The 47634-nt window shown below is 56.8% G+C and carries 36 protein-coding genes, 1 tRNA gene and 1 pseudogene; 17 read left to right on the plus strand and 21 right to left on the minus strand.

From position 1 onward, the window contains the following. From AAF465_12625 to AAF465_12680, 12 genes are all read right to left on the minus strand, one after another. A partial coding sequence (locus tag AAF465_12625; protein ID MEM7083568.1) for a PilX N-terminal domain-containing pilus assembly protein occupies positions 1-340 on the minus strand: 340 nt, incomplete at its 3' end. Positions 341-353: 13 nt separating this feature from the next. Continuing rightward, positions 354-1331, minus strand: coding sequence for a PilW family protein (locus AAF465_12630; GenBank protein MEM7083569.1), 978 nt, complete (start codon positions 1329-1331; stop codon positions 354-356). Positions 1332-1345: 14 nt separating this feature from the next. Then, positions 1346-1846, minus strand: coding sequence for a type IV pilus modification protein PilV (gene pilV / locus AAF465_12635; protein MEM7083570.1), 501 nt, complete (start codon positions 1844-1846; stop codon positions 1346-1348). 466 nt (positions 1847-2312) lie between these two features. Then, a complete protein-coding gene (locus tag AAF465_12640; GenBank protein ID MEM7083571.1) occupies positions 2313-2732 on the minus strand; it encodes a type IV pilin protein in 420 nt (139 codons plus the stop codon). A gap of 164 nt (positions 2733-2896) precedes the next feature. Beyond that, positions 2897-3316 (minus strand): type IV pilin protein, encoded by a 420-nt coding sequence (locus AAF465_12645; GenBank protein ID MEM7083572.1) that lies wholly within the window; start codon positions 3314-3316, stop codon positions 2897-2899. A 9-nt stretch (positions 3317-3325) separates the two neighbouring features. Continuing rightward, entirely contained in the window at positions 3326-6847 is a 3522-nt protein-coding gene (locus AAF465_12650) for a PilC/PilY family type IV pilus protein (GenBank protein MEM7083573.1), read from the minus strand. Positions 6848-6887: 40 nt separating this feature from the next. Continuing rightward, positions 6888-7223, minus strand: a complete 336-nt coding sequence (locus AAF465_12655) for a hypothetical protein (GenBank protein MEM7083574.1) — start codon at positions 7221-7223, stop codon at positions 6888-6890. Between the two features lie 54 nt (positions 7224-7277). Further along, complete coding sequence (locus AAF465_12660) at positions 7278-7763, minus strand: PilX N-terminal domain-containing pilus assembly protein (protein ID MEM7083575.1); 486 nt, start codon at positions 7761-7763, stop codon at positions 7278-7280. 34 nt (positions 7764-7797) lie between these two features. Continuing rightward, positions 7798-8784 (minus strand): PilW family protein, encoded by a 987-nt coding sequence (locus AAF465_12665; protein ID MEM7083576.1) that lies wholly within the window; start codon positions 8782-8784, stop codon positions 7798-7800. An 18-nt stretch (positions 8785-8802) separates the two neighbouring features. Beyond that, the gene (gene pilV, locus AAF465_12670; protein ID MEM7083577.1) at positions 8803-9324 is read right to left on the minus strand and encodes a type IV pilus modification protein PilV; all 522 of its coding nucleotides are present in this window, start codon (positions 9322-9324) and stop codon (positions 8803-8805) included. Between the two features lie 20 nt (positions 9325-9344). Further along, on the minus strand, positions 9345-9923 hold the full coding sequence (locus AAF465_12675; protein MEM7083578.1) for a GspH/FimT family pseudopilin: 579 nt from the start codon (positions 9921-9923) through the stop codon (positions 9345-9347). 207 nt (positions 9924-10130) lie between these two features. Continuing rightward, positions 10131-10751, minus strand: a complete 621-nt coding sequence (locus AAF465_12680; protein ID MEM7083579.1) for a GspH/FimT family pseudopilin — start codon at positions 10749-10751, stop codon at positions 10131-10133. Between the two features lie 180 nt (positions 10752-10931). On the opposite strand from AAF465_12680, the gene thiO reads away from it, so the two are divergent. The 3 genes from thiO (at position 10932) to AAF465_12695 (ending at position 12653) form a co-directional block, all read left to right on the plus strand. Beyond that, positions 10932-12011 carry a glycine oxidase ThiO gene (gene thiO, locus AAF465_12685; protein ID MEM7083580.1) on the plus strand — a complete coding sequence of 360 codons (1080 nt, stop codon included), beginning with the start codon at positions 10932-10934 and terminating at the stop codon, positions 12009-12011. 59 nt (positions 12012-12070) lie between these two features. Continuing rightward, positions 12071-12472, plus strand: coding sequence for a Fur family transcriptional regulator (locus AAF465_12690; protein ID MEM7083581.1), 402 nt, complete (start codon positions 12071-12073; stop codon positions 12470-12472). Between the two features lie 105 nt (positions 12473-12577). Continuing rightward, a tRNA-Thr gene (locus tag AAF465_12695) sits at positions 12578-12653 on the plus strand. 176 nt (positions 12654-12829) lie between these two features. On the opposite strand, the gene ilvA is transcribed toward AAF465_12695, so the two are convergent. Both ilvA and ilvN read right to left on the minus strand, forming a co-directional pair. Continuing rightward, positions 12830-14392 carry a threonine ammonia-lyase, biosynthetic gene (gene ilvA / locus AAF465_12700; protein MEM7083582.1) on the minus strand — a complete coding sequence of 521 codons (1563 nt, stop codon included), beginning with the start codon at positions 14390-14392 and terminating at the stop codon, positions 12830-12832. 110 nt (positions 14393-14502) lie between these two features. Then, entirely contained in the window at positions 14503-14997 is a 495-nt protein-coding gene (gene ilvN / locus AAF465_12705) for an acetolactate synthase small subunit (GenBank protein ID MEM7083583.1), read from the minus strand. A 164-nt stretch (positions 14998-15161) separates the two neighbouring features. Here ilvN and ilvB point away from each other — a divergent pair, with 164 nt between their 5' ends. Beyond that, on the plus strand, positions 15162-17018 hold the full coding sequence (gene ilvB / locus AAF465_12710) for a biosynthetic-type acetolactate synthase large subunit (GenBank protein ID MEM7083584.1): 1857 nt from the start codon (positions 15162-15164) through the stop codon (positions 17016-17018). Positions 17019-17351: 333 nt separating this feature from the next. Continuing rightward, the gene (locus tag AAF465_12715) at positions 17352-18998 is read left to right on the plus strand and encodes a dockerin type I domain-containing protein (protein MEM7083585.1); all 1647 of its coding nucleotides are present in this window, start codon (positions 17352-17354) and stop codon (positions 18996-18998) included. A gap of 97 nt (positions 18999-19095) precedes the next feature. On the opposite strand, the gene AAF465_12720 is transcribed toward AAF465_12715, so the two are convergent. After that, complete coding sequence (locus AAF465_12720; GenBank protein MEM7083586.1) at positions 19096-21456, minus strand: trypsin-like peptidase domain-containing protein; 2361 nt, start codon at positions 21454-21456, stop codon at positions 19096-19098. 486 nt (positions 21457-21942) lie between these two features. Here AAF465_12720 and AAF465_12725 point away from each other — a divergent pair, with 486 nt between their 5' ends. Beyond that, on the plus strand, positions 21943-24588 hold the full coding sequence (locus AAF465_12725; protein ID MEM7083587.1) for an EAL domain-containing protein: 2646 nt from the start codon (positions 21943-21945) through the stop codon (positions 24586-24588). Between the two features lie 6 nt (positions 24589-24594). Here AAF465_12725 and AAF465_12730 read toward each other — a convergent pair whose 3' ends face one another. Further along, a complete protein-coding gene (locus tag AAF465_12730; GenBank protein MEM7083588.1) occupies positions 24595-27039 on the minus strand; it encodes an acyl-CoA dehydrogenase in 2445 nt (814 codons plus the stop codon). 197 nt (positions 27040-27236) lie between these two features. Next, entirely contained in the window at positions 27237-28085 is an 849-nt protein-coding gene (nadC, locus tag AAF465_12735) for a carboxylating nicotinate-nucleotide diphosphorylase (protein MEM7083589.1), read from the minus strand. Positions 28086-28308: 223 nt separating this feature from the next. Here nadC and AAF465_12740 point away from each other — a divergent pair, with 223 nt between their 5' ends. From AAF465_12740 to grxD, 3 genes are all read left to right on the plus strand, one after another. Further along, the gene (locus AAF465_12740) at positions 28309-28503 is read left to right on the plus strand and encodes a DUF1289 domain-containing protein (protein ID MEM7083590.1); all 195 of its coding nucleotides are present in this window, start codon (positions 28309-28311) and stop codon (positions 28501-28503) included. A 66-nt stretch (positions 28504-28569) separates the two neighbouring features. Next, complete coding sequence (locus AAF465_12745; GenBank protein MEM7083591.1) at positions 28570-28938, plus strand: BON domain-containing protein; 369 nt, start codon at positions 28570-28572, stop codon at positions 28936-28938. 76 nt (positions 28939-29014) lie between these two features. Next, the gene (gene grxD / locus AAF465_12750) at positions 29015-29344 is read left to right on the plus strand and encodes a Grx4 family monothiol glutaredoxin (GenBank protein MEM7083592.1); all 330 of its coding nucleotides are present in this window, start codon (positions 29015-29017) and stop codon (positions 29342-29344) included. A gap of 144 nt (positions 29345-29488) precedes the next feature. Here the strand turns inward: grxD and rnt are convergent, their stop codons facing one another. From rnt to AAF465_12765, 3 genes are read right to left on the minus strand one after another with little or no spacing between them, the layout of a single operon-like run. Further along, positions 29489-30133: a ribonuclease T gene (gene rnt / locus AAF465_12755; protein MEM7083593.1), complete on the minus strand. Its 645-nt coding sequence runs from the start codon at positions 30131-30133 to the stop codon at positions 29489-29491. Beyond that, positions 30130-31176, minus strand: coding sequence for a dihydroorotase (gene pyrC, locus AAF465_12760; protein MEM7083594.1), 1047 nt, complete (start codon positions 31174-31176; stop codon positions 30130-30132). The genes rnt and pyrC overlap by 4 nt, the downstream gene beginning before the upstream one ends. Positions 31177-31197: 21 nt before the next feature. Continuing rightward, positions 31198-32703 (minus strand): M17 family metallopeptidase, encoded by a 1506-nt coding sequence (locus tag AAF465_12765; GenBank protein MEM7083595.1) that lies wholly within the window; start codon positions 32701-32703, stop codon positions 31198-31200. 135 nt (positions 32704-32838) lie between these two features. On the opposite strand from AAF465_12765, the gene aceE reads away from it, so the two are divergent. From aceE to AAF465_12805, 8 genes are all read left to right on the plus strand, one after another. Further along, positions 32839-35502: a pyruvate dehydrogenase (acetyl-transferring), homodimeric type gene (aceE, locus tag AAF465_12770; GenBank protein MEM7083596.1), complete on the plus strand. Its 2664-nt coding sequence runs from the start codon at positions 32839-32841 to the stop codon at positions 35500-35502. A gap of 9 nt (positions 35503-35511) precedes the next feature. Continuing rightward, positions 35512-37119 carry a dihydrolipoyllysine-residue acetyltransferase gene (locus AAF465_12775; GenBank protein MEM7083597.1) on the plus strand — a complete coding sequence of 536 codons (1608 nt, stop codon included), beginning with the start codon at positions 35512-35514 and terminating at the stop codon, positions 37117-37119. Next, positions 37116-38849, plus strand: coding sequence for a dihydrolipoyl dehydrogenase (lpdA, locus tag AAF465_12780; GenBank protein MEM7083598.1), 1734 nt, complete (start codon positions 37116-37118; stop codon positions 38847-38849). Before AAF465_12775 ends, lpdA begins: the two co-directional genes overlap by 4 nt. A gap of 52 nt (positions 38850-38901) precedes the next feature. Further along, positions 38902-40617 (plus strand): gamma-glutamyltransferase, encoded by a 1716-nt coding sequence (ggt, locus tag AAF465_12785; GenBank protein MEM7083599.1) that lies wholly within the window; start codon positions 38902-38904, stop codon positions 40615-40617. A 9-nt stretch (positions 40618-40626) separates the two neighbouring features. Then, positions 40627-42024, plus strand: a complete 1398-nt coding sequence (locus tag AAF465_12790; protein ID MEM7083600.1) for a hypothetical protein — start codon at positions 40627-40629, stop codon at positions 42022-42024. Between the two features lie 202 nt (positions 42025-42226). Next, the gene (locus AAF465_12795) at positions 42227-44941 is read left to right on the plus strand and encodes a trypsin-like peptidase domain-containing protein (protein MEM7083601.1); all 2715 of its coding nucleotides are present in this window, start codon (positions 42227-42229) and stop codon (positions 44939-44941) included. 93 nt (positions 44942-45034) lie between these two features. Then, positions 45035-45991 carry a hypothetical protein gene (locus AAF465_12800; GenBank protein ID MEM7083602.1) on the plus strand — a complete coding sequence of 319 codons (957 nt, stop codon included), beginning with the start codon at positions 45035-45037 and terminating at the stop codon, positions 45989-45991. A 226-nt stretch (positions 45992-46217) separates the two neighbouring features. After that, positions 46218-47021 carry a thrombospondin type 3 repeat-containing protein gene (locus AAF465_12805; protein ID MEM7083603.1) on the plus strand — a complete coding sequence of 268 codons (804 nt, stop codon included), beginning with the start codon at positions 46218-46220 and terminating at the stop codon, positions 47019-47021. Positions 47022-47120: 99 nt separating this feature from the next. Here the strand turns inward: AAF465_12805 and AAF465_12810 are convergent. Beyond that, positions 47121-47345: pseudogene (locus AAF465_12810) on the minus strand (DoxX family protein). Positions 47346-47634: the final 289 nt, after the last annotated feature.

Raw genomic sequence — 47634 nt, forward strand, 5'->3', positions numbered from 1 at the left:
CGGCCGAATACTCTGAAATTGAATAGCCCTCGGCAAACGTATTTGCGCGGTACGTCACGTCCGTCGTCGCCGCGACGCCGTTGTCGAATGCATAGGCGTTATTGCGCGGCGTGTCGGGTGTTGCCGGGCCTAGAACAAATTCCGCTTCAATAGCTGACTCTGAGGCCTGAAAGGCATTTTCGGTAAACTGCGTGTTACCGGCTAATACAAGTTCAAGCGTAGCGGTTGACATGCCGCTGACGGCAAACACAGTAAGGATCAGCAACAGAATTAAGCCGACAACCAGCGCAGCCCCCTGTTGTTTGCGTGGGCCGATAACGGAATGTTTAAGACGGTTCATGATTAGCGAGTCCTTACAGCAGTGTTTCTGCGCGACGGTTGCGCATTTCTATGGTTTTGGTAACCAGCAGTCGGCGATAACGCGTGTCGAGCGCGTTGCCGGTGGCCGATGCGGTGAACGTTCGATCCGCATAGCGATACGTGACGTCCTCGTCATAACCCTGCTCGATCTGTTCCGCGCGTACGCGTAACCAGATGCGCGCGACGAGAATTGTCTCTGGATCCACCACATCGTCAAAGTCGACGTACATATTGACCGACTGATCATTTGTCGTGTCTACGCCATACTGAATCTGCAAGTCCTCAATGCCGGGGATCACTTCTTCTTGAATAATGATTGGATTCACGCCATCGGTGCCCAGATAGGAGCGGCGCAATGACGGGACGGTGTTGTCGTGGTCGGATGAATCCGACACCCAATAGGTGATGGCGGTCAGCTCGTTGTTGACCGCATCGGTGGCGAAGCCCGTTGGCTGGTTGGGACCAGTGAACAACGTGCCGCTATTGGTTGTTGAACGGACATAAGTGACGCCGTTTCGAAGATCAACTTCGTCAACTGGGGTGGACTGCGCATGACGAATGACCAATACGTCAGTGTTGGCCACGTAGTCGCCGTTGGGAATGCAAGTGCCACCGTACGGGTTGGCATTGTTGGCGCCCTCGATCGCCGTGTCGATATTGATGGACCAATTGTTTTCGCATTCACCTGCGCCGGCGGCCAACACGGACGGCGGATCGGTCGGCAATGCGGAGTCACCGATTTGTCGCGAGTTATTGGTTAAACCCCAAAGATCGGCGGCCCGTACGTCGCGCTCAATGACTTGCAGTGCGTAGCGTGCGTTTTCCTGAAGACGCGCGGCCTGTTCGCTGACGATCAGTGCAGACTGACTCTGCGTATATACGCGAAGCGCGCCGGCGACCAAGAAGATGCCGATCACCATGGCGACCATGAGTTCGATTAAGTTGAAGCCGTGTTGGCGGGAAAGGTTCATCATAGTTCGTTGACCTACAGTGCAAATGACAATTCGTATTCCTGCACGCGATCCTTTTCGGACCACTGAACCAGAATTGTCATCGTCGTGGGATTGGTGGCGGCGTTGCGGGTGATCGAGCCTTGCGCATTCGCCAGTCCGGCTTTCTTGGCGTCGGTGGTGTCGGTATTACCAAGGGCTGTTTTCCACTGCCACACATCGTAGGCCGCCATTTCTTGCGCTGTGCAATCCACGGCATTAATGCCTTGCGACGCCCCACATCGAATAGCGGGTGCCGCTGGCGCGTTCACTGCGTTGGTCACATAAAACTCTTCACCCGCGCGATTGACGCGAATGCGGTCGGCCATGTCGGCAGCAAGGTTAATGGCCTTGGTGCGGGCAAGCGCTGTATGACCAGACTTTAGGCTTTCAACATAAAGTGCGGCGATGCCGAGCATGCCGGTGGACAAGATGACGATAGTCACCAGTACTTCAATGAGCGAGAAGCCACCTTGTTGTGTGTGTCGATGTGTCACAGGTTTTTCCAGTCGTTAATAGCGATGCCCACCATCTTACGCACTCTTAAAAGACTGTCAGTGTGTTTTCGACAAACGGAAAGAAACGTGTGACAAGCGGACCGTATTGGTCGGTTTACGATTTGTTCACAACGTAAACTGCGCAACGGTTCGATGTTTATCCGACATTATGCACAATGCATGATGTATTACGCTGCGATACGCCGCGAGTAAACTGTGAACCACGTCACGAGCGACGACCACAGTGGTGACGCGTACAGCAACTATCTGGACATGTGGAGACGTACAGGAAAAGAGCAGGAATAAACAAATGCAAGAATCTAACGAGCGTTACACAGTACGTTTCGCGAGATCTGGATCGTGCCACTCTGGACGTGCGGAGTGCGCGAAATGTTTAGTCCAAGGCGTAATGAACGAGCCGCGAAGTGCGACAGGCAAATGTGCGCGGTAGCAGCTTGCGCCAAACTTAGTTCCAGCAGGCGTCCGTTGAGTCGCCGCTACCGCTGTCGCTAGCCGTGCGATTGCCACTGGCGTCGATCGAGAATGACGAGCACTTCGTGTCGTTTTCTTGGGATTCACCGGCTTTTGGTGATGCGGTGGCGGTAAACGTGGTGACCAGGTCTGCACCGGCGTCGATGGTCAATGTGTACAAGCCTTCTTCAGTGCCATCAATATCAAGGTCGGTGAGATCGTCTGTGTAAGTGTTATTCGCGATATAAAACTTTTCTTGTTCGGCGGCCACACGCAGCAAGGCAGCAGTCGCGTCTGTGCGATGTGTGCGTTGGACGTGCTCGCGGTAACTTGGCAAGGCAATCGAGGTAACAATCGCAATAATGACCACCGTGATCATCAGCTCGATGAGAGAAAAACCGCCTTGTTTTCGCATAGTGCCGTCTCTTGAATATATGTTAAATCTACGCTGGACACGTCGTGTGGCAGCGGACTACGGCAACGAGTATATCGGTGGGATTTATTGAGCAACCGTGAGAGATGTCACAGTTTTGTCGTCAAATGACGACAGTTAATCGAATTTAACCGGTCGAGTCGGCGTTACCAACAGTCGTCGGTTGGGCCGCCGTCACTGTCTGTTGATCGTTTCGCTCCGGTTTGATCGATCGTGAAGATGACGCAATCCGCGTCGTTTTCTTGCGAACCGTTAATGCGTGCTGTGGCGGTCGCTAGGAAGGTGTCGCCATCGTTATCGACCGCTAGCGTGAGCGTATACTCTTTCGATTCCGTTGTCAGAATACCAAGATCCGCCAGGCTCGCGCTGTAGCGGTTACTTTTTAGGTATTCTTTTTCTTGAGCCGCCGCCACGGCGAGCAGCGCAGTCGTCGCGTCTGAGCGTTTGGCTTTCAGAGTACTTTTTAAATAACTGGGATAGCCGATGGCGATCAGCAGTCCCAAGATGATCACCACGATCATCAGTTCGATCAACGTGATGCCGCGCATACGGTGTGAGCCAGCCATGGTCATTCCTTAAAATTCCACCCAGTACGTGCGAACGGGTTTGGAGGCCAAGCCCACGTTAAAGGCCTGCGTGCCCACTTGGGCGATGATATCGGCGGTTGTGGGTAACACCAGTAGCCCGTCGTCGGCCGGATCGCCTGGATTGATCGTACACCCTTCACAGTCGGGTTCAACAAACACCAACCGTGGTTGAGGTGGGATGCCAGTCGGGCCGAGCTCGACACTGGCGATCGGTGGCGATGCGAGGGCGTCGTCATACAGCGCGGGTAGGCCGCTGAGTATGTCGATACCATAGAATCGTCCGAGTCCCGTGGCCGCCACGGGATCGCAACTCAGCGCCTGATTCTGAGGTGAATAGGTGGTAAAGAAAATGCGTCCTTCTGCAGTGACGGCAGAGGACAGCGATTTCTCACCGGCACCGGCATCCAAGCTCAAGAACCAACCACGTCCAAAACCGGTGGTGGCGTCGATGCTGGTAGACCCGTCCTGAATGCCATTGAGCGTCAGCGCAATCAAGTCGAGCTCGGTGGTGAGCAGGTCGGCATTCGCGTCGCCATATTCGGGATCGCCATTGGGTCCGAGCGCGGGCGAAAACACGTTGTCGTCGCGCAGCACGTAAAAGTTGTCGTTGATGGTGGTTTCTAGCGGGTGCGCCCGATAGCCAGAACCCAAACCAATCGCTAGAAAACTGCGCCCATCTTCTACGTAGCGTGACACGCTGGGTGCGGAGAAAAAGCGTCGCTCATTCGCACTGCCGTTGCCGCCCAAATCGGCAAGACGGCCGCCAGTGATCTGTGCATCGAGCGTGGTCTCATCGGGATTGATATCGAACCGCCATACTTGTGCGGCCATATCGCCGACGTACAAGCGGTCAACGTATCCGTCGTTGTCGGTGTCGATGATGCGCACATCCGATGGAATGCTGTGGGTCATCTCGCTCAATACGAGATCGGCACCTGTGCCGGTGCCGCCGGCACTCCAGATCAGATCGCCGGTTTTCGCGTCGGCGATATAGACCGAGTTACCGATGGCGTCCGCACTGTTGGAGGAGTCTTGATTGGGGTCATAGCCGCCACCAAAGATCAGCACATCGCGCTCGGTGTTGCCGAGTTTGATTTTACCGACGCTGGCCGACGACCACGTTTGGCCGAGGTTACTGTAGCCGGTGCGGCCGTTATCTATGACAAACTCCAAACTGGGGGACGCGCGGTCGGTCATGTCGAACGCGTAGTAGCTGCGACCACCGCGTCGCATGCCCGCATAGATCCACAGGCGTTCGCCACCTGACTCAACCACGAAATCACCGTCGTCGTTTTCAATCCAGAAGTTGATCGGCCCATCCATGCCGTACGTTTTATTGTCCACGGCGTTGTAGGCGGGCAGATTGGCTTTGAGCTTGACTTGTTCCGGCAGCAGTTCTTTGGGAATAAACGCAAACTCTTCGAGGTCGTTCGTGGTGGCGGCACCCTGTGTCGGATCTATCGCGTGCAAATAGCCATCGTTTGAGCCGAACACCAGCAGCAGGTCATCTGGACCGCCATCAAAGTTGATGACCAGTGGTTGACTGTGCAGTGGATCGCCGAGCGTACGCCGGGACATGCCGTCCGCATCTAAGCCGGCCGTGAAGTCGATCAGCTGCAGCAGTTCATCGCCCGTCGGCATACCGGGCAGTGCGCCGATCGCGTCGACATTATCGCGACTGATGCGGTTGTCGTCAGCGCTCAGATTTTTATTGGTGGTCAAGTTCGAGTAAATTTTTCGGTCGGCCGATAAGCGTTCGGCCACGCCCCCTTCGGCCACCTCCGAGCCATCCGGTGTGTTGCTCCAGATGCTTCTGGCTGCGTCGCGAAACAGACCGGTGCCGGGATCTACGGCGGGATTGCCGTCGGCATCGAGTATCTGAATGTCTCCACCGGTGGTTGTGCGGCCAATTTTGTACGCCTTGAGGTTACCATCCCAATGCGGTTCACCCGACGGCGACGGCTGATAGAGCGTGAAGTACAAGGTGTCGCGATTGGTGAATCGGTTGAGCGTATTGACCGATACGGCGGGAGCCGTAAACGTGGCAACGCTGCCCTGAATGCCGTTCACACCAAAAATGTCATCAAACGCAGTACGCAGCTGCTCGCGGTTGTTCGCCAAAAAATAGCCGGGTGTGTCGGGCTCATCTATGCCGTCGTCGCTGGTGTCCACCTGTGCCGTCGTCGCGTTTTGCAGCAGCGTCGAGTCGGTGAAAAAGCCGATGATGAAGGTCTCGACCGACTGGGTGCCGGAGAATCCGGATCCTGTCGCGAGGTCTGCCGTACTCATGAACTGCGTCATTTCATCTAGACAACTTCCGTCCGCGCAGCCACCGGTGAGTGCAGCGATATCGGCATCGGCTTCAAAGTCACCATTCGGCAAACCGTCGGTCAGCAGAATCATATAGTTGCGCTGACACGCCGCGACGATGGGCGATTTGTATTGCCCGCCGTCTAGCGCCTCGGCCACCGATGTGGACGGGGTGGTCGATAACCCAAATCGCGGCGTGCCGCCGGCGTGATAGAGATACGACTCATAGATGGTTTCAGCAAGTGGTGTACTACTGGAGGCCGACAGCGCCTGAATTTTATTAATCAGGTTGGCATTGCCGCTGGCGATGTCGGTGGTCGGTGCCAATACCATGCCGCCACCACCGTTCGCCGAGAAGCGCATCAAGCCAAGGCGCAGACCGTCATTATTGGCCAACGAGCGCTCGGACAAAGCGACCACCAGATCGGTGGCGACCTCCTGCACAATCTCGAGACGCGTGAGCACCACCGCATCGCTGTTTTGTTCGCGCTCATAAATCCAATTGAGATAGTTTGGCGTGAAGAAAGTGTAGCGTGTGCTGGTTTGGGCCCAATTGATTAGCTGCGGATCATTCGGATCGGCCGACCAAGGAAACGGTTCGGTGGTGCCGTCTGTGGGCAGTGAATCCAGATTGATGGGAAAAGTGCCGTCACCGACGCCGTCACCGTGTATGCCGTAGTCGGCGAGACACTCCGTGCGGTCATCCTGCCCCCCTTCGTCAAGGTCGTCCTCATCGGCGGGAAACAATAGGCCCCACGTGCCGCCTTCACCCTCGAGTCGAAATTGCGCAATACGGTCGGTGTAACGTCCCGCGCTTACGAGCGACGACTGTCCGCTCTGGCAGACGAACGAGCGCGTTTCAATCCACTGGTTGGTGTCGACTTCACTGGCGTCGAGAAAATCGATGGAGTCGAGTGGTGTGACCGTGTAGAACAGACGAAGCGGGAAGCCGAACGCCTCGTGCACATCAAACGGGCCCGTGTAGTCGACCGTGCTGTCGTAGGGTGCCACTGTGCTGTCGAGAAACACTTCGGAGGCCATGCTGCCCGAGGTGTCGATGACCAGCGTGACGTTGGGGCCGGCAAAGTCCTGCACTTGCCCGACCAGTGTTTCGATGTCAGATGCGTGAGCGGGTGCACAGAGCGCGGCACCGTACAGTAGGCTGGCAAGACAGGTCGTGTAAAAAGAATTCGTTTTCATAAGGCTTCAATATTTGATGAGGAGTCGTCAGGACAAGCGATCAGTCGGCTGGCCAAAAGGTGACACGCGTGACGTAGCGCGAGTCAGGATCAAAGATGAGCGTGGCGCCACGATTGATGAGCGCTTCGGCGGCTTTGGCGGTGATAGGCTGTTTACCATCAAAAAAACGTGTTTGAGCCCGAAAGGTCACGCCTTGTGTCGCGCAAAAATCGCAGCGCTTGATGTATATAAGTCCGCCCGTGGTCGGGGCAGTACCAAACTCCACACGTTCAAGCTCCGCCGAGTGTTCTTTGATGTCCATCAGCTGTGCGGATGTAGGCACCGAGCTGAAAAACAGCGCGGCAATGATCAAGCTGAAAAAGCGTTTTGTGTTCATGCGTGTATTCCAGTAAAGCGTTAACAAGTTCATCGGTAACGACGCGGCGTAAAATTAGTTCGGCACTTGAATATAAAAACCCATGTTTTGATTTTGAGTGCCGCCGCGGCCGGAGGTGCCGATGGCGTTCATTTGAAAATGCTGATACGTGCAGCCGTCAGGGCTGCCGAATTCGCTGTTTAATGAGCAGCCGCTGCCTGGCAGTTTGTCTCGCAGTATCGTGGTCACTGTGGTCGACGCGGTGCTGATGCCATCATTTAAGTAATCGAATTCCAGTGGGTCACGAACCTGTTCATTGATGAGCACGGACCCGTCCATGTTGAAGGGTGCTGTGCTGGTCAGCGCCTGCATGAGCGCGGATTCAGCCGCCTGCGCGGCAATGTCTTCTTGCTTGACGTTGTCCGCCATGCGCAAGCTCAAAGTCGACTGGGTCATCGACGACAGCGACAGCAGCGTGAGCACCGTGAGCAAAATAAGACCCATCAGCAACGCGGCACCGCGTTGGCGAGAAAGGTGTGTCGGAATAGTTCGATTCATCATGAGTTGGCTCGGTAAGTCTTCGCAAAGACGAGGATTAATGTAAGTTTCGGAAAAAGACGGTGCGCGACGCGACAATCCGTCGGAAGTTGTCGTTGAACGGGCCGACGACTTTATCGCCCAACTGGTATTCAATATCGTCGAAATGATCAATCTCCGGATTCTCCGACCGCATTAATAGCCACACACGCATGGAGCGCACCATCGTGTTGGGCGCCGTGAGGTTTTCGATGTCGCTGACGTAAGCTGCGACGCCGCCGCGCGTGCCCGCCACGTTAACGGGTCCGATGCCATATTGAATCTGCATATCCTGCACGCCCGTGGTGATTTCCGTGTCGACCATGGTGGGTGTACCACCTTGTTCGACCAGCTGAACGCGTCGTAGCGATGGGTAGTTGTCGGTGCCGTTGGCGCCGGCGAGTGAATACGGGCTCACATAGTAAGCGTTGGCCACCAGCGCATAGTTGAGCGAGGAGGCGGGCAGTGATGTCGGTTCGTTATTGCCAAGAAAGACCTCGCTGCGCGGTGCTTCGCTTGAGCGCAGATAAAACTGTCCGGCTTGCAGCGCGTTGGCGGGCAACCCTTGCACACGGCGGACGGCGAAAATATCCGTGTCGGTCGTGAATCGATTCGGTATGCAGGCCCAGTCTGACCAACCCGCTTCGACATCATTAAAACCCGAGACATGCTCGTCGAATTGCACCACCCAGTTTTCCGCGCAGTCGTTGGCGATGCCGCCAAGTGGCGTACCGGTGGCTTCGCGATCGTTCGCGCTTCCTCGAATGGCCGAGGCATCATTGTGTTGTCCCCAATAGCCGGCAAGTTCGAGATCGGGCTCGATCACGCCCAGCGCGAAGCGCGCGTTTTCTTGCATAAGCGTAAAGTTGTCGTTAGTCGCGTAGGCAGCGCGGCCGTTGGTGTACACCACAAATGTGCCGAGGACCAAAATCAGGCCGATCGCCATCGCCACCATCAGTTCGATGAGCGTCAGGCCAGATTGCTGTGAATGGGTATGCTGAGTCATGACAATTCCTAGGACGCGCTAGTTGTTAATCACAACCTGATACGCACGCGGTTCGCCGCGTTCGGTATAATTTAGCGTAACCGTGTACGTCGTGGTGGCAACAGCGCCGGCCGGCAGCAGCACCTCGATGGATCCTTCCCCGCCGGGCAGTCCGGCATCTGAGGCGATCGCTTCTTTCCACAGCCAGATATCAAATGCCGCGAGCTCGGCGGTGGTACACGTGGTGTTAGCGGGCATCGGTGCGTTCGGCAAGTCGGCACACTGCGGCTGAGGTTGGTCACCGGCGCCACCGAGTCCGGCCACGTAGCTCAACCCGCCATTTGGGTTCGCGCGAATGCGGTCAGCCATGTCGCTCGCCGCCAGAATCGCGTTGGTGCTGATGCGCGCGGACTGGCTAAACTGCAGGCCTTTGACTTGCAAGGTCAGCACGCCGAGCATCCCGACAGACAACACGACCAAGGCGACCAGCACCTCGATCAGTGAAAATCCACGCGAATATCGGCGGTGTTTATAAGGAATGTGGTATCGAGATGTTTTCATATTTAAGACCTTTAGCGGGCTTAGCTCGTGGCACACGACGGTGCCGCTACGCCAAAATCATTGCGGTTTAACACGCGAGGGCGGCCATTATTCGACAAGCTCAAAACACGCGAGTAGCGGTCGTCGCCATCGGCGCCGCAAAAGACAATAAAGCGGGCGTCACCACCGACCACCGGTAACGCGGCAAAACCGGTCGGTAGGTAGGTGATGTTCTCCTCGACGTCGTCGTCGGCGATCACCGTTAACCCGCCCTTAAGCGAGTTCTGCGTCTGCACAATCTGATCGCCGGTACCATATGTGCCGTCGCCGTCGTTGTCGGCAAACACAATCCAGCCGTCGGTCCAGTCTCCGCCGGTGCACGATTCATTGCCGGCGTTCATCGCGTTGTTGGACGTACACATAATGACAGGGGTGCCGCGCTTGCTGGCCTCGGATCGACTGATGTGCATGGCGGTCACGAGCAGATTGACCGCGCTGGTCAACTGGCCGTTCTTATATTGGTTGATGAACGATGGCACGCCGAATCCAATGAGCACGCCGGCTACTGAAATGGTGACCAATAGTTCTAACAATGTCAGACCGCGTTGATGACTGCCCATACCCATTTTTTGCCCGTAGCCCTGGTTTGCGACATAACGAGTATACGGGGCAAAAGTGTGACCGGCGTCACAAATTCCGACGAACGGGCGGTTTTGACTGACAAACGGTATTACATAATTCCATGTTTTCGCTGGCTTTTTCACCATAAGCGGCATCGCGGCGCGTTATGTCATACCGTGCCTCCTTGTCGGCGCGGTGTCACCAACTCAGGTGCCAACGCATTCGATAACGCTGCCGTCGGCCTGGCGGGTGGCCGTTCGGGGCCGGCCGTTGTAACTCACGATCACCGCTTTGGGTGTGGCGGCGTCCCGGGCGCAAAACACGACCGTGCCGTTGGTGGCTCGCTTGTTGTTGGGGCGAAAGCGAAATGCGCGGCGGTTCGATTGCGGTACGAGTGATACCTCGTTCATCGTTTGCACAACCTCCAGTTGTGGTGAGTCGAGCGGCGCTTCGTGCTGGTCCGGCGATCGCATAACGAGCCAGCCTCGGGACCAGTCGCCGTCCAGGTCGCAATACGGACCGTCCGCCTTTGGGCAAACGATTGCGTGCGTACGTTGGGTAATCGCGATGGATCGAGCCAGCAGTACGCTGGTCACAAAACGATTGACCGCCGCTGACTGTCGGCCGTTGGCGAGCACTGTCGACCAAGAGGGTAGCGCGTATGTCAGCAAAAGAGTGCCCACCGCGAGTGTGACGAGCAGTTCAAGCAGGGTGAGTCCGCGCTCTCCGACGAGCGCACATCGACTGTGTGGCGTTACTGTGTTGTGTTGACAGGCGGCTGCAGATCGGTGTGGGCAGTGAGCCGATGAGTGTTTATGCACGTTCATTGATTTGAGTCACATTGCGGCAACCGAAGACGCCACTAACGGGCGGGTGTCGATTAACGCTATGTCACCAAGCACCGAAGTGACAGCGGTAAAATGGGCGAATGTCATCCATTTCTCTCGACATGATACGATCCGCTTCATTTTCAATCCGTGCTTGAACTGAACGAGTAGGCGAACACATTGAGTAACCTTCGCATTGTGGTGATTGGCGGTGGCGTCATCGGGCTCGCGTCGGCCTGGGAACTGGCGGCACGTGGCCATGCGGTGAGGGTCTTTGATAAAGGCCCGATCGGACAAGGTGCCTCGCGCGCAGCGGGTGGCATCGTCTCGCCATTGCGACCTTGGCAAGCGCACACCGTGGTGGATCGACTCGCGGCCAGCAGCCGCGCGTTATACGGTGATTTTGTGAAACGGCTGATCGATCAATCGGGCGTCGATCCGCAGTATCGACAGAGCGGCATGGTAGTGGTCGGCGATACGCACAAACACGCCGCGCAAGAGTGGGCACTCAACACCGGGCGCGACCTTAAATGGCTCGATCGAGCAGGCTTGACCAAACTCGTGCCGGACATTGGCCGGGTGCGGGAGGGGGTTTATCTTGATGACATTTATCAAGTGCGCAACCCGTTGCTCATCACCGCATTGGAACGCGCCTGCATCAAGTTGGGCGTCGAGTTGCGCCCTAACGAAGCAGTCGACACCCTACTTAAACAGGGTCTAAACGTCACGGGCGTGCGCACAAAAAACGCGGAAATTTGCGCAGACCTCGTGGTGATTGCCGCGGGCGCCTGGAGCGACGGATTGTGTTCGGCGCTGCACGCTCGACTCAACGTCACGCCCGTGCGTGGACAGATGATTTGGTATCAAGATAGCCCCGAGCGGGCCGGTCGACCGATCGTCGATGACGGGGAGCATTATATTGTCACGCGTCGAGATGGCGTCACCTTGGTGGGTAGCACCGTTGAAAACGTTGGATTCGATCAAGGAATTACTGATAAAGCACTGATTAGACTGAAAAACAAAGCGAAGAATCTGATCCCAGGGTTAGGCGAGCTGACGCCGCTGGGTCAATGGTCTGGCTTACGGCCGGGACGTGCGCACGGCATCCCGCTCATCGGCGCGTACCCGGGCCTCGATGGGCTTTTTCTCAACACCGGGCATTTTCGCAACGGCATCACACTCGCGCCGGCGTCCGTGCAGATGCTGGCAGACCGGGTGGAAGGGGTTTCCGACGCCGAAATGGGCGTGTCGTCGCTCTAATTCTGAGAATTTTCCGTAATTTGATACACTTTTGGTGAGTCAAGTGGGGGGCGAACTCTATGATTCGTGAAGAAGTTGTGAAACTTCTGGGGCGCAATGGTATTACCATAACGCCTCAGCGTATTGATGTAGCCGAGGTGCTATTTGCACGTCCGCAGCATGTTTCTGCCGAGCAGATCATCGATCAGCTCCGGATTCAGGGCAAATCGGTCTCCAAAGCCACGGTGTACAACACACTAAACCGCTTTGTTTCCAAAGGCATTGCCAAAATCGTCAACGTCAATCCCGAGCGGGCGTTCTACGATTCGGTAACGACTCACCACCATCACTTCTATAACGAAGACAGCGGCGACATCATCGACATCCCCGAACACGATATCGTGCTCGAAAATCTCCCGAACATTCCAGAAGGCACGGAACTGTCGGCGGTCGAAGTCGTGATCAAAATCCGCAACCGCTAATAGCGCTGCCCATCCCTTTAGTACCGCGCGACTAAAGCGTGCGTAAGCCTGCTCGCCATTGCGGCCGAGCCACACATTTCATATACTGCCGCGCTCCATCCGGATGCCGAGATAGCTCAGTCGGTAGAGCAACTGATTCGTAATCAGTAGGTCGGAGGTTCGATTCCTCTTCTCGGCACCATTTTCCAATTTCGAACAAAAAACCTAAAGCAGTCTTATGACGCTTCTTCCTTTCACTTGGTGGCGGGATGCGATCGGCGTGCGTTTATCGTTCGCGCGGTCACGGGGGCTATGTTTGGAGATCGGTAGTTAAGATTGACCTCCGCAGCGAAGGATTACTGCTTTGATCGAGGGTGATTACTGACTCGCTAAAAAAAGCTGGTACACCGGATTGTCAGATTCATCCCAAAACGCGTAGCCGAGCTTATCTAAGTGCGAATTAAATTCGTCTAGATCGTTTTCCGACACCTGAATCCCACACAGCACGCGGCCAAAGTCAGAGCCGTGGTTTCGATAATGAAACAAGCTGATGTTCCATTGCGTACCAACGGCCTGTAAGAAATCACGCAGCGCCCCGCGTCGTTCGGGAAACTCAAAGCGGAATAATCGTTCGTTCGTAAGACCCGGCGCGCTACCGCCGACCAAATGCCGGAGATGTAGCTTGGCAACTTGATTGTCCGTGAGATCGATCACCGTGTAGTTTGCGTCGCTTAGCTGCTTTGTGATGCGTTGTTTTTCGGCGTTACCGCCGGTCAAACGTAGACCCACAAAAATATGCGCGCGCTTTTGATTGTCAAAGCGGTAATTAAACTCTGTCACGTCGCGATCGCCAATGGCTTCGCAAAACGTAAGGAAGCTGCCCGGGGTTTCTGGAATTTCAACCGCGAGCAGCGCTTCGGTTTGTGCGCCAATGTTGGCGCGCTCAGTGACGTGCAAGAGGCGGTCGAAATTCATATTGGCGCCGCTGTTGATCGCAATCAGCGTTTTGTTTTTTATTGTGTTGTCGGCGATATACCGTTTAAGTCCCGCTAAGCTAATGGCGCCCGCCGGTTCGGCGAGCACGCGCGTTTCTAAAAAGAGATCTTTAATGGCGGCGCACATTTCATCGGTGCTCACCTGCACCATGCCATCGAGATGGGCTTGGCACAGCGCGAAGGTGAGGTCGCCCACGCGACGCACGGCCACGCCGTCGGCAAAGGTACCAACGCGTTCGAGCGTGGGCGGTGCGCCGGCTTCAAGAGCTGCGGTCATACTGGCCGCGTCCATCGGTTCCACACCAATGACTTTGGTCTTGGGCGAACGCGCTTTGATTACTGCGGCCATGCCGGCGGCTAAGCCGCCGCCGCCGACGGGCACAAAAACGATATCCGCCGTTCGGCCGCTCGTTGCTAATTCATCGAGCACTTCGGTGGCCACGGTGCTTTGGCCTGCGATGACATGTGCATCATCGAATGGATGCACGAACGTTAGGCCACGCGTATCGGCAAGTTCGCGCGCATGTGCGCTGGCGTCGTCAAACGACGCGCCGTGAATCACCACCTCCGCGCCGAGTGCTTTGACCGCGTCAATTTTGATCGCAGGTGTGGTGTCGGGCATCACAATCACGGCGGGTAGATTGAGTTCGCGCGCCGCCAGCGACACGCCCTGGGCGTGATTGCCCGCCGAGGCACACAGCACACCCTTGGGCGGTTGGGTCTCCAGCAGGTGCTGCAGTTTGTTGTACGCGCCGCGCAGTTTAAATGAAAAGATCGATTGCAGGTCTTCACGCTTGATAAAAATGCGGTTGTGGAGCTCGGCGCTTAAGCGTGGTGCCGGATCGAGCGGCGTACGGCGGGCGAGCGTATAGATGCGCTCCGCGGCTTTGGCATTCAGCGCGAGCAGATCGTTAGCTTGCAGTGTGCTTTTGGAAACCGCGCTCATGATCAAGTCATCGAGTTTTATATAGTCATTCGCTGAGTGCGATCAATGCTGACACGCTCAGTTGTAAAGACTCGAGCGATGTCAGGAACGCGGCCCATGGTTCAATTTCGCTAGTGATCGAGATTGAGCGTGCCGCGGCGCATGGCCATCGAGCCGCTGCGCACCACCGTGAGGATCTCGCCAAACGACGCAAAGCGTTCGATGCAGGCGTCCATCAGTCGGTTTGGCGTGGTGACTTCGACGGTGAACGCGTGGCGGTCTTCGTCGAGGATGGTCGCGTTGAGCTCACCGACATATTGTTGAATCGAGTTCTCGATGCCTTTGCGCAGTTTGAGTTTGATGAGCACCAGTTCGCGCTGAAAGTAGTCATCGCCCGTGAAGTTATTCAAATCCACCACGTTCACGAGCTTGAGCAGCTGATTGCAAATCTGCTGCACGACCTCATCCGAACCCGACGTAACCAGCGTCAATCGCGAGATCGTCTGATCCTGAGTCGGTGCGACATGCAGCGAATCGATGTTGTAGCCACGCGAAGAAAAGAGTCCGGCCACCCGGGTGAGGGCGCCCGCTTCGTTTTGCAGTAGGATGGAGATAGTGTGTTTCATAGGAAACTATTGAAATGATTCGTCACTACGGTAAAAGGAGTCATGAATGGTGCATTGCATCGACGTAGACTAATCGAGGGGTTAGCCGCGCGCAAGCACTGAATGCGGCATAAAAATGCCGACAAACCCGGCGAGGGATTCGCCACACACTGTGAGTCAGGCGAATGCGAAACGATCATCAACTCAAACTGGACCAGGCCCATCCGCGGGCGGGCGACGAACTCACCGGCGCTGAGATGCTCGTGCAGATTCTCGCCGATGAGGGCGTCGACACGGTGTTTGGCTACAGCGGCGGTGCGATCTTGCCTACGTTTGACGCGATCTTTCGCTACAACTTTGATAACGAAACGACCGACGGTACGCCGGCGATGAACCTGGTGGTGCCCGCCAACGAGCAGGGCGCGGCGTTTATGGCTGCCGGCTACGCGCGCGCGAGCGGTAAGGTCGGCGTGTCGCTGGTGACGTCCGGTCCGGGCGCGACCAACACCGTAACACCCGTGCGCGATTGCATGGCCGACTCCACGCCCATCGTGGTGATTTGCGGTCAGGTGCCCACCGGCGCCATTGGCACGGATGCGTTTCAAGAAGCACCGATCAGCAGCATTATGGGGCCGGCGTGTAAGCACGTGTTCTTGGTCACCGACCCAACCGAACTGGAGGCCACGGTGCGCACGGCGTTTGAAATCGCGCGCACGGGACGGCCGGGTCCCGTCGTCATCGACATTCCAAAAGACGTGCAAAACTGGTCGGGCGCCTTTACCGGCACTGGCCTCTTACCGATTCCGGGTTATCGACAGCGCATGGCGCGACTGGCTGAAAACCGTTTGGATGAAGCCGGTGCCGAGCGCTTTGTCGAGCTTTTCGCCCAAGCGAAAAAGCCGTTGATCTACGCCGGGGGTGGCGTTGTTAATGCCGATGCTTCGGACTTACTGCGCGAGCTGTCCGATCGATTTTCGATTCCGGTGGTGACCACGCTCATGGGCATTGGCGCGGCCGATACGACTCAAGAATTGTCGCTACACATGCTGGGCATGCACGGCACCGCGTTTGCCAACTATGCGGTGGAGGAGTGTGATTTTCTGATTGCCGTTGGTGCTCGGTTTGATGATCGTGTCGCCGGTGTGCCCGATAAGTTTGCGCCGCGCGCGAAGCACATTGCGCATTTTGATATCGACGCCACGGAAATTAGTAAGGTGGTGAGCGCCGACTGGTATCACGTGGGGTCGCTCCACGACAGCGTGCGCAAAGTGATCGATGCCTTAGCGGTCGCCACACTGCCGGATCTGAGCGATTGGCTGGGTGAGATTGGCAAGCTTAAGCGTGATTTTGCACTGGATTATAATCGCGATAGCGAGTCGATTCAGCCCTACTATGTGATCGAAGAAATCAATCGTCTCACCAAAGGCGAAGCGATTATCTCCACCGGCGTAGGTCAGCATCAAATGTGGGCGGCGCAGTACTTTGATTTTCGACATCCGCGTTTATGGCTCACCTCCGGCAGTATGGGCACCATGGGTTTTGGTTTGCCTGCCGCCATCGGTGCGCAGTTTGCGTGCCCGTCGCGCCTGGTGATCGATATTGATGGTGATGGCAGCATGCGCATGAACTTTGGCGAACTCGAAACCGTCACCACGTATGAGCTGCCGGTCAAAGTGGTGGTGCTCAATAATTTCGGTGATGGCATGGTGCAACAGTGGCAGCGTCTGTTCTTTAAAGGGCGGATGTCCGCGAGCGACAAATCGCTGCACAAGAAAAATTTCGTTAAAGCCGCCGAAGCCGATGGCTTTGTGTTTGCCAAGCGCCTCGATCAAAAAGCCGATGTGCCGGCAGTGGTTAAAGAATTCATCGAGTTTGACGGTCCGGCCTTTTTGGAAGTGATCATTGATCGCGACGCGGAGGTCTATCCGATGGTAGGGCCGGGTCAGTCTTACGATCAGATGATCACAGGGCCCTACATCAAGTCGCGTAGCGACGAGCCGCCACCGGCCGACATGGATCCCAATACGACCGAGATGTTCTAAGTCAAATCAATCGGTTTGAACTGATTGCACGACGTTCTTCGCGGCCAAAACTGCGCAAGTTGGCGCGCCGGTTTGCGTCCGGTCGCGGGCCGCACGTCTCCTCTCCCAAACACCGCTCAGCGGCTGCTCTGGCTCCTGTTCACAAATGAGTTGTTCTGACTCATATCGTGCGTTTCTCTCGATTGTTTGCGTCGGTTTTTGCCGCTCGAGACAATCGCACACCGAATTCGCCTCTGCCTTATGGTGACTGACTTGATTCAGTGCGAACCCCTGCCTAACCTATCGGTATAACAAAATGTGCTGATGACGCATTAACAAAACTCGGGGAACGCAATGCTCAATGGAATAGCCCGCTGGCTCTGTGGGTGGCTCGCTGTTGCGGTGTGTGGGGTCGCGGCGGTCGCGCAGTCGGGTCTGCCCGCACGTCCAATCAATCTCACCTGTGTCGCACCCGCGGCGGCGGCCGTAGGATTTACGCTTGAAAAAACCATCGTGTCGGCGGAGACGCGTGGCGCTGCGGCTGCCTCGCGCGACAACGGCGTGTTGTATCGAGGCATCGCGCTGCCGGCGTTTCACCAACACTACGTCTACCTTCAAGACAACGCGCTTAAAGTCGACTCGCGTTTCGGTCATGGGTCGGCCACGTTGGATGTCGACATCGCGTTGCCCGAGGGAAGCGCGCTCACCGAAGGGGTCGATAGTGAGCTGTATATTATTGATCCACAGGGACAGGCCTGGCAGCTTAAGCAAGAGCCGTTGACGGCGGGTGGAGCGGCCACGTTGCTGTCCGAGACCGGTTGTTTTGATCCGGCGGATCCCTCGATTCCGGCGCCGGGACTGATTGAATATTCGCCTTCCGCTCCATTGTGGTCAGACAACGCCGCCAAACGGCGCTGGATTGCGATGCCCGATTGGCAGACGAGCGGCACGCAGATCAGCATTCTGCCCGACGGCGATTTTGATTTTCCAAACGGCACGGTGCTGGTGAAGGAATTTCGATTGGGCAACACGATTGTCGAAACCCGTTTGTTTGTGCGCGATTTGACCGGCGACTGGACGGGCTACTCCTACGAGTGGAACGCCGAACAAACCGACGCGACCTTGTTGAGCACCACAAAAACAATCACGATCAACGGCCAAGAGTGGACCTATCCCGCGCCCGCCGAGTGTTTGGTCTGTCACGGTGCGGCGGCCAACCGCAGTCTGGGTTTGGAAACCGCCCAACTCAATCACGCCATCACCTATTCGGCGACGGGCATTTCGGCCAACCAGCTCACCACACTGGTCAGTATCGGGTTGATCGACCCGAGCATCGGCGACGTGTCGTTGCTCTACGCCTTGCCGTTTTATGATGATGTGGGCGCGCCTGTCGATGAGCGCGCGCGCGGATACCTACACAGTAATTGTTCTAATTGCCACCGCCCTGGTGGTCTGGGTGTAGGGCCAATGAACTTTTTGTATCAGCTTGACGGGAGTGCGATCGGCTCGAATGACGTGGATCCGTGGCGCGGCAACCTTGGGGTGCCGGGCGCAAAGATTTTGCTCCGCGGTGCACCTGAGCTGTCGGTTATCTCGTTGCGCATGAAGGCGCTCGATTTTACTCGTATGCCCTTAATCGGTTCAGCCATTATCGATGTGCAGGGCACAACGCTTATCGACGATTGGATTGAATCAGGGCTTGGCTTTGGGATCGGTGATGCCGATGGCGATAACAAGGCCGACGACCTCGATAACTGCTCGGCGGTGGCGAACTCGACACAAATCGACGCGGATGGAGATGGCTATGGCAACGCGTGCGATCCGGATCTTAACAACGACAACATCGTCAACTTTCTGGATTTGGCGTTATTCAGCAACGTGTTCTTAACCAACGATGCCGTTGCCGACTTTAATGGTGACGGGGTAGTCAATTTTGTCGATCTGTCGATACTCGCGGGCTTCATCTTTATGGCGCCCGGCCCAAGCGGTCTCAATCCCTAACGTTGGTCGAATTTTTCCTGCGCAGTTCGGCACAAAAAACGCCACGCCGCCAATCTAGCGACGTGGCGTTTTTTTAGCCGCGCTAAACGCGCAGCGATTATTCCACTAAGCCACTGGGTCCGGGTGGACTCAGGAAGTAGGTGGAGACAATCGCAAAGTCGAGGAAGTTCACTGCGCCGTCTCCGTTCAGATCGGCCAGCGTGTCGGTGGTGTTAAACACCGCCGAGAACTGCGCAACATCGGCAAAGTTGACCACGTTGTCGTTGTTAAAGTCGGGGTCACAGATGTTGCCGTAACCGTCGCCATCGACATCGGTCTGATCGGCGTTAGCCACCAACGTACAGTTATCGGCCGAGTCATTCACGCCGTCGCCGTCGGCATCAGCGACACCAAACACATCGCAGACAAAGCCATTGTCCCCTAGGACAAATACGTCATCCACGGCCCACCACCACTCGTATGACGCATTGTAGTACCGCAAGCGCACTTGAAAATCGAACGCGCGATAGGCGGTAATGTCGAGACTCACAACGCCTGAGGCATCGCCACCCGAGAAATTGGCGATGGTCACCCACTGACCATTGGTGGCGGTTGAGCGCACATCCACATCGGCCTGCTCATCTTGACCGCCGGTGTACCAATTAAAGTCATGCGTAAACTGCAGCCGTACGTTTTGCAGTTGAGCCGTGTCGATCACGGGGCTAACCAATTCCTCTTCTTGCGTTGAGCCGGTGCCCGCCGCGTCTGAGTCGATGATCATGTAAGGCGCGATCAGCGGTAAGGTTCGGCCACCGGGGTTGGTGTCGGTCCAGGTAGCGGCCGCGCCACCGCCTGAGCCACCATCGATCACCGACCAGGCACCCGCACCCGCATCAAAGCCGCTGTTATAGATCTCAATATCGGGCACGTCGCCGAGCGGCAAGCTCACCGTGTTGAGCACATCCTCAAATGTGCCGCCACCGGTAGACGATAGGGCGGTTAGATCAAAGCTTATGGTGTTGCCGCACATCGCGTCGGTGGGGATGGTGATGGTAATCGGGGCGCTGACGGCGCTTGAGCCGGCGTCCACATTGCCAAACGACAACGCGGAGTCGTCGATCACAATCGCATCGGTCACCGCTGCATTGAGTCCGATTTGGGCGACGACGTCCGCCGCATTTTGTGAGCACGACGCATTGCGGACCTGTACGGTAAACTGCCAGCTCTCACCGGGTTCGATAATGGTGTCGCCGTTACCAATCACTTCGACCGGATCGCTGGCGCCGGTAAACTCAAGCGACAGACTGTCGGTGCACAGGAACGGCTCTATCAGTGGCGCGATGTCGGTCATCAGCATACCGCGGTTGCCCACGCCCGGTGTGGTACAGCCACCGCAGTGGTGTAGCGCGACCAGCTTGTTGTCCGACGCACGATAAATTGCCGAACCCGAGCTGCCGCCCTCGGTATCGAGCGTGTTGTAGTAGCGTAGCACCGTGCCGTCGACTTCCACGTCGGTACCACTGCCTTGGGTGATTTCAAGCGGGCGCCCATCAGGGTGCTGCAGGATATAAATTTCCTCGCCCGATGTAAGCGGCGTGGTGTCAATGTCAGCATAGCCAAAGGTGGCGGCAGGATCGCCTTCAACAGTGGTGAGTGCAAAGTCAAGATCGCCTGGCGCGGCATCGCAATTGATGAAGGGCTCACTCGCCAGCATTTCGTCGCAGCGGAAGCCCTGCCAGTCGGTGGTGGTTGGGGCGCCAATGTTGCATCCCGTGCGATAGAAGTTGAAGACATACTCAGTCCCATCGCACTGCAACTGGCTGCCCACGCAGTGCTGGTTGGTCAGCACCACGTTGTTGGGCGACACATTTGAGCCCGAGCAAAAGAGGGCGGTGTTGGCATTGCCGCCTACGGACATGACCCCGACCGCGGCCTGAGCGTTTGCCCATTTGCCCGCGTCGTTCTGTATGCACACCGCATCGTCGAATTCTTCGGGCGAACAAATGCTGCGGCTGTCGCTTTCGATTGCGGGCTTAAACATATCGGCCGAGCCGATGATGAGCCGGTCGATGCCAAACGGCATTTTGTCGTAGGGCGAGTGATACTCAAATCGCAGCGTCATGCCCTCACCCTGCGAGGACAGCGCCCAAAAGTTGATGCGTGACTTGGGTCCTTGGCCGGTGAGCGTTTCCACGACTCGCCCCCGGTCATTGATAATGTGCAGCGCATCGCCAGGCCGCAGATTCATGTTGTGAATGTGCGCTTTGATAAAGCTCGCACCTGGGTGCGCAATGCTGCGCGTCCATACCCATTTGTCGCCCTGGCGGCTGGCTTTGGACAAGTCCGCGTCCAGCGCATACTCGATCGCATTACCGACCACAGAACGTTCCACTTCAGGCTGTGGTTTGGCGGCATTTACCGTCAGGCTATAGGTCAAAAAAAAGACGAGCGCGACAGCGCCTCTACGTGTGTTGGTCATAGTTCCCCCTGTTGTACGGCGCCCGGTTGTCATGTTGCGAGCCGTGCTTCTTCCCGAGCGTGGACTCGTGCTGGTGGCCGCCATGTCGGCCCAGCCAGCGGTTAGGTAAGCGCCGATGTTTGGGTCAACATAACGCGCCGCGAAGCAGAACGCAAAGTGACCAAATCTCATGGCCTGGAGTAGGCAAATCGCTGAATTGCCACTGAAAACTCGATTGACCATGCCTGTTTCGCCAGCCCACGGACGATTGTGTGACGCAGTTGGGAGCCATCGATGACCGATGCTGGCACGATGGTGGGGGGCCAGTCTGACCATTCCATTCATGGCCGTCGCGGAATCATATTAAATTACAGATAGTTCGCACCATCTGTTAATATGATTTCTGGGGGTAGCAAACCGTATTTCAGCGCAGCGGGCGGCGATTGTCCACTGTGCCCAGTGGGTGGTGCTCGACACACGGCGCCAAAATAGGAAAAGCCAACAAGAATGACGAATAAACCATTGATGATTGCCGGCATGGACGTCTTGTACACCAAGATCGCCGTTGATTTTCAAAACGTCACCGATGACAGCTGGGATGAAACCGTCACCGCCTGTCTGACCCGACTGTGCGAAACCTCGCGCGTCGACTCCGTGTTTTTGGCTTTGTATTCCGATCAGGCCGACAGTCTGTCAGAGCTCTATGTGGCCACGCGCGAAGGCGCCGCGATTCAACCTCAAACATTAAAAGGACAAACGCTGAGCGATGAGTCGATGCTCATCAACGGCCTGGGTCATCTGCGTCTGTCCGAAATCGTGAGCAGCACGCACCCGCCTGAACACCGCGAAGCGGATTGTCGCTGGTTAGCGGAGGCCGGTATCGAGTCGATCATCATGATCGGGCTGAGTGTTCAGCAGCAGCCGCGCGGCTTCTTGGCATTTGCCACCGAAAACACGTCGCACGGCTGGGATGCCAGTTTTCATCTGCTGTTGAAATTGATGGGTAGCAGCATTGCGTCGGGTATGGAGCGCATGTATGCCGAAGGCTTGTTGCGCAATGAGCAAGAGCGCACTGAGCTTGCGCTGTTTAGCGCGAACGACGGTATCTGGGACTTCGATGTCGCCACCAATAAGGTGTATTTCTCGCCACGGTGGAAGCGCATGCTGGGCTACGACGAAGATGAATTCGAAGAGTCGATGCCCGACTGGACGAGCCTCGTGCACCCGGACGATTTGGCGCGCGTGCAGTCTTCGCTTCGCGATCACCTCGACGGACGTACCGAACTGTTTGAGAGCATTCACCGCATGCGTCACCGCAGCGGCGAGTGGCGTTGGTTGTTGAGTCGCGCCAAAGCCAAACCCGATCATAACGGCCGTCTTAAGCGGCTGGTGGGCGTTGAACTCGACGTGACCGAACGCAAGCTGTACGAAGAAGCGTTGTTTCGCGAAAAGGAAAGTGCACAGATTACCCTGCAGTCGATCGGGGACGGGGTTATCACCACCGACGCCGATTGCATAGTCGAATATTTGAATCCGGTGGCCGAAGAGCTGACAGGCTGGAAACTCGAAGATGCGTCCGGCCGACCCGTTGACGATATTTTCCGTGGTTTCCACGAAGAGACGTGCGAGCCACTAGAGAATCCACTGGCGGTATCGATTCGGCGCAAGCGCTCGATTAAATCGATTCGCCCCACGTTGTTGATTCGTCGCGACGGCAATGAGCTATACATCGAAAGCAATGCCGCGCCGATTCGCGATGGCCGCGGCAATTTCTCGGGTGGCGTGCTCGTGTTCCACGATGTGAGTGAATCGCGCGAGCTCAACCGACGCCTTAGTTATCACGCCAGTCACGATATTCTCACCGGTCTGGTGAATCGCCGGGAATTCGAAAGTCGGCTGGAGCGCGCATTGCGAAGCGCAAAAGCCGGCGAAACCGAATACGCTCTGTGTTATTTCGATCTCGACCAGTTCAAGATGGTCAACGACTCGTGCGGCCACACGGCCGGTGACACGTTGCTCGGACAGCTGGGTTCGCTGCTGAAATCCAAAATACGCTGGCGCGATACGTTGGCGCGTTTGGGCGGCGACGAGTTTGGCCTATTGCTCGAGAGCTGTTCGCTCGACGAGGCGCTACAAACGGCTGAAGAGTTGCGCGAGGCGATCGAAGAATTCAAATTCATGTGGGATGAGCGCACGTTCCGGTTAGGGGTGAGCATTGGCGTAGTGCCGATCACCAACGACAACGAGGACATCACGAGCATCCTTACGGCGGCGGACAGCGCCTGTGCGTCGGCCAAGGAGGCCGGACGTAATCGCATTCACTGTTTCCAAGAAAACGACATCGAGCTCATGCGTCGTCGACGCGAAATGCAGTGGGCGGCGCGCATCAATAACGCGCTTGAAGAGGATCGATTCGAACTTTATCGTCAGCTCATCCGACCCTTGTCCTCCAGCGAAGAGGGGTTGCACTACGAAATCTTGTTGCGCATGCGCGATGAAAACGGTGCGGTGGTCACACCCGATGTGTTCATCTCGGCGGCGGAACGCTACAGCATTACACCGAACATCGATCGGTGGGTGATTGAGAACACCTTGCGTTGGCTAATTTCCGAAGCCGATGAGCGCGAGCGCCTGACCCTGTGCTCGATCAACTTGTCGGGCCAGTCGCTCGGTGACGACAAGTTCTTGCCGTTTGTGATTGATCAGTTTCGTACCAGCGGCATTGACGCCACCAAGATTTGTTTTGAAATTACCGAAACGGCCGCGATCGCCAGTTATTCGCAGGCCAGCCGGTTTATCAACTCGCTCAAAGAACTCGGCTGTCAGTTCGCGCTCGACGACTTTGGCACGGGTATGTCGTCATTCGGCTATCTCAAACACTTCCCAGTCGATTATCTGAAAATCGACGGCAGTTTTGTCAAAGAAATCTTGCGCGATCCCATCGATCGCGAGATGGTTCGCTCCATCAATGAAATCGGCCATCTCACCGGCAAGAAAACCATTGCGGAATTTGCCGAGAATGACGAAATCATTAACGTGCTGCAGGAAATGAAGGTCGACTACGCACAGGGCTACGGCGTGTCCGTGCCCAAGCGCGTGAAAGAGCCGATCTCCGAGCTCGATCCCGAAGATATCTTTGTCGAGCCGACCTAAGCGTTATTAGCCCGCTTGCGCGACCGTGTGCGGTTCGCGGTGCGAGATCGCGCTGTCTTGTGGGAACTGATCCACACCGATCACCGCATTGATCAGTTCATGCGCTTCGCGCACGCTCTGTTCTTCGATATCCGATATCACACCTTCGGCCACTGCCTCTTTGAGAATCTCATCGAAGTTATACGGTCGCACGCGCTTTTTGATCGCACCGTAAATGCGTCGTTCGATCGGTTCCGCCGCAATTACTTTGCCCAGCGCCACTTCGAGCAACCCTTGTGCATCATTCACGTCCTGGTTGAGGTACATGCCGGCGGTGAGACGATCGCGCGTTGCAGACGGGCTCAGCAAGAGCTTCGACACCCGATGCCCGATGCCGTCGGACGGGCGGCGATACGTACGGCCGAGTGGCAGAACCAGACGACGCAGAATCTTACCCACGATCGGAATGGGGAAGTTGTACAGCACGCCTTCTAGCGCGTCCTGCATGTGATAGAGCGAATCGCGCATCGCCCAGTTGACGAGCGGCAGGTCGGCGGAAGGGCGTCCGTCTTCATCAAATTTTTTCAGCACCGCCGAGGCCATGTAAAGATGACTCAAGACATCCCCCAACCGGCCGGATAATTTTTCTTTGCGTTTCATCTTGCCGCCGAGAATGAGCATGGTGACGTCCGCGACAAATGCATAGGCCGAACTCATGCGGGAGAGCTGGCGGTAGTAGTGGCTGGTGGCGCCCGCTTTGGGTGTGCGCACAAACAACGAACCGGTGATGCCCATCACGAACGCGCGTACGGCGTTGCTGATGGTAAAGCCCACGTGCCCAAAAAACGCTTTATCAAAGTCGATTAACCCGCGGTGCATGTCGTCGTCGGCAACCGCTTTCATCTCATCGAGAATGTGCGGATGGCAACGAATAGCGCCCTGGCCAAAGATAATCATGGTGCGAGTCAGAATATTCGCGCCTTCGACGGTAATGGCGACGGGTACGGCGCGGTAGACCGACCCCAGGTAGTTACTCGGGCCCATACAGATGCCCTTGCCGCCATGGACATCCATCGCGTCGTTGATCACCTGACGCATACCTTCGGTGTTGTGGTACTTCAAAATAGCCGATAGCACCGAGGGCTTTTCACCCAGATCAAGCGCAACCGCCGTGAAAATGCGCGCAGCGTCCATACGGTAGGTAATGCCGCCGATGCGGGCGAGTGCTTCTTCTACGCCCTCAAACTTGCCGATCGGTAATTTGAACTGACGACGAATACGCGAGTAGGCGCCAGTGAGTCGTGAGGCCGCCTTGCCGGCCGCGGTGCCCAAGGCGGGTAGCGAGATGGCACGGCCGACTGACAAGCAGTCGGTCAGCATGAGCCAGCCGTCGCCGATTCGCTCTTGTCCACCGATCACCCATTCCATGGGTACAAACACGTCTTCGCCCATGTTGGGGCCGTTTTGGAAAGCGGCGCCGACTTTGTGGCGATCGCCGATGGTGACGCCGGCGGTGTCGGTGGGGATCAGTGCGCACGTAATGCCAAGATCGGCGTCACCGCCGAGCAGACCGTCGGGGTCTTCGGCTTTGAAGGCCAGACCCAGCACGGTGCAGATGGGGCCAAGCGTGATGTAACGTTTTTTCCAATTGGTGCGAAAACCGAGCACCGTCTTACCATTGTATTCCCCTTCGCAGACAACGCCGGTGTCGGGAATGCCGCCAGCATCGGAACCCGCGTGGGGACCGGTGAGGCCAAACGCCGGAATTTCGATGCCTTTTGCTAGGCGAGGCAAATAATAGTGGCGCTGCGACTCGGTGCCGTAGTGCAAGAGCAGTTCACCTGGACCCAATGAGTTCGGCACCATAACGGTGACGGCAGCGGGGCCGCAGCGCGTGGAGATTTTCATCACCACTTCGGTTTGGGCGCGCGCTGAAAACTCGAGGCCGCCGTATTCTTTGGGAATGATCATGCCAAGGAAGCCCTGGTCTTTGATAAACGACCACACCTCAGGCGGCAGGTCGTTGGCTTCGCCGATTTCCCAGTCATCAAGCATGGCGCACAGTTGTTCCACGGGGCCGTCGAGAAAATCTTGTTCTTCTTTTGAGAGTGTGGCGGCGGGGTAGGCCAGCATCTTGTTCCAGTCAGGGCGGCCACTAAACAGATCTTTTTCCCACCACACGGTGCCCGCGTCAATCGCCGTTTGTTCGGTTTCGGACATCGCTGGCAGCACAGAGCGGTACCACTTATAGATGCGTGTGCTGAACACCTGGCGCCGAATACCGGTGTGCGCGAAGGGGATAAAGAGCGCGGCAAGCACGATCCACGACAACAGCGAAAAGTCGCTACTGGTGAGCTGCTTGAGCAGTAACACGCCGGCGGCGCCCACCGCCCAGACCTTGATTGATTGGTTGGTGTAGGCAAGCGCGATAAAAACAAGAAGCGCGATGAGGCTGAAAGTCAGAAGCGACACAGGCATTCCTCGGGTCGGGAGCCGGCGACTTCGGCCGGACAGTGGCACACGTGCGAAGGCGGGGCTTCGCGCTCGGACGTTGCAATAGAGCGACGTTTAGGTCTCTGAGTCTACTACGAACGCTGCAAAGCAACAAACGCCTTTGGTGGGCAAAGGGTTATGTCTAAAGGAGGGTAAGGCTTTGTATTTGATAACTTTTACTGCTCAAAACGCATCGATAGGTCGAGTGCCTGAACATGCTTGGTCAGCGCGCCGACGGAGATAAAGTCCACCCCGGTCTTGGCGATCATTCGGAGCCGATCGATTTCGACGTTGCCGGACACTTCGAGTTTCGGCCGATCCAGACCCAGAAACTCGGCCTTGGCCACCGCCTTTTTCATTTGCTGTATCGAAAAGTTGTCGAGCATGATGACGTCCGGATGGGCGTTTAGGGCGACTTCGAACTGATCGAGGTTTTCCACTTCGATTTCCAAAAGCAGGTCGGGCGACAACTCGCGCGCCTTACGGATCGCCTGCTCGATGCCGCCACACGCCATGATGTGGTTTTCTTTGATCAGTATCGCATCGTAGAGGCCGATCCGGTGGTTGCGGCCGCCCGCCGTGTGGACCGCGTATTTTTGCGCCATGCGCAGTCCGGGCAGGGTTTTGCGTGTGTCGAGCACCTGGCAATCGGTGCCGCGCAGCTCATGCGCGTAACGCGCCGTGACGCTGGCGGTGCCCGACAGGGTCTGTAAAAAGTTGAGCGCGGTGCGCTCGCCGGTCAAAATCGGCCGCGCCGGTCCCTTAATTCGGCAGAGCAAACTGTCGGCCAAAATCGCACTGCCTTCTTCGGCGGACCAAGTCACGTCGATTTGCTCGTCCAGCTGGGCAAACACCTCATCAAACCACGGACGTCCGCAGACGACGCCCGGCTCACGTGAGATGACACGCGCATAGACCATAGCATCCTCCGGCACCAGACTGGCGGTCGCATCGCCCGTGTGTACATCTTCTTCTAGGGCGCGAGCCACCGTGGGCGCAACCGTGTCCTGCCAATCGATACTCATGGCCTTCCTCGAGTCAAAGAGTGCGTAGTATACGGATTGTGGTTGGCGGGAAACAGGCCCGATCTTTGACGCTTTTTGCAGAACCCGCGTCGGGCTGTTGGCGACCCGACCACCGGTGCCTTGCTAGACTGTCACTTGGTCGCTCGAGCGGTCGCCCGGATTGCCATCGAACCATCGGCACCCGGCATTGTCCATCCCCCAGAACCATAAGGAACGGTTTGTTTTGAAAAATCCCAGCTTAGAGTCGCCCTGCGTCGGGGTCTGTCAACTCGACGAAAACAATGTGTGTACGGGCTGCTTGCGCACGCTGTCTGAGATATCCTTGTGGTCCCGGTTGTCGTCACTTCAACGAAAAGCCGTGTTGCTCGAGATTCGCAAACGCGAAGCTGAGCTGAACAAGGTGGGCACCAGCAGCTAGCCATACGGGCTGCGTCGTCCGCCGGACATCCGCGTCGCGTAGGCGGCGCCTCTGGAGGACAAGATCATGCGTTCACGAATTGCTCTGTTACTTCTTTTGTCGGCCGGCTTGGTGGGCCTAAGCGGGTGTGCCGCCCTACTGATCGGTGGGGCCGCTGCGGGCGGCTACGCCGTGGGCAAGGACGAACGGCCCGCCAAACAAATTCTGGATGACGGCACGATCACCGCCTCCATCAAAACGCGCTTTGCCGCCGACAAGTATGTGAGCGCTCTGGCCATCGATATCGACACGTACGACGGCGTTGTGACGCTCAATGGTACGGTCGGCTCCTACGTGGAACAGCAGCGTGCCGAAGACATTGCCCGCGACATCGTCGGGGTGAAATCGGTGGTCAACAAACTTGTGTTACGCCGTGCTCCGGACGACGACGGGTAATGGTGTTCGCGGTTGAATCGCCGCCGTTTCGTCCCCATCTTTTCTTCTCTGAACACGATCACAGACAGGTATGACTATGACCACCGAACTCAATGAGCGGATTGAAAAACAACTGAACAGCAATCCAATTTTGCTGTACATGAAAGGCACGCCAGACTTTCCCCAGTGCGGGTTTTCGGCGCAGGCAGTCGCCGCGCTCAAGCAGGTCGATGCGGATTTTTCTTACGTGAACATTTTTGAAGACCCCGATATTCGCGAAGGACTTAAAGTGTATTCCAATTGGCCCACGTTCCCGCAGCTATACATTAACGGTGAACTGATGGGCGGCTGCGATATCGTGATCGAGATGTACAAGAGCGGCGAACTCAAAAGCGCGGTGGACGACGCGCTCGGTCGCGGCGAGTAGTCGTCATCTTCTAATAATCGTCGTCCTCTGTTTTTCTGAGACGGCATCGACTTGCGCTGAGCGGCGCTCACCTCACGGTTTGCTAGTGGGTGACGGGTGCTCGGACAACGTGTGTTGACTGTGCGGTGTGTGCAGACCTTGCCATTAGTCGGGCGACAGGTGTCGCCGCGAGGCGTATACCGGCTGAAAGCGATTGACAATGTCGCAAAATAGATCGGCAGTCTGCTCAGCATCATACGCCGCGCTGTGCGCTTCGGTGCTGTCCCACTCTTTGCCGCTCGCTTTCACCGCGCGTGCCAGCACCGTTTGACCGAACGCGACGCCGGCCAGCGTGGCGGTATCAAAACTGCTAAAGGGGTGGAACGGATTGCGTTTGATTTCCGTGCGCGCCACGGCGGCATTCAAAAAATTCAAATCAAATGCGGAATTATGGCCCACTAATATAGCGCGCGTGCACAGGTTGTCGCGCAGTTGTTGCCGAACTTCGCGAAACACCCGCTGCAGCGCGTCTTTTTCATTAATCGCCGGTCGCAGCGGATGATGGGGGTCGATGCCGTTCACTTCCAGTGATGCGGGATTGAGGTTTGCGCCCTCGAACGGCTTGATGTGAAAACGAATCGTCTCACCGCGAGTAATTTGGTCATCGGCGTCTAAATGAACAAACACGGCCGCAATTTCCAGGAGCGCATCGGTGTGATGGTCGAAGCCACCAGTCTCGACATCGATAACGACTGGCAAGAAGCCACGGAAGCGATCTTTGAGTGGTGGGTGGGCGAGATCTTCGTTCATAGGTGCGCTGTTCGAAGGGTCCAGTTTATTGACCCGCCCGCTCGGAAAGGGATGAGCCGATCGTCGCCGATGGCGTAGTCATCGGGCACCTGCCATGCGGTGCGTTCGAGTGTAATGGTATCAGTATTAACCGCGAGTCCGTAAAACTGGGGACCGTGCAAACTGGCGAATCCCTCCAGTTTGTCCAGCGCATCCGCCTGCTCAAACACCTCAGCGTACAACTCGATGCCGGCGTGCGCAGAATAAATGCCCGCACAGCCACAAGATGATTCTTTTGCCTGTTGTGAGTGGGGCGCGCTATCGGTGCCGAGAAAGAAACTCGGGTCGCCGCTGATCGCTGCCTCGACGAGTCGTTCGCGATGACTCTCGCGTTTCAGTATCGGTAGGCAATAGTGGTGCGGACGCAATCCCCCTTGAAACATCGCGGAGCGGTTGAGCAACAGGTGCTGAGGGGTCAGCGTGCCGCCCACGTTGGTGCCGCTATTGGCAACAAAGTCGGCGCCTTGTCGTGTGGTGATGTGCTCGAGGACGAGTTTGAGGGTCGGCAGGCGGCGGAGAAGTGGTTCGAGGATCGTATCGATGAATACCGTTTCACGATCAAACGTGTCGACATCGGGATCGGTGACTTCACCATGAATAAGAAGGGGCAGTTGGTATTCGGCCATCGCTTCAAGTGCCGCCATGCACGCACTGATATCGTGCACGCCGTGAGCCGAATTGGTGGTGGCGCCTGCGGGGTACCACTTGATGCCGATCACGCGCTCGTCGCGACTGGCGTCAATCACCGTTTGCCGATCGGTGGTGGGCGTCAGGTACAGCGCCATGAGTGGTGTGAATGGATGGGCGTCGGGTAGCGCCGCGCGAATGCGCGCGTGATAGTCGCCGGCCATCGCGACCGTGGTCACGGGCGGGACGAGGTTTGGCATGATCACCGCCCGGCCAAACCGTTCGGCTGTGTGCGGCACTACGCTGCGCATGGCATCGCCGTCGCGCAGATGCAAATGCCAATCGTCGGGTCGAATAATGGTCAGTGTGTCAGACACAAAGCACTCCAATCGTTCACGTCAGGCTTTGCCGTTCAGTACGGCATGGGCCTGCTGTTCGATAAGAAAATGAGTAGTAAAGCGCACGCCAAAACCTGTGGTGTCGGTGCCGACGTGGGCGAGGCCTCCTTTTTTGTTGCCCGCCGATAAGTCGACGTGCACCCAGGGCACACCGCGCGCAATAAATCGATTCAGAAAACGCGCCGCGGCGATGTGATCACCTTTACCGCTTATCGGGCACTGCACCACATCGGCGTATTTCGAGTCGAGCAACTCATCGTAGTCGCTGGCCATCGGGAATGGCCAGGTGCGTTCGCCACTCGATTCGCCGGCCGCGATGAGCGTGGCGTTGAGCGCCTCGCGATTGGCGAATGCGCCGGAGTAGCGTTCGGTGAGCGCGTTCACGCAGGCGCCCGTGAGCGTCGCAAAATCGATCAGGAGTTCGGGTTTTTGAGCCGAAGCAAAATGCAGTGTGTCGCACAGCGCCATACGGCCCTCCGCATCGGAGTGCATGACCTCGATGGTGGTGCCGTTTGCTGCGGTAATAACCTCAGTTGGCGTGTGTGCCTCACCATCAATACGGTTTTCGGTGATTGCCAGCCAGCATTCGAGTGTGCGATCGGGTTCGATGGCGCAGAGCGCCAAAAAACTCCCAAGTGCGACCGAACTGCCTTGCATATCCTCGTGCATGCCTTGCATGCCCGCCGCGCTTTTGACATTGATGCCGCCGGTGTCGAAGCACACGCCTTTGCCCACCAGTGAAACCCAGGGTCGGGTGTCCGCCCCGGCGCGTCGAAGACACACAATGCCAGCCGAACCATGCGGATTGCCCTGTGCGACCGCCAAAAACGCATTGGCGCCCATACGCTTTAGTTGAGCCTGGTCATAGACCGTGATGGCCAGATTGTCTTTTTTGGCCAGCTCACGACACGCGTCGATGTAGTTTGCGGCGTTGAGGACGTTGGGCGGCAGCGCGGCGAGTACGCGCGCGATGTTGTTACCGTTCGCCTCGGCTTTCAGACGGTGCGTGTCGAGGCTTGGGCACACGTAGACGTCCAGATACCGCAACCGGCGCGCCGCCGGCTTTTGCCGTTTAAAACTCGTGAGCGCACACACATGGGCGTGGCCGGCGGCGGCGACGGCCTCAGCAAAACGCTGACGCGTGTCGTCGGATTTGTCGTTGCAGACAACCGCAATGCGTTTGGGATTAAGTGGGGCCAGCGCGGCAAACAGTTTGCGGGCGACGGACAGGCACTCGAACATCGATGGATTCGGTGAAAACGACGCGTAGGTCAGGCCGGGCGAGGTGTTTGTGCCGGGACTGGTGGCGTAGTCCACCGCGTTGCCCGTCGCGCTGCGCAAATGCCGGACAATCGCGTCGAATGGCCGACGTTCGAGCAGTTGCTGCCGTTTCGATTTGGGTTCGATCAAGAACACGTGATCTGCGGTTTTTAGCTGCATTGCAGTAGGGCGACCGGCGTCATTACGCACGATAAGTTTTGTTGCGTTTGGAAGTAACTGGCGCACGTTAATCCTTGACCTAATTTGTTGAATTCTGGATTATACAGATTGTTCTGGCGCCGTCTGGCGCTTTATTCGAAACGCCTTTTTCGCTTGTCATTTCGCCGGTGTCCAGGCACTGGGACGAAGGGATCTTTTTTTATGCGCGACGGTAAATCCAACCCCGATGTTGATCCGGCTGAAACCCGAGATTGGCTCGAGTCGATCGATTCGGTTTTGAAAGTTCACGGCCCCGAGCGGGCGCACTTTCTCATCGACCACCTGGTTGACCACACGCGACGCTCGGGGGCGTATTTGCCGTTTACGCCAAATACCGCGTATCTCAACACCCTGCCGGTGGGCCAAGAGCCCGTCTATCCCGGCGACATAGCCATTGAGAAACGCATTCTGGCCTATCTGCGCTGGAACGCCATGGCGATGGTGGTGCACGCCAACAAGCTCAGTTCTGAGTACGGCGGCCATATCGCGAGCTACGCCTCATCCGCCGTCCTGTATGAAGTGGGCTTCAATCATTTTTGGCGCGCCCGAACGAAAGACTTTTTGGGCGACATGGTGTTTATTCAAGGTCACGTATCGCCAGGTATTTATGCGCGCGCTTTTCTAGAAGGTCGTCTTGAAGAAGAGGATCTATTGCGGTTCCGCCAAGAAGTGGGCGGGGGCGGTCTATCGTCCTATCCGCACCCGTGGCTGATGCCCAATTTTTGGCAGTTCCCCACGGTGTCCATGGGACTGGGCCCGATGATGGCCATCTACCAAGCGCGATTCATGCGCTACATGCAAAACCGAGATTTGCTCAAGTTTCAGGATCGTAAGATCTGGTGCTTCCTCGGCGATGGTGAAATGGATGAGCCCGAGAGCCTCGGCGCCATTACCATGCCGGTGCGTGAAAAACTCGACAATCTGATTTTTGTCGTGAACTGCAACCTGCAGCGTCTCGACGGTCCGGTGCGCGGTAACGGCAAGATTATTCAGGAGCTCGAGGCCGCGTTTACGGGTGCGGGCTGGAACGTGATCAAAGTGGTGTGGGGGTCGCGCTGGGATCCCTTGCTGGCCAAAGACCACAAGGGCCTGTTGCGCAAACGCATGGAAGAGGCCGTGGACGGTGAGTATCAGAATTTCAAAGCGAAGGGCGGTGCCTACACGCGTGAACACTTCTTTGGCAAATACCCGGAGCTCAAAGCCATGGTGGCCAACATGTCCGACGAAGACATTTGGCGACTGAATCGCGGTGGGCACGATATGCAAAAAGTGTATGCCGCCTACGCCGAAGCCATAAAACCCACCGGTCGACCCACTGTGATTTTGGCCAAAACGGTCAAAGGGTTCGGTATGGGGAGCGCCGGCGAAGGGCAGAACATCACGCATCAGAAGAAAAAACTCGACGAGCAGGCGCTGCGCGATTTTCGCGATCGTTTCAATATTCCGGTGAGCGATAAAGACCTGCTTGAAGTCCCTTTTTGCAAACCGCCCAAAGACAGCGACGAGATGAAATACCTCAAGTCGCATCGTGAGCGGCTTGGCGGTTCGCTGCCGGCGCGCACCACATCCGCACCGTCGCTGGAAGTGCCGGCACTGTCGGATTTCGATGTGCAGTTAAAAGGAACCGGCGAGCGCGAAGCATCTACCACCATGGCCATGGTGCGAATTGTCACACAGCTCATAAAAGACAAGAACATCGGCAAGCATATTGTACCGATCGTGCCGGATGAAGCCCGCACCTTCGGCATGGAAGGCATGTTTCGTCAGGTGGGTATTTACTCGTCGATGGGGCAGCTCTACACACCGCAAGACGCCGACCAGCTCATGTATTACCGTGAAGACAAGAAAGGTCAGATTCTTCAAGAGGGCATCAACGAGGCCGGCGCCACGTGTTCTTGGATCGCGGCAGGCACCTCCTATTCCAACCATGGCGTGAGCGCGATTCCGTTTTATCTTTTCTATTCGATGTTCGGTTTCCAGCGTGTCGGTGATTTTATGTGGGCGGCTGCGGATATGCAGGCGCGTGGTTTCTATATCGGCGGTACAGCCGGGCGCACCACGCTCGCCGGGGAAGGATTGCAACACCAAGACGGACACAGTCTGGTGCTCGCGTCCACTATCCCTAACTGTCTCGCCTACGATCCGGCTTATGCCTATGAGCTTGCTGTGATTGTGCAGGACGGTCTGCGGCGCATGCACCAAGAGCAGGAGAACGTGTTCTATTACCTCACGTGCATGAACGAAAACTATCTGCATCCGGCGATGCCTGACGGTGTCGAAGAGGGCATTCTGCGGGGCATGTACCGTCTACGCGAGGGCAGCAAAGGTAAACTGCGAGTGCAGCTTTTCGGCTCAGGCACGATCTTGCGCGAAGTGCTGGCCGCCAGCGATTTGCTGGCTGATGAGTTTGATCTGCCGTCGGACGTATGGAGTGTCACCAGCTACACCGAGTTGCGTCGCGATGGCGCGGAGAAAGACCGCTGGAACATGCTCCATCCCGGCAGCACCCCGCGCAAACCGTATGTTGCCGAATGCCTGGACGGTCTCAATGGGCCCTTTATTGCCGCCAGCGACTACATGAAAATTGTGCCGGATCAAATCCGCAATTGGGTGCCCGGGCGATATTGTGTGCTGGGCACCGATGGGTTTGGTCGAAGCGACGGCCGGGCCGCCTTGCGCCGTCACTTCGAAGTCGACCGCTACTACATTGCGGTGAGTGCACTCAACGCGTTGGCTGAGGAGGGCGCAATCGGGGCCGACAAGGTCAAGGAAGCCATCCGAAAATTTGGTGTGGATGTGAGTAAACCCAACCCGAGTTCGGTGTAGGAGAGCCTTGTGAGTGATCGCATCGAAGTACGCGTACCCGATTTGGGCGATTTCAGTGATGTCGAAGTCATCGAGGTATTGGTCGAACCGGGTCAAACGGTGGACGCCGAAGAGGGCCTTATTACACTCGAGACCGATAAAGCGGCGATGGATGTGCCGTCGCCTCACGCGGGCAAGGTGCTTGAGCTTACCGTAGCGCTGGGTGATACGGTGTCTGAGGGGCACGTGATACTCACGCTTGAAGTAGCGGCCAGTGCCGACGCGGTCGACACCGCCACGGACGACGCGCAGGCGGATGAGGCCATTTCGAATGTGGCCGCGTCGGCGGAACCGTCTTTGGTCAATGTGGCGGTACCCAACCTGGGCGATTTCGACGATGTCGAAGTCATCGAGGTGCTCATGAAAGCGGGCGATCGGGTCGACGTGGATACGCCTCTGCTCACGCTGGAAACCGATAAGGCAACGATGGATGTGCCTTCCGAGGTTAGTGGCACCATCGAGTCGGTGTCGGTTTCGGTCGGCGATCGCGTGTCGGCGGGCGCGGTCGTGGCGACCTGCCTGGCGGACGCAGCGGCGCAATCACCCGCCGCGCCGGCAATCGACGCGACGCCGGCACCCACTCCCGCGCCCGCACCAACAGCGGCTACGTCCAGCCCGCCCGCGCCTGCGACCGGCGCCGCGCCGGCCGCGTTACCCCCGATCAGTGAAGCGACCTTTAAACTCGCGCACGCCAGTCCTGCCGTGCGGAAGTTTGCCCGTGAACTGGGCGTTGACCTTGGTAGAGTGACCGGGTCCGGTGTGAAGTCGCGCATCAGCAAAGACGACGTTAAAGCGTTCGTCAAGTCGGTGATGATGGGCGGGTCGGCCTCGGTGGGATCGGCGTTGCCCGAACTGCCGTCTGTGGATCACGCAAAATTTGGCGACATCACGTTAGAGCCACTGTCGCGTATCCAGAAAATCTCGGGGCCTCGCCTGCACGCCAGCTGGGTCAATATTCCGCACGTAACGCAAAACGATCTCGGTGACTTCACCGCGACTGAGGCGCGCCGCAAAGAAATGAAAGCCGCCGCCGCCGACCAGGATATCAAGCTCACCCCATTGGCATTTGTGGTGCGCGCTTGTGTGATTGGGCTGACCGAATTTCCATTGTTTAATGCATCGCTGTCCGATGACGGTAAAGCGATGGTCATGAAGGACTACATCAATATTGGCTTTGCTGCCGACACGCCAAACGGACTCATGGTGCCGGTGATTCACAACGCCGAGTCACTCGGTGTTCTCGAGATTGCGAAGGCGCTGGGTGAACTCTCGTTGAAAGCGCGGGAAGGCAAGCTTAAGGCTACCGACATGCAAGGCGGTACGTTCACCGTGTCGAGTTTGGGTGGTATCGGTGGAACCTCGTTCACGCCCATTATTAACCCGCCGGAAGTGGCGATACTCGGCGTTTCGCGCTCGGCCATGCAGCCGGTGTACATCGACGGTCAATTTGAGCCGCGACTGATGCTGCCGCTGTCGCTGTCTTATGATCACCGCGTGATCGATGGGGCAAGCGCCGCCCGATTTACCGCGCGCTTGGCCGCGTTAGTCGGTGATATCGACGCACTGGTGTCCGCATGAGCGAACCCACCATCATTCAGGTGCCCGAACTTGGCGACTTCGACGAAGTGGAAATCATCGACGTTCTGGTTCGACCGGGCGATCAAGTTCACAAAGAAGATGCGCTGGTCACACTGGAAACGGACAAAGCGGCCATGGACGTGCCGTCGCCGTTTACCGGGCGGTTGATCGAGGTCAGTGTCAAAACAGGCGATAAGGTCTCGACTGGCGACACCATTGCGCTCATTGCCGTATCGGTGGATGAGGAGCAGGCGCCGCCTGTCGATGAACCCACACTCACGTTGCCCGGGGCGCCCGAGGGCAGCACCTACACCGGTCAAGTGGACAACAAATGTGAGCTACTTGTGCTCGGTGCGGGTGTGGCCGGCTATACGGCCGCTTTTCGCGCCGCCGATCTTGGCATGGACGTCACACTGGTTGAACGCTGGCCATCCTTGGGCGGAGTGTGTCTCAATGTTGGCTGCATCCCATCGAAAGCGCTGCTGCACGCCGCCAAAGTCATCGATGATGCCGCGGCAATGGCCCATCACGGCATCACGTTTGGCGCGCCGAAGGTTGATACCGAAAAACTGGTGAGCTGGAAAAACTCGGTAATCGGTAAACTCACACAAGGTCTTTCGGGGTTGGCAAAGCGACGCAAGGTGCGTGTCGCTCCCGGAGTTGGCACGTTTTTGTCGAGCCATCACATCGAAGTGACCAATTCAGGTGGTAGCGAAGTCATCGCCTTTGAGCAATGTGTCATTGCCGCGGGGAGTGAGCCGGTTAGCTTGCCGTTTATTCCCGACGATCCGCGTGTGATTGATTCCACCGGGGCGCTTGAGCTCGAAGAGTTACCCAAACGCCTGTTAGTTATCGGGGGCGGTATTATTGGGCTTGAGATGGCGGCGGTGTATTCCTCGCTCGGTGTTCAAATTTCGGTGGTAGAACTGACCGATCAGCTCATACCGGGTTGTGATGCGGACTTAGTTAAACCTTTGCATCAGCGCATTAAGAAGCGCTACGAAAACATTTGGCTCAACACCAAAGTGACGCTCGTCGAGAGCAAGTTGGACGGAATGGAGGTCACCTTCGAGCGCGATGGTGAACGCTATGTCGACACCTTTGGGCGTGTGCTGGTGGCCGTCGGTCGACGTCCAAACGGTGCGCTTATTGGTGCCGAAAACGCGGGTGTCACAGTGGATAATCGCGGCTTTATCCCATCGGATCAGCACATGAAAACCAACGTACCGCACATTTACTCCATCGGTGACGTGCGCGGTAATCCCATGCTTGCCCACAAGGGCAGTCATGAAGGCAAGGTGGCGGCCGAGTGTGCACACGGCCTCAAACGGGCCTTCGATGCGCGCGTTATTCCCTCGGTCGCCTACACCGACCCTGAAGTCGCGTGGGTAGGGCTGACGGAAACGGACGCGCGCAACAACAACGTGCCGTATGAAAAAGGAACCTTTCCTTGGGCGGCTAGCGGTCGCGCGTTAGCGCTTGGTGTTGATAGTGGCCTGACCAAGTTGCTGTTTGATCCTGATACGCATCGCGTCATTGGCATGGGGGCAGTCGGTCCACACGCCGGTGACCTGGTGGCCGAAGCGGCGCTGGCCATCGAAATGGGCTGCGATGCCGAAGACATCGGACTCACTATCCATGCGCACCCAACGTTATCCGAGACAGTGGCGATGGCGGCCGAGATGTTTGACGGCTCCATCACCGATTTGATCGCGCCCAAGAAGCGTTAGCGCGCGTTAACGCCAACACTCGCGTGGTGTGGGTGATGGGATGGAGGTAACTATGCATCGACACGCCTATCGGCGTCTGTTCGCTCTCGTCCTGATGAGCGCCATGTTGGCGGGCTGTCAGGTGTCAACGTCACCCCGCTCGGACCACGCATCGCTTGTTGCCGAACCAGCGCGCACCGCTGCGGTCGCCATGCCGGATGAGTACGGTGCGCGAGTGAGCGAAGCCATTTTGCGTCAGGGCGGAAATGCGGTGGATGCCGCGATTGCTGCGGCGTTTGCGCTCGCCGTCACCTATCCCGAAGCGGGCAACATCGGCGGCGGTGGTTTCATGCTCATCCACATCGATGGACGCAATCACTTTTTGGATTACCGCGAAAAAGCCCCGGGTCACGCGTCGCGCGATATGTACCTGGACGCACAAGGGGAGGTGATAGAAAACGCCAGCCTCATCGGTAATCGTGCTGCTGCGGTGCCGGGGACCGTCGCTGGTTTATACGAGGCACACACCCGCTTTGGAACGATGCCCTGGGATGCATTGATCGATCCTGCCATTGAGCTTGCCGAGAACGGTTTTGTGATGCCTGAATCGCTGGCTGAGTCCATCGCCGACATGCGCGAGTGGCTGGGCGATCAAACCAATTTTTTTGATTATTTCGGAGAGGCCAGCGCAGGCGAACGGTTTCGACAGCCCGAGCTTGCTCAGACACTTCGGCGAATTGCGAAGTGGGGGCCCGATGGCTTCTATCAGGGGGTGGTGGCCCAACAACTGGTCGACGCATTGCAACCCAATGGACTCATTTCACTCGAGGATCTTGCGGCCTACGAGGCCGTATGGCGTCAACCGTTGATCGCCGAGTGGCGTGGTTACACACTCGTGTCCGCACCCCCGCCGAGTTCCGGTGGCTTTGCGGTCGTGCAGTTGCTAAAAATGAAAGATGCCTTGGCGCATGAGTTTGAGGGCAAGGCGCACAACTCAGCGCCGTACGTGCACTTAGTCGCTGAAATGGAAAAGCGCGTGTTTGCGGATCGCGCTGAGTATCTTGGTGATCCAGACTTTGTCGATGTGCCAATCGATGCATTGATCGATGACGAGTACATTCAAGCGCGCGCGCACGATGTCAATCCGCGTGCGATCTCCCGTCTGGCCGCGGTGCCGCCGGGGTTTGAGTCGGCGGACACCACGCACTTCTCAATTGTCGATGGGGACGGTAATGCCGTGGCCAACACGTATACGATTAATTGGCATTTTGGCAGCGGTGTTGTCGTCGAAGGCGGCGGATTTTTACTGAACAACGAAATGGATGATTTTAGTGTTAAGCCAGGTGTGCCAAACGTGTATGGGGTCGTCGGCAATTCGGCCAATGCCATCGCGCCACATAAACGCAGTCTGTCTTCCATGTCGCCAACGATGCTGTTGCAAAATGGCGAGGTTGATTTAGTGGTGGGTACGCCCGGTGGCTCGACTATTTTCACCTCTGTGTTTCAGGTTATTGTGAATGTGCTCGACTTCAATATGACCCCGCAGCAGGCGGTGGACGCGAGCCGTTTTCATCATCAACTTCTGCCGCCGGACCTCGTGACGTACAGTCCTAGCCGGCCGCTGCGGCCCGACGTGCAGTCGAGTCTGAGCAAAAGCGGTTATCGCACTGAGCCGCATAGCTGGGAGTTTGGCGATCTGCAGTTAATCGTTCGAGACGGCGAGACACTGATTCCGGCGTCGGATGCCAGGCAGCGTGGCGTGTCGCGCGTGATTGCCTTACCTCGATAGGTGCGGTCGATGACGTCAAGCCGATTGCGTAGCCCGTGGATGTTTCTTGCGCTCATCCTTACGCTCTGTGGCTGTGCGGGGTCGCCCAATCGCCCCGATCTTGCCCGACTCTACGCGCATCAAGCCGACGATTCGGCCATCGTACCCGTAGTGCTGATTCACGGCATGCTCGGCGCCCGCCTGTATAACCATGACACGCAAAATGAAATCTGGCCAGGCTCGCTGCGCCGCTTACTCTTTGACGATTATCGGGCGTTAGAGCTCGACATCAGCCAGCGCGATGCGGTGTTGGTGCCGTCATCCTTAACCCCTTCCGGCATTACCGATGGGGCGGGCGGCCGCGATTTTTATGGCCGCATCATCAAAGTGTTAAGCGGTGCGGGCGGTTATGACATAACTGAAATCGGCACTCCAGCGAACGGCAATCGTCGCCGCTTGTATGTGTTCGACTACGATTGGCGTCAAGATAATGTGTACAACGTACGACGATTGCACGCATTCATCGAAGCGATTCGCCGCGATCACAACGCCGAAGATCTGAAAGTGGATGTAGTCGCGCACAGTATGGGCGGACTCATCACGCGTTACTATGCGCGATATGGCACTCAAGATGTGTTGGATGACAACGCGTTTCCGGTCAATCTGGAAGGCGCAAGTCGATTGCGTCGCGTGGTGTTGTTAGGCACGCCAAACTTTGGCTCGGTGCTGGCGGCGGATATTCTCGACAAGGGAATGCGTGTCGGTTTTGGTACGATCGCGCCCGAAGTTGTCGCCACCTTTCCAAGTGCCTATCAAGTGTTGCCACACGCTTTGCACGCGTGGTTGCTCGATATGCAAGGCGAAGCGCTGTCGCACGATATTTTCGATGTTGAATTTTGGCGCGATCACCAGCTGTCGATTTTCCACCCAAAAGTGCGCCAACGCATTGTCGAGGCAGCGGCCTCACCGGCGCAAGGGCGTGCTCGTTTTGAGGCGTTTGAAGCATTTTTCGATCGCAGTTTGGAACGTGCTCGGCGCTTCACGTGGTCGTTGACCGTCACCCTTGATCAAGTGCCGATTCGTTACGGGGTGTTTGGTGGTGATTGCGCGCTGACGCCCACCCGTATGGTGTTGGAGCCAGTCGACGAGCATCACCACTTACGCCTGGAGCCCAAAGACATTAAACACAAACAACCCGGCATCGACTATGAGCGGCGCATGCTCGAGCCGGGCGACGGTACGGTGAGTAAAGCCTCACTGTTGGCTAGGCAGAGTAGCGATCCGACCATTGCGCGGCATCGTTACAGCTTCTTTCCGCTGGGTTACGCGTTCTTTCTTTGCGAAGACCATCAAACCCTCACAGGCAACATCAGTTTTCAAGATAATTTGCTCAATGCGCTGTTGTCTGCCGACCACAATCAATATTGAACTGCCGGTGCGAACGACGCTCTAAATGAGTGGTATGAACGGTTTCGATACAGGCATGATGCTATTTGACTGAGATTTCGGGTAATCCCCGAAAAAACAGGATTTTGTATCGCGTGTTTTGTGATTGGTTCCTTTGTGAAGTCTTGACAAAACGCTTATGGTCTGTGGAATTAACGTGACATAAAAACGGATGGATTGGTTTATGCGAACACTCGCCATTAGGCTGTTTCTCTTTTCCGCGCTGGCGCTCGCGCTCATGTCGCCGGCATCCGCGGTGGAGCGCGTTGCCTCGGAGGCTCGCTATGTCGAGGAGCCGCTCAGTTTTCGCCAAGCGCTCGATTTTCGCTCGGAGTCCCCGCTGTCGCTGACACGGCTTGATCAACAGAAGCTTGTTGCGGAGGATGCGCAGCGTGCTCAAGCCGGGCAGCCGGTGCGTGTTGCTGTGAAACGAAACGTTCCGGTTCTTGACCGATCTCAAGGCCGATGGACACAGGTAGACGAGACGTCGATCTGGCGACTGGAAGTGAATGCGGGGGACGCTCAGTGGCTGAGCTTTGCCTTTGAGAACGTGTTTTTGCCCCCGGGTGCAGCGCTCTTTGTCTACAGCGATGATCATCGTCAACTGCTTGGTCCGTACACCGAAGCCGACAACAAGTCGCACAAGAAACTTTGGACCGCCATGATCGAAGGGCAATCGGCGGTGATTGAAATTAACGTGCCCACTCGTATGAAACCCTTTTTGACGTTTGATCTTAAGAGTGTCAATCATGGTTACCGCGATTTGAAATCGCTGAGTACACCCAAAGCGGGCGCGTGCAACATTGATGTTGTGTGTCCGCAAGGGGATGATTGGCGCGATCAGATTCGATCGGTTGCGCGCTACATCTTCGATAGCCAAGGCGGCACGTTTACCTGCACGGGCAATATGGTCAACAACGCAACTGGCGATCGCAAGCCGTATTTTTTAACGGCCAGCCACTGTGTGTCGACAGCAGCCGAAGTGCAGTCCATGGTGCTGTTTTGGAATTTCGAAAAATCAATGTGCGGCGGACCCAACGACGGTTCTCAAGCGCAGAGTCAGAGCGGCGCGACACTGTTGGCCACGATCGGTAGTTTGGATGGTCCAGAGCCACGGTTTGATATGACACTGGTCGAACTGGATACGACGCCGCCGGATTCGTTCAATGTTCGTTGGACCGGTTGGGACACCACGGACACCACGCCGAGTTCAGGCGTGAGTATTCACCATCCCGACGGTACAGAAAAACGCATTAGCGTTGACTCAGGTCCAATCATTAACACCAATTTTGGTTCCACCGCGCCCAATCCCAATAGCGTGCATATTATGATCGCGGCTTGGGACGAGGGCACAACAGAGGGTGGCTCATCCGGCTCTGGTTTTTGGAACCAAGACCAGCGTCTGGTTGGGGTGCTGTCTGGTGGTGGTGCGTCGTGTGACACGCCGGACGCACCCGATTTTTATGCCCATCTCGCGTCACATTACGATGTGGGCACAACGTCAGCGACGCGGCTGAAAGCGTGGCTCGATCCGGATGATACGGGCATCACGCTAGTAGATGGTGTCGACGCATGTGACCCACCGACGGTCTCGTTCTCCATTAATCCCAATCCGGCGCAGGCCAATGAACTTGTCACCTTCACATCCACCGTGTCGGGCACGGGACCGTTCACCTATGCCTGGGATTTCGATGGGGACGATGTGGTGGACAGCACACTGCCTTCGCCAACACACACCTATACCAGCGCCTACGTGGGCAATGTGACCCTCGAGGTGACGGCAACCCAAACCTGCACCGCGAGCAGCTCGCGCAGCATTATTGCGTTTCCACCAGGCGGCAATAGCCCACCAGAAGCCGTCGCCACCATCACATCGGCCACGGCCGATGAACGAACGACGGTGCAACTTGACGCATCCGGCAGTAGCGATCCGAACGGCGATGCACTGACTTATTCCTGGCGGCAGTCTGCGGGGCCGAATGCGACCATCGCAAACAGCTCGGCGGCGGTCACAAACGTCACGCTGCCCGACATTACGGGAGATACCTCGGCGACATTTGAAGTGACGGTCACCGACGTGTTTGGTGCGTCGGACATCGCGACGGTCACGGTCAGTATTGTGAATGTGAATCGCGCGCCAACGGCTACCGTCTCGCAGGTGGTGCTGTCAGCCAACGAGGGCGCGTCGGTCATGCTCAACGCGGTTGCCAGCAGTGATCCCGATGGCGACGCCGTAACGTTTGCCTGGAGCCAGACCGCCGGCCTGGCCGTAACGCTCAACAATCCGACGTCAGCCACCGCCTCGTTCACGGCGCCTGAGGTCTCGGCGGCCACCAGTCTGACTTTCAGCGTGACCGTTACCGATCCGGGTGGGCTGTCCGATTCGGCCAGTATGAGCGTGACGGTTAACGATACAACACCACCACCCAGTAGTGGCGGCGGCGGTGGCGGCGGTGGCGCCGCGGGAATGTTTGGGTTGTTGCTCGTGTTGTTTGCTGCCGTGCGTCGCCACAGGCGATGGTCACCGCTTGTGGCCGGTGTCGCGCTCGTTTCACTCGGCGCCTGCAGTACACCGGACACGAACTACGACGAAGTGCCTACCGGGGTGTCGGTGCAGTCTGCCGACGCTGGCGACGTCCTGACGCTGACCCTGCGAGACGGTCGCAAGCAGACCGCGCGAATCACGGACGCACAGACCGTGCGCGCGATAGCGACCGCGTTTAATGAACGAGAGCGCCGCTACGAAAAAATTAAACCACTGTTTGAATACGAACTCGAAATGGACATGGATGGCCAAACGCAAACCTGGCTAGTCAGTCCCAAAGGCTATGTTCAGCAAGCCGGATCCTATGAGTTATACCGAGTCGACATGGCGACATTGGCCCCGCACATGCGCTAAGGGCATCGCGCTCACGAGGCGCGGGAACCTGCTCCCCTGTGTCGATGTCTTAACTAACGTCATCAAGACACGACACACTATTTGGGGGGAAATATGAATCGACTCGCACACAGTGCCGCCTTGCTGCTGTGTTGTTCGCTCGTCGCCTGCGCGACCGCGAACAACGCACCGACGGCTAGCAACGAGATCGCCCAAGTTGGCGATCAACTCGCCGACCAGGCGCAAGCCGCCTATACGGCCGAAGATTGGCCCACCACCGCGCGGCTGTATACGCAGCTCACGCAATCCGACCCCACCAACGTGCGCTATTGGTATCGATTGGCCGTGGCGCAACGTTACATAGGCCAACTCACTGACGCGCTCGACTCACTTCAACAGGGCGTGAATCATGGCCTGCCCGTTTCCTACGCCGATTACGAACGCGCCAAAGTCGCGGCAACCCAAGGGCAGGCCGACAACGCGATCCGCTTATTGCGCTCGGCGGCGGCAGCGGGTTTGTCGGGTCAACAGCGTGTGCTCGACAACGAGCAGCTTGCCGCTTTGGTCGGTACGGCCGGATTTGATGATGTCCTAGACCAACTCGAGGCGAATGCCAATCCGTGTCGCGCTGGCGAGTTTCGGCATTTCGATTTTTGGCTTGGCACCTGGGATGTGGCCGACGCAAACGGCACTCCAATGGGTCGTAACACAATTTCATCGAAAGAAAACGGCTGCCTTATTCTTGAAGAGTGGCAAAGTGCGTCCGGCGGCACCGGCATGAGCATGAACTACTACGACGTTGTGTCGAGCGAATGGACGCAGGTGTGGGTGAGTCCGGGTCTTCAGTTGCGGATCACCGGTGGTCTTATTGAGGGTTCGATGGTGCTCGAGGGTGTGGCACACACGTTGCAGCAAGGTCTCACTCGCCCGTTTCGTGGCACGTGGACGAAGCTCGAGGATGGACGTGTGCGCCAGTTTTTTGAACAGCAGGATGCCGCCGGCAACTGGACGCCTTGGTTCGAGGGGTTCTATACAAAACGCGCAACGGCCACCGAAAAAAATGACGGATAGACGCGTCGGCGACGCGTGGTGATCACGCAACGCACCATTACCGCAAATGCCTTTAATTAGGCACTGGCTGCGCGAGCGGGGCTCCGTTTAGTCCGTTCTACTCGCTGTTCGGCGTATCGCCGGTTTCGGCGTCACCCTCGCTTTGTGATTATACTGTCGTGGAAAGAAAGGATGCGGGCCAATTGCCAACGTATCCGATTACGACATTCTCATTTGGGAGGGAAGCATGCAAAGACGCACAACAATAGGATTTTGTTTGGCTATGTTGCTGACACTGTCAGCGCAGGCCGCCGAACTCAGCTATTCAGGTGAAGTGACCGATGTAACGGGCGCGTTCGTCGCGTTAACGCCGGTCGGAACGGAAGTGGGTGGACCGATTGAAGTCGATGATGCCGCGTTGGCAGCCGGCAGCATCGGCATTGCTGATATCACGAGCATCAACGTCAACGTGGGCGGCTTTTGTTTTGCCACGGGTGGTGGCGATTGCGGTGGAGTGGGCGCACCTGTGCCGATCACGAGTATCGACAGCGCGGCGATTACTGGTACCTCCGGTATACTCGGTGGTTCCTTTTCGGTGACGGCGTTTTCACCGACGTTTATGGTGTCGATTCCGATCGAATTTGATCTGGACAACGGCAGTTTTTCCGCGGATGGCGATGCGCTCGGAACGGTCGCCGGCATTGGTATGCTCGAAGCGGCTGCGCCTCCGGCTGATACGGACGCCGATGGTGTGGGTGACTTAACCGACAACTGCACGTTAGTGCCGAACCCCGACCAAATCGACACCAACGGTGATGGTATTGGCAATCGCTGTGACGCCGATGTCAACAATGACTGCATTATCAATTTCATCGACATTTCGATGTTTACGCCACGTTTTAATACAGCGACTGGTGATCCAGGTTATGATCCGGATTACGATATTGACAGCAGCGGCTCGCTGAACTTTGTCGATTATATTGCCTACACCAGCAACTTTCAGATGACGCCTGGGCCAAGCGCCACGCCGTGTGGTGTGCCGTCTCAGTAGTAAGGCGCTACAACGAAAAAGCCCCGCTCGCGAGCGGGGCTTTTTTTTTGCTTCTCATCAACCCGTAGGGGTGATGTGCTGGACGTGAATAGCAACGCCTCAGTCAAAGTACTTTTTGAGCAGGTGATCGAGACTCAGTTTACCCGCGCCGCCGAAGAGCAACGGCAAGAACATAATCAGATAAAGCAGCGGCAGCTTGTAGTTGCCTGAGCCATTCTTATTGCTAATCGCATAGCCTTCCCAGAATTCGGACAGCGAGGAATAGCTCTCGGGCCAATGCACGGCCATAGCCGCGACGATGGTCAGAATAATAAGCGTGGCGCTTGCTGGAAAGGAATTTCACATTTTCAACTATCGTGAAGCTATGATACGCCACCTTCCTCTCGCTCCGCTCGCTCACGGTGGCAATAAGAATCGTTCACGAAATAGAATCTCTAAATAACGCGATCATGTCCGAAACTTTCTGTTATCACAATCACGGAAATTTTTCAAATCACGCCATCACGCTATTACTTTTCTTATATCCAGCCATGGCGCAAGTAAAAGGGAGGCTCCTAAATGCCGCCACGTCAAATCAGCGAGTAGCGGAAAAAAGGGGAGCGGTGTAAAAAAG

Source organism: Pseudomonadota bacterium (assembly GCA_039028935.1).
In the GTDB taxonomy this organism is placed as follows: domain Bacteria; phylum Pseudomonadota; class Gammaproteobacteria; order Steroidobacterales; family SZUA-146; genus SZUA-146.

Excerpts from the sequence above, each read along its gene's own strand:
- AAF465_12630 (MEM7083569.1), bottom strand. The coding sequence starts at position 1,331 with ATGAACCTTTCCCGCCAACACGGCTTCAACTTAATCGAACTCATGGTC.
- AAF465_12640 (MEM7083571.1), bottom strand. The coding sequence starts at position 2,732 with ATGCGAAAACAAGGCGGTTTTTCTCTCATCGAGCTGATGATCACGGTG.
- AAF465_12645 (MEM7083572.1), bottom strand. The coding sequence starts at position 3,316 with ATGGCTGGCTCACACCGTATGCGCGGCATCACGTTGATCGAACTGATG.
- AAF465_12650 (MEM7083573.1), bottom strand. The coding sequence starts at position 6,847 with ATGAAAACGAATTCTTTTTACACGACCTGTCTTGCCAGCCTACTGTAC.
- AAF465_12655 (MEM7083574.1), bottom strand. The coding sequence starts at position 7,223 with ATGAACACAAAACGCTTTTTCAGCTTGATCATTGCCGCGCTGTTTTTC.
- AAF465_12660 (MEM7083575.1), bottom strand. The coding sequence starts at position 7,763 with ATGATGAATCGAACTATTCCGACACACCTTTCTCGCCAACGCGGTGCC.
- AAF465_12665 (MEM7083576.1), bottom strand. The coding sequence starts at position 8,784 with ATGACTCAGCATACCCATTCACAGCAATCTGGCCTGACGCTCATCGAA.
- pilV (MEM7083577.1), bottom strand. The coding sequence starts at position 9,324 with ATGAAAACATCTCGATACCACATTCCTTATAAACACCGCCGATATTCG.
- AAF465_12675 (MEM7083578.1), bottom strand. The coding sequence starts at position 9,923 with ATGGGCAGTCATCAACGCGGTCTGACATTGTTAGAACTATTGGTCACC.
- AAF465_12680 (MEM7083579.1), bottom strand. The coding sequence starts at position 10,751 with ATGAACGTGCATAAACACTCATCGGCTCACTGCCCACACCGATCTGCA.
- AAF465_12690 (MEM7083581.1), top strand. The coding sequence starts at position 12,071 with ATGATTCGTGAAGAAGTTGTGAAACTTCTGGGGCGCAATGGTATTACC.
- ilvA (MEM7083582.1), bottom strand. The coding sequence starts at position 14,392 with ATGAGCGCGGTTTCCAAAAGCACACTGCAAGCTAACGATCTGCTCGCG.
- ilvN (MEM7083583.1), bottom strand. The coding sequence starts at position 14,997 with ATGAAACACACTATCTCCATCCTACTGCAAAACGAAGCGGGCGCCCTC.
- ilvB (MEM7083584.1), top strand. The coding sequence starts at position 15,162 with ATGCGAAACGATCATCAACTCAAACTGGACCAGGCCCATCCGCGGGCG.
- AAF465_12715 (MEM7083585.1), top strand. The coding sequence starts at position 17,352 with ATGCTCAATGGAATAGCCCGCTGGCTCTGTGGGTGGCTCGCTGTTGCG.
- AAF465_12720 (MEM7083586.1), bottom strand. The coding sequence starts at position 21,456 with ATGACCAACACACGTAGAGGCGCTGTCGCGCTCGTCTTTTTTTTGACC.
- AAF465_12725 (MEM7083587.1), top strand. The coding sequence starts at position 21,943 with ATGACGAATAAACCATTGATGATTGCCGGCATGGACGTCTTGTACACC.
- nadC (MEM7083589.1), bottom strand. The coding sequence starts at position 28,085 with ATGAGTATCGATTGGCAGGACACGGTTGCGCCCACGGTGGCTCGCGCC.
- AAF465_12745 (MEM7083591.1), top strand. The coding sequence starts at position 28,570 with ATGCGTTCACGAATTGCTCTGTTACTTCTTTTGTCGGCCGGCTTGGTG.
- grxD (MEM7083592.1), top strand. The coding sequence starts at position 29,015 with ATGACCACCGAACTCAATGAGCGGATTGAAAAACAACTGAACAGCAAT.
- rnt (MEM7083593.1), bottom strand. The coding sequence starts at position 30,133 with ATGAACGAAGATCTCGCCCACCCACCACTCAAAGATCGCTTCCGTGGC.
- aceE (MEM7083596.1), top strand. The coding sequence starts at position 32,839 with ATGCGCGACGGTAAATCCAACCCCGATGTTGATCCGGCTGAAACCCGA.
- lpdA (MEM7083598.1), top strand. The coding sequence starts at position 37,116 with ATGAGCGAACCCACCATCATTCAGGTGCCCGAACTTGGCGACTTCGAC.
- ggt (MEM7083599.1), top strand. The coding sequence starts at position 38,902 with ATGCATCGACACGCCTATCGGCGTCTGTTCGCTCTCGTCCTGATGAGC.
- AAF465_12790 (MEM7083600.1), top strand. The coding sequence starts at position 40,627 with ATGACGTCAAGCCGATTGCGTAGCCCGTGGATGTTTCTTGCGCTCATC.
- AAF465_12795 (MEM7083601.1), top strand. The coding sequence starts at position 42,227 with ATGCGAACACTCGCCATTAGGCTGTTTCTCTTTTCCGCGCTGGCGCTC.
- AAF465_12800 (MEM7083602.1), top strand. The coding sequence starts at position 45,035 with ATGAATCGACTCGCACACAGTGCCGCCTTGCTGCTGTGTTGTTCGCTC.
- AAF465_12805 (MEM7083603.1), top strand. The coding sequence starts at position 46,218 with ATGCAAAGACGCACAACAATAGGATTTTGTTTGGCTATGTTGCTGACA.